Source organism: Ruminococcus flavefaciens 007c (genome assembly GCF_000571935.1).
Taxonomy (GTDB): Bacteria; Bacillota; Clostridia; order Oscillospirales; family Ruminococcaceae; genus Ruminococcus; species Ruminococcus flavefaciens_F.
This window is the reverse complement of the sequence record NZ_ATAX01000035.1, coordinates 1-56,923: the sequence shown is the minus strand read 5'-3', so window position 1 is coordinate 56,923 and position 56,923 is coordinate 1. Positions and strand designations below refer to the sequence as shown.

The following is a 56,923-nucleotide window of genomic DNA, read 5'->3' as shown; positions in this document are numbered from 1 at the left end:
CAATGAGAGGAAGAAACTGAGCGTAACGCCCATTAAGATATTCATTGTGATTCCGATTTTCTTCATATTCATGTTTTTACCCTTTCTAAACAAAAAAATATAATATAGTAAAACGTCCTCCGCCTGAGCGCGGTATGCGTTTTATTACCTCAGAAGTCGAGAATATTGAGTCTCTCGATATTTATATCTTCTGTGCCTGTCATCTGACAGCCTTTTTCCTTGGCATATTTTATATATTCTATGATCTCCTCTGTTATGAGCTCTCCCGGAGCAAGTATGGGTATACCCGGCGGATAGCACATAACGAATTCGCTGCATACCTCTCCCGCAGTCTCCTCCAGAGGCAGTGAGAGCTTGTCGGCGTAGAAGGCCTTTCGCGGAGTCTCGGCGATAACGGGACTGATATATTCCTGAGTCAGCATATCCGCTCCGTCCTTGCCGAAGCGGCGCTTTATCTCCGCAAGGGCACTTATAAGGCGCTCTATATCGCGTTTCCTGTCGCCTACTGAGATATATGCGAGAACATTTCCTATATCGCCGAATTCTATCTGTATATCGTACTCGTCGCGGAGCAGGTCATAGACCTCTATGCCCGCAAGTCCGATCGGCAGAGTATAGATACTGAGCTTTGATACATCAAAGTCATATATGCTGTCGCCGTTTATCAGCTCACGGGAATAGGCGTAATAGCCGCCTATCTCGTTTATCTCAGAGCGTGCATACTCAGCCATCTCCACAGTCTGTGCGAATATCTCCCTGCCGCTGAGAGCCAGTCTCTTTCTTGATATATCAAGGCTTGACAGCAGCAGATAAGAAGCGCTTGTGGTCTGGGTAAGGTTTATCACCTGACGCATATAATCGGCGTTGATATTCTTTCCGAGAAGCAGGAAGGAGCTCTGTGTAAGGCTTCCGCCCGACTTGTGCATACTTACCGAAGCACAGTCGGCGCCTGCCGCCATAGCCGTCACGGGGAAATTCTCACCGAAGTAGAAATGGGTGCCGTGAGCCTCGTCAACGAGTACCAGCATACCGTGGGCATGAGCCAGCTCCGTTATCTTCCTGAGGTCGGAGCATATACCGTAGTAGGTAGGATTGTTCACCATTATGGCCTTGGCGTCAGGGTTGTCGAGGATAGCCTGCTCCACCTGCGCCACAGACATACCGAGGGCTATGCCGAGCTTCTTGTTGACGTCGGGATTGACGTAAACAGGCACGGCACCTGTTATGATAAGAGCGTTTATGGCGCTCCTGTGAACATTTCGCGGCATGATTATCTTGTCGCCCTCCTTGCAGGCGTACATTATCATGCTCTGTACCGCTGAAGTGGTACCTCCCACCATAAAGAAGGCGTTTGCGGCTCCGAAGGCCTCCGCAGCCAGCTCCTCCGCGTCCTTTATGACAGATACGGGATGACAGAGATTATCCAGAGGCTTCATGGAGTTGACGTCCACATTCATGCAGTCCTCACCGAGGAACTCGGTAAGCTCCATATTTCCTCTGCCCCTCTTGTGTCCCGGGACATCAAAGGGAACCACTCTCATACGGCGGAATTTTCTCAGTGCCTCATATATAGGCGCATTTGTCTGGGAAAGCTCAGCCATTTCCGAACACGTTCCTTCCGCTGAATATTTCTATCATCTCCCGCTGGAGCGCATTGGTTATCTCAAGCCTGCGCCTTGGCGGGAGCTCATTGACATCTGTATTGAAGAGATAATTCTGAAGATCGAGCTCCTTGATGAGCATCTTTGTATGGAACATATTAGCCTGGTATACATTTATATCTACGGCGTCATACTTATCCAGTATCTTTACGTCGATATAGTTCTGTATAGAGGTGATGTCGTGATCAATAAAGAGCTTTTCGCCGTCGAGATTGCGGGTAAAGCCCCTGACTCTGTAATCCATGGTGATAATATCCGAATCAAAGCTTCCGATGAGGTAATCGAGAGCCGTAAGAGGCGTTATCTTGCCGCAGGTCGCAACGTCGATGTCCACACGGAACGTAGCGATAGAGGTATCCGGGTGGAACTCGGGATAGGTATGGACGGTAACGTGGCTCTTGTCAAGGTGAGCCACAGTCTCGGTACCTCCCGCGGGTATCATGGTATCATCGGCGATGAGGAAGGTGGCGGAAGCGCCCTGAGGATCGTAATCCTGTCTTGAAACGCTTAGCACCTGAGCACCTATCATCTCGGTGACATGAGTCATTATATCGGTTATACGCTCCGAGTTGTACTGCTCGTCAACATAGGCGATATACTCCTGCTGCGAGCGTGCAGTCTTGGCATAACACACATCGTAGATATTGAAGCTTAGAGACTTCGTAAGGTTATTGAATCCATAAAGTTTGAGCTTATTCTCCATAAAACCACACCTTTAAACAAAAATGCACACAAAAGGCCTTATCAGCCGTTGTGTGCATGAAATATCGTATGCGGTAAGCGCAGAAACTTCATAAATGGTTTCAGAGTCTATATAAGCAAGTACTACCTTTTACTACTCTTATTGACCTTTCACAAGCTGATGAGAACTTATAAAAACTTTATCGACGCACAGTCGAATCAATAAGGCAACAGAAGTTGCCAGCCGAATTTTCGGCGGTCGGCATTTGACCCGGCTGTCCGTATGGCCTCGACTCCAAATGGAGTGGTCAATAGTCTTGCTCTGAAACCGAAGCTTCTTTTGCAATTCATTTAATTCTATCATATTTTGCTTTTTTTGTCAATACTTAGCAGGGATATTATTATAATAATCAGACGCAGGTGAAAGACCGTCCGCAGGCAGGTCATACTCAGCTTTCAGTTCTCTCTGAGCTTCTTTCTCCTTACCTTGTCGGCGTACATCATCTCATCTGCGATATTGATATACTTTTCAAGCTCCTCGCCTGCCTTGGCAGCCCCGAGGTAATAGCCGAGGCTGAGCCCGACCTCGTACTTTTTGCCCGAATCAGCGTTATATCTGTCGAAGAAGCCCCGCAGATACTCCATATGCTCGCTGATCTGCTCGTCCGAGTAGTCCCCGCAGCCGATTATAGCGAATTCGTCGCCGCCTATCCTTGCACAGACCTCATTGAGCTCGCAGCTGCTCTGAAGAGCATTTGCCGCCACGGTTATGGCGTTATCCCCTTCTATATGTCCGAAATTGTCGTTTATCATCTTCAGCTGATCCAGATCTCCGATCATAACGAAGAGCATTTTCCCCTCCTCCGAAGCCTTTCTGAATATGCCCTCCGAGAATCGGTTGAAGCCCTTGCGGTTATAGATACCCGTCAGGGTATCACGAATGGAATTCATCAGTATACGCTGATTTATACTTATAAGCTTTGTACGGACGCGGAGAAACTCCAGGGCGATGCTTACATTCTTATTGTACTGCATGAATATACTGCTCACAGCGTTCCGCACATCACCGAACCTGAAAACGGAATAACCGAAGCATCGGTCCATAAAATGCACGGGAAGCAGGAAATACATGGAAGGCTCTCCGCAAAGCTCGTCCATAAAATCGGGGAGTATATCCGCCGACGGGAAAACACGGTTGCGGAAATCAGCATGGTTCCTGGTATATAAGAACCTTGCCTCCATAGTCTCCGCATAGCCGTCCCTTACGTAGTCGTCCTCCTGCTGCTCCACGTTGTCCCAGTTCTTGCACAGGCACAGCATATAGGTATCCAGTCCGTTTATGGTGTATATGAAACCGTTGAGATTGCGGAGGAGCTCATCGAGGTTCTCATTCCCCATAAGTCTTTCGAGCATACCGCTGCCGCTGTAATAATTATCGAACCTTTCAACTCTGTTGTAGTAACATTCGCGGTGCTCCACGATATATTTCGTAGCGGTGCTGCATCCGCAGGTACGGGCAAAAAGCAGCTCTCCCGAAGGCAGCTCCTCCGAGATCTGCGCCTTTTCACCTGTAATAAGCTCATGGAGCCTGCATACAGCCCTTGCTCCCAGTCTCTCGTTCTCGGGAGAGATCGTAGAGATCGACGGTATATTCATAATGGCATCGTTTGAACCGTCATAGCCTGCTATCTTCATATCATCGGGGACATTTATGCCGCCCTTCAGCACGGAATTGCACAGATGCCTTGCCATAACGTCGTTAGCGCATATAACAGCGTCGGGACGCTCCCGCCTGCCTTCTATTATATCCTTTGCGAGACGCTGAGCCGTTATCTTCCAGAAATCGCCGTAGATCACATCATCATCGCGGACTTCCAGTCCGTGGCGCTCCATGGACTTTCTGTACGCACTGAGCCTTGACATGGCAGGGGCATTCCCCTCGGGACCCGTCAGGCAGCTGATACGTCTGCATCCGTGCTTTTCGATGAGGTGATCTGTCATCTCCGCAAACAGCTCCGAATCGTCGGCATAGATGCTCTCGCAGAATCCGAAGTCATAATCCAGCGCAATAACGGGTATCCCCCAGCCCGAGAACTCCTTGACGCATTTCTCGACAAGAGTCTGGCTGGCGAAATTTCCTGCCATGAGGATAACGCCGTCCACCGATTCTTTTTTTATAAGGGTGAAGATATTCTCCTCACCGTGCTGGATAAGACTGCCGCTGTCCATATTGAAAGCCATAAGGAAAGTCAGCGCGTCGTATCCCAGGAGCCTGCACTGCTCGGAAATGCCAACCAGTATACGGTTCATATAATCATTGAAAACATCTGCGGCTATCACCGCTAAGGTTCTGAGTTTCCTCACAGCACACACCCCCTTGTCATATCATTTCAGCTCTGCCACCGTAACTCCGTCCTCGCCCTCGCCGAATAATCCCAGGCGGAAGGCCTTTACCGACGGATGAGACTTCAGGCGCCTGTGAACGGCCTGTCTGAGAAGTCCCGTACCCTTTCCGTGGATGATAGTTACAGTAGAAATATTGGACATAACGGCCTGATCTATGAAAGCGTCCAGCTGATAAACTCCGTCATCGCAGGCGCAGCCGCGTATATCCAGTTCCATTTTTCCTCTTCGCTCAGCCTTTACGCCCACCTTGTTCATTTTGCGGGCGGGACGAATGGACTTATTGCCCACAGTGACCTTTTCGGGCTCTTCAAGACGAAGGCGGGAAATATTCATCTTCGTTTTCATAACGCCCATCTGGACGTATACGAAGTCACTGCCATCGGGATCTCCCGAGATTATGCCTTTGCGCTGAAGGTCAACCACATATACGGTATCCCCGCGGCGGAGCTTTCTCGGCAGCACGTAGCCCTCATTGGGATCACGCTTGTCCACAGGATTTGCAGCGTCGTACATTTTATTGAAGCTCTGCTTGGATCTTGATTTCATGCCCGAAACATTGGCGCTGAAGTCCTTTTTATCCTTTTCCTTGCGCAGTCTTTCAAGCTCATCAATGAGCTCGTTTGACTCCGCCTTGGTCTGTTCGATGATAGTCATGGCACGAAGCCTTGCTTTTTCCAGCTCCTCAGCCTTGGTGGCCTCGATAAGTTCGCGTTCCTTGCGGATCGCCTCCTCATGCTCGGCAGTTTCTGCTCTGAGGCGGCGTATTTCGTCCCTCTGCTTCTCCAGCTCCAGACGGGCAGCCTCCAGCTTGCCGATGACCTCTTCCAGACGGGTATTTGCCTCACTTACGCCCGATCTCGCCTCATCGATTATATCCGACGGCATACCGAGGCTCTCGGATATGGCAAAGGCGTTGGACTTACCCGGTGAACCTACGATAAGCCTGTAGGTAGGACGCAGAGTCTCTATATCAAATTCACAGGAAGCATTTTCAACTCCCGCACTGTCGATAGCGAATACCTTCAGCTCCTGATAGTGGGTAGTTACCATTATTTTTGCGCCGTTTTCCATAAGGCGGCGTATTATAGCTATGGCGAGGGCAGCACCTTCCACGGGGTCGGTTCCCGAGCCCAGCTCGTCGAGGAGAACAAGGGACTGCTCATCGGCAGTTTTCAGTATCTCAATAACCTTGTTGGTATGGGAGGAGAAAGTGGAAAGGTTCTGTTCGATGCTCTGGCTGTCGCCTATATCCGCAAGGATATGGTCGTAAACGGAGATGCTGCTGCCGTCTGCAACGGGTATGAGCAGACCGCACATAGTCATGGCAGCCAGAAGTCCCGCAGTTTTCAGTGAAACTGTTTTACCGCCGGTATTGGGACCTGTGATTATCAGCGCCTGATAGTCCTCGCCCAGGTCAATATCAACGGGAACGGCCTTGTTCCTGTCGATAAGGGGATGACGGGCCTTTTTCAGATGCATTTTTCCGTCGTTGGTAATATTCGGGAGCGAGCAGCGGAGCTTCGCCGCAAGATTTGATTTGGCAAAATAGAGATTGAGCTCATTGCAGACTTTGTAGTTTTCCGTAAGGATCTCCGCATATTCGCCGCAGTCGCGGCAGAGCTCGCGGATGATGCGCTCTATCTCCTCCTGTTCCTTGCCCTCGAGGATACGAATATCGTTATTGGCCTCAACTATAGCCATAGGCTCCACGAAAATAGTCTGTCCTGTTGCCGAGGTATCATGCACAAGTCCGCTTACCTGACCGCGGTACTCGGATTTTACGGGAAGAACGAAGCGTCCGTCACGGATAGTCACGCTGCTCTCCTGAAGGTACTGCTGGGTGGTCTTGTTTTTTATCATCTTGTCGAGAGTCTCGCGAAGCTGCATACCTGCGCGGTTTATCTTGCGGCGTATAGCAGCAAGTTCGGGACTTGCGGCATCGGCTATCTCATTATCGGAGATTATGGAGCGTTCCAGCTTTTCCAGCAGCCAGTCATTGGGCTGAAGCCTTGAAAAGAGGTAGCTGAGCTCAGTCTCCATATTCTCGCAGTGTGCATACCAGTCCGCGAGAGCCTTTATCTGACGCAGCATAGCGGCAATATCCATAAGGTCGCGGAGCGAGATGACAGCTCCCGAGGCAGCTCTTGCGGCCACGGAGCTTATGTCCTTGAAATTGCTGAAAGGCGGAGTACCGAACTGAACCGAAAGAGACAGTGCCTGAGAGGTCTTAAGACACTCATAGCGCACTCTTTCGAGGTCGTTGTCGGGACGAACCGCCAGAGCCAGGCGTCGTGATTCCTCATTTGAGGTCAGCTCCGCCAGCATTTCGAGGATCTTATCCAGTTCAAGTGTTTTCAAATATTTATCCATAGTTATCCTTTTAATTCTGTTCATAGCCCTGAGCCGTGGACGCATCAGCTCTCAGCCTTTATGTTTTCTGATCGCTCATGATCGATTTATAAAAATCAAGAGTACCGAAGCCGCGTTCCAGATGGGTGAGCATATAGGCCTCTGCCAGTGCGGAAAGCTTCTCCTGAGTTCTTTCCGAAACACGGAAATTGAAAAGCCTGTCAAAGTCGGCGAGCACGATATGCCGCACAGCGCTGAGCACAGGCAGTCCCACCTTGATATAATCCGCAGCGCTGTCATTCTCAAAGCAGTCGGCACAGAAAAAGCCGCCGTCCCTGATACAGAAAAACAGCTCCTCCGGCTCATACACTCCGCAGCCTCTGCAAGCCACCACATCGGGCATATATCCTATCTCCGACATGAGTCTGAACTCGAACAAAGCCTTCAGGAAGCTCTCTCCCCTGCCGCTGTTTTCCAGGTAGTGCAGACAGTTCAGCATAAGCCGCAGGATGTCGCCGTTCTGCGCCTCGGGCTTAATGCAGAAGCGCATGACCTCGGCAAAATACGAGGCAAGAGAGATCTTGCTCAGCGAATCACGCAGTCCGTAAAAAATATGTATCGGTTCTGCGCTGTTAAGATAGAGGTAATTTCCTCTCTTGTCAATGCAGAACCGCGAATATGCCAGAAGCTGAGCAGAGCTCCCTGATTTTCCGTTGATCTTTCTTGCGCCCTTCACGGAAACCTCAAGAACTCCGTTCTCTCCTGTAAGTATATCGATAAATTTGTCCTGTTCACCCACAGAACGTTCTTTAAGGACAATGCCTTCAACAGTTGTCATGTTTCAATACCTGTAAGCGGACCGTGCAGACGATACTGCGCAGATCCTGTGAGAATAACGGTCATTTCTCGGAAAGACCGAAGCTGCGGATCAGGTTCTCTCTGTTTCGCCAGTCCTCCTTGACCTTCACCCAGCATTTAAGGTTTACCTTGATCTGGAAGAAGTCCTCCAGCTCTATCCTTGCCGCAGTGGAAGCCTTTTTGAGCATAGCGCCGCCCTTACCTATGACAATGCCCTTGTGGGACTCCTTTTCACAGTAGATAACAGCGGATATATCGAGGATATCCTTATCCTCGCGCTCGCTCATCTGCTCAACGCCCACGGCAATACCGTGAGGCACCTCATCACTGAGGAGGGTAAGGAGCTTTTCGCGGATCATCTCCGCAGCCAGCACCTTTTCGGGCTGATCGGTTATCATATCCTCCGGGAAGAAGTGCACCGACTCCTCCGCAAGAGCGATTATCTCATCGATGACTATATCGACTCCGCTGTTTTCGGTAACGCTGACGGGGACTACTGCCTGAAACTTCACCTTCGAAGTGAGATCCGCTATAACAGGAGCCAGCTCGTCCTTGTTCCTGAGCAGGTCTATCTTGTTGAGCACAAGTATTACAGGCATTTTTGAAGTATTCATGGACTTCAGCAGATCCAGCTCCTGCTGATTTATCTTCTTTGTACAGTCCATAACGAAGACCACAGCGTCGATGTCGCTGACGGACTCCTTAACGGTATTCAGCATATGCTCGCTGAGCTTGTTTACGGGCTTGTGAAGTCCGGGGGTATCGAAGAATACCAGCTGAACGTCGTCAATATTGCGAATACCTGTGATACGTGTACGGGTGGTCTGGGGCTTGCTGCTCACGGAGGCTATCTTCTCTCCCACAATGGCATTGAGGAGTGAGGATTTGCCTGCGTTGGTACGTCCTGCGATGGTAACGAAAGCAGTTCTTGACATCAGTTGTTTTCTCCGTTCACAATGAAGGTTGCATCTCTTGAGATGCCCAGCTTTTCAAGTACAGACTCTTCTTTCTCGCGCATGATACGCTGATCGAGCTGACTTGTCTCGTGGTCGTATCCCAGCAGGTGGAGCATTGAGTGAACTGTAAGGAAGCCCACCTCTCTCTCCAGTGAGTGACCGAAGTTCTGAGCCTGCTTTACAGCTGTTTCCAGAGAGATGACAACATCTCCCAGCTGAACGGCGCCTGTTTCGGGATTGATCTCCACAGTACCGTCTTCGCTTGTGAGCGGGAATGAGAGAACGTCTGTAACGGCGTCCTTATTTCTGTATATCTTATTGAGATTCTTGATCTCGTTATTGCTTACGAATGAAACGCTTACTTCAGCGTCCTTTCCGAAATTCTCTGTTGTGAGCACAGCCTGGCAGCATCTTCTGATGAGCAGTCTGATGCCCACAGGCACCTTCACCTCAGTCTGATTATTCTTGACATATACCTTTAACTTAGCCATGATTATTCTTTCTCCCTTCATTATATTTTTCATAAGCCTTGATAATATCCTGTACAAGTCTGTGTCTTACCACATCTTTCTCGGTAAAACGGTGTATCTCGATATCGTCGATGCCCCTGAGCACCTTAATGGCCTCCACAAGTCCCGATTTTCTGCTGTCGGGGAGGTCTATCTGGGTAATATCGCCCGTTATGACCATACGGCTCTCATTGCCCAGTCTGGTAAGGAACATTTTGATCTGTTCCGAGGTAGTATTCTGAGCCTCATCGAGGATAATGAACGCCTCATCGAGGGTACGGCCGCGCATATAAGCCAGCGGAGCCACCTCGATAATGCCTTTTTCCATATATCTTGCAAAGCTCTCTGCTCCGAACATATCGAAAAGCGCGTCATAGAGCGGTCTGAGATAAGGATCCACCTTATCCTGAAGATCACCCGGAAGGAATCCCAGCTTCTCGCCTGCTTCAACAGCAGGACGGGTAAGGATTATCTTCTTGATCTTGTGTTCGCGGAAGGCCTTTACGGCCATAGCCACAGCCAGGTATGTCTTACCCGTACCCGCAGGGCCGATGCCGAGAACTATGGTATTGTTTTTTATAGCGTCGGTATACCGTTTCTGTCCCACAGTACGGGGGCGGAGTATCTTACCCGAAGCAGTGACGCATATGCCGTCGCCGCCCAGCTCCTGAAGCTCCTCCTCCACGCCCTCCGCTACCATGGAAGTAACGTAGCGGACGGTCTGTTCGCTGACAGCATTGCCTCTTCTGGCCATATCCATAAGAGCGCGGATAGCCTTTTCAGCTCCGTCGGTATCGCCGTCGCCGATTATTTTTATGCCTCCGTCCCTGCTTACGACGGTGACATTGAAATCCTTTTGTATTCTGCTGATATTGCCGTCAAGCTGACCGAAGAGCATGGAAAGCTGCTCGGGGCTGTCGGCAGTCAGGAATTTTTCTGACATTAATATTAATCTCCAATCTGCTGTTCGGGGAAAGCGCCTGCGGCAGCCAGAGCCGAATTTGAATATCTCCCGTCATCCGAGACCTCTCTGAGGACTCTGACATTCTTCGGGAAATCTATCTTCTGCTCGGGAGAACCGAGCTCCAGCTCCATGATAGCCAGCTTGTCCGAAAACGGGTAGGTGTCCAGTTCAAAGAGCTGATCGTGATAATCGAAGCAATAGCGCACCTTCTCCACAGGAGGGCAGTCCCTGCGGTTCTGAGTGAGCAGGCTGCGGTACTCCTCGCCGCTTATCTCATACTCATTCTCCTCACGGGTAACAGGTGTAAGGAACACCTTTTCCGTATAGGTATATTTTACTCTACCGTTCTCGTCCACCGATCTCACTCTGCGCTGAGTGCCGTCCTTGCTGTTGAGGTAGGTCTGTATTATACCTATCCTGCGCTTCACGTCCAGCTCAGAAACGTCGGGGAACTCCACCAGAAATTTGCGTTCGATCTCATATTTTTTGCTCATAAAAAATTCTCCGAAAGACACAATGTCTTTACTGCTTTCCCGTACCAATCTTTCAACATATCTATTATACAACTTTTTTTGAATAATGTCAACAAAATTTCCGGATTATTCTGTCTAAATTGCTAAGTTTTACTTTTTCATCACAATACCATCATTTTCAGTCGTCCAGATTCTTCAGCATAATGTTGAAGGCATTGAAAAAGCCTCTGCCCAGCTCTGCCGAAGGAGCCTCCGCGGCAGCGGGCGAACCGCCGTCGGGAAGCGGTATTTCCACTATAAGCGCATTGTCCTCGGCACGTGCCGAGACCCCTGCGTGAGCAGCTATCCCGCGGCACACTTCATCGGGATAAGCACCGAGAACATCGGGGCATCTCGGATCGTCTCCGTCCACAAATGTCCCTTTACAGAAAAGCTGCATCACAACTTTTTTGTCAGATTCCACACATTTCAGCTCAAAGGCTGTTTTTCGGCATTTTCGCCGTCTAAATTCCTTCTCGCACAGGAGAGGAGCAGCCTGCGTAGACAGACTTACATATTATTATACTACATTTTTTCCTGAAATGGAATAGTCTGAGGGCGGATATTGAAAAAGAAAATAGCAACAAAATTGCGAATAGGCCAACTCTGACATTTGTATAATATGCACTTTTCACAAAAAATCTGTTATTTTTTTATCGAACCTCTTGAAAAAATTTCCGAGTTGCGTTATAATAAGACTATACAAATTTTTAGGAGGTATATCCCATGTCAGTTAAAGTTGCTATTAATGGTTTCGGCCGTATCGGCCGTCTTGCATTCAGACAGATGTTTGATGCTCCCGGTTACGAGGTAGTTGCAATCAACGACCTTACAAAGCCTTCAATGCTCGCTCAGCTTCTCAAGTATGATACAGCTCAGGGCGGCTACTGCGGAAAGATCGGTGAGAATCTCCACACAGTTACAGCTGATGACGAAGCTGGTACAATCACTGTTGACGGCAAGACACTTACAATCTATGCAAAGGCTAACGCTGCAGAGCTTCCTTGGGGCGAGATCGGCGTAGACGTTGTACTCGAGTGCACAGGTTTCTACTGCTCAAAGGACAAGTCACAGGCTCACATCGATGCAGGTGCTAAGAAGGTTGTTATCTCTGCTCCCGCAGGCAACGATCTTCCTACAATCGTTTACAGCGTAAACGAGAAGACACTCACAAAGGATGACAAGATCATCTCAGCTGCTTCATGCACAACAAACTGCCTCGCTCCTATGGCTAAGGCTCTTAACGACTATGCTCCTATCCAGAGCGGTATCATGAGCACAATCCACGCTTACACAGGCGATCAGATGATCCTTGACGGTCCTCACAGAAAGGGCGACTTCAGAAGAGCAAGAGCAGGTGCTGCTAACATCGTTCCTAACAGCACAGGTGCTGCAAAGGCAATCGGCCTTGTTATCCCTGAGCTCAACGGCAAGCTCATCGGCAGCGCACAGAGAGTTCCTGTTCCTACAGGTTCCACAACAATCCTCACAGCAGTAGTTAAGGGTGCTAACGTAACTAAGGAAGGCATCAACGCTGCAATGAAGGCTGCTGCTTCAGAGTCCTTCGGCTACAACGAGGATCAGATCGTATCTTCTGACGTTATCGGTATGAGATTCGGTTCACTCTTCGATGCAACACAGACAATGGTTGCAGAGATCGGTGACGGCCTCTACGAGGTACAAGTTGTTTCATGGTACGACAACGAGAATTCTTACACATCACAGATGGTAAGAACAATCAAGTACTTTGCAGAGCTCGGCTAATAGCTGACATATATGCAATATCAGGGGCGTTCTTCGGAACGCCCTTTTTGTATTTCCATGGTGTTGACAAACTCCGCCTGTAGGGGTATAATTTTAGTATATCGTGAAATATACTTGAAGCTGCAGCAGCGGCTCAACAGTTCATATAAGAGACAGCATGGTCAGCAGCAGAGCTGGCAAGGCGCAGGAAAGGAGCTCGGCACCAATGTACAATAAATGGAAAAATACCGCATATATACTTCACGCACTTACGGAAAAATACGAGGAAAAGAAGCAGCTCCCTCACACTCAGATACATCAGGATATACTTATCCGTTCCGTCAGGCTTCTGAAAGAGGCAGCTCCCGACGCAGAAGCCCTGATAAAGCCAATGGTGGATATAATGCTGCCATACACCATACTCCCCGACGACAAGAACGACCGCGAAAACGGCGCAGGCAGACATTATTACTGTGCCTGCTCCACCGACGGCAGACCTCTTTCTCCTGTGGCAGGCTACTTCCGCAACGGCAAGGACTGTTTTGCCCGCAGCGCAAGGACCATGTTTGAAGAGGACTATACAATGGCTCTTACCATGTATCACGCGGGCTTCCTGAAGCAAAGCGCCGCATATTTAGGCAGAGCCGTACATTTCATGTCGGATATGTGCTGTCTGCCACACGCAGCCAAGTGGACATATTTTTCCAACAGGCGGCTGCTCCATATGAATTACGAATATCTGGCCTCGGCTATGTATCCGGAATTTGTACCCGAGCAGCAGATCTCATACACTCATCTCCGCCGGTTTGCCATGCGCAGCAGCTTTTCCACGGCGCTTAACACCAATGCAGCAGCCATATGCCGCGAGATACCCGAGCTTTTAGCCTCTCCCGAGCAGGAGATAAGAAAGCGCCTTTATGATACCGAGCAGGCAGTTGCTGCTCTGCTTTACCGTTTTTACCGTGATACCATGGTAACTCCTCTGCGCGGCCACTATGCAGCCAACGGAATGGTATGCCATCCCTTCCGCGAGCTTCCCACCCTTGATGTGAGGATAACGGAAGCGGGCATAACCTTTGAGCTTGCGGGAATACCCGTAAATTCAAGGCTCGGCAGCGTTTTCAGAGCCGCTCACAGACGAGACGGCAAGTTCTCGCTTACTCCCGTAGGGAACAACAGCGGTCTTGTGCTCACAAGGAACAGCAGCAGTCTTGTGCCCTTTGACCCCTGTGACGCCAAGCAGCTTTACGGCATAATATGACAGCTGCCGTTTTGCGGCGGATATTATCCTACCCTGCACATCGCAGCTCACGTTTTTACAAGTATGATAATAATAACAATCCCCGAGGCAAAGCCTCGGGGATTTCATCATTCTGCACATATGAATCTTCTCTCATTTGTGCAAAACAGAGAATATAAGATCTTTTTATCTGAAATTCAATGGTTTTCCGTTGAATTTCATGCTTTTTCGGCCAATATATAAAAGGGCACATTCTGCGGTGCCTCTCAGAGCTCGTCCATATGACCTGCGGAAGCGTTATTCTTTTTCATTTCCTCCATTTTCCTCGCATAGGGATCCTTTATATTGCGCTGCGCCCTGTCCATGTCATATTCCTTGAGACGCGGCTCAAAATTCGGAAAGCCGTCCTGCTGTTCAAGCCACCTGTACTTCTTTATATTCAGGAAGTTTGCAGCAGCGAAATATCCGAATACGGCGACCTCCAGAACTCCTATGAGGTCGGGCCCGTCAGCAAAGAACATGATCCCCATCTCCGCTATGAGGAACACTCCCGCAGCTATGGCAATGGCGGAATCCTTTTTGTATAAACCGAGTATGCCCAGTGCGGAGGCAGCCAGTCCCAGAACGGAAGCGATCAGGACAAGAACCTCACCTGAAATAACAGCTGCTACCAGAAGCCATATGGATATAGCGATATTTGCTGCCAAAACTATAAAAGAAGCTGTCTCTGTTTTTCTGCACCTTTTCATTGCTGTCCTGTTCTTTTTGTATTCTTCCTCAAAATCCATATATTTTCCCCCGCAAGACATTGTCATCTCAATTATACTTTCTTTCATACATATTGTCAATATCCCGATGCCGCGAAAGGAGCTGAACCCATTCTGTGCAAAGAGATCTGATCTCACGCCGAAGACGGCGGACAGGTACTTTTTGTACAATTGAAAAAAAAGTGTTGACTATTTCAGCATTTTAGTTTATTATATTATTGTATGACTCCTGACAGCTGACAGCGTCAGGTCACTCCGTTCCCCACAGGGAAATACAGTATCAGGGAGTTGTTTCTGTTAGTATGAACATAGTGAAACGAAAAATATCATGTGTCCTGCTGGGCGGTGTCTTCACCGCTGCAACAGCGGCTGCATCGCTCTTTTTTTCCACAGCCAGGGTCAACAGGGCTATATATCCTGTATTCGGCGTTGACGTTTCCAATTATCAGGGAGACATAAACTGGCAGGAACTGGAAGCGCAGAACGTTTCCTTTGCCTTCATAAAAGCCACGGAGGGCAGCGGTCACACCGACGAATCGGTACGCCGCAACCTTGACAGAGCAGCAGGTACGGGCATAAAGGTCTCAGCTTATCACTTTTTCAGCTTTGACAGTGCAGGCGAGACTCAGGCAGACAATTTCATTTCCTCGGTGAGGAAGGACGAGATAGATATGCCTCCCGTGATAGATATAGAGTATTACGGCGATAAGCGCAGACACAAGCCCTCTCAGGAGGAGACCGAGGCTATACTCCGTCCGCTCCTTGAAAGACTTGAAGCACATTACGGCGTAAAGCCCATAATATACAGCACCCTGCCCGTATATTTCAGGTATATCAGAAAAAACTTCTCCGATTACCCCCTCTGGATAAGGAGCGTCAACTGCGAGCCGGACCTCATAAACTGGAAATTCTGGCAGTACAGCGACAAGGGCACTCTCACAGGCTATGACGGCGATGAGGAGCATATCGATCTGAATGTATATAACGGCACTGCGGAGGACTTCAGCAGGGAATTCGCAAAGCCATCGAATAAGGCAGAAAAAAGCTCTGCCGATACAGAAAGAAAGGCAAACAAGTGAGACCATTTTATCTTAAAGCACCTATCAAGGACTATATCTGGGGCGGAACAAGGCTCCGTGAGCTGTTCGGCAAGGAAAGCGAGCTTGAAAGACTGGCAGAGAGCTGGGAGCTCAGCTGTCACCCCGACGGTGAGTGTATCATCGACGGCGGCGAATATGACGGCATGAAGCTCAGCAGCTTCGTAAAGGAACACCCCGAAGCTGTCAGTACAGGCTTTAAAAGCGGAGACAGCTTTCCTGTTCTGGTAAAGCTCATCGACGCAAGGAACGATCTGTCGGTACAGGTCCACCCCGATGACGAATACGCAAGAAAATATGAAAACGACAACGGAAAGACCGAAATGTGGTACATCATCGATGCCGAGCAAGGCGCAGAGCTGGTCTACGGCTTCAGGGAAAAGCTCACAAAGGAGGAATTCCGCAGGGCCATAGAGGATAATACCCTCATGGACAAGGTAAACCGCGTTCCCGTAAAGCAGGGTGACGTTTTCTTCATAGAGCCCGGAACTCTCCATGCTATCGGCAAGGGCATACTCATTGCCGAGATACAGCAGAGCTCCAACGTGACCTACCGCGTCTACGACTACGGCAGACTGGGTGCAGACGGAAAACCGAGACCGCTCCATATAGAAAAGGCAATAGAAGTAACAAATACCGAACCCTCCGATCCCAGCCGTCCCGTTTACGGCATGGAGCTGGACGGAGTAGTCACTCAGCTTCTTGCAGACTGCGAATACTTCAATGTCAACCGTCACAGGCTCATAAAGGAACTTGAGCTCTGCGCGGACAGCAGTTCATTCGCACACGTACTGATGATAGGCGGAAGCGGCGGCGAGCTTGTTGCCGATAATTACAGGCTGGAACTCAAAATGGGCACAAGCGTTTTTGTTCCCGCAGGAATAGGCGCATACGCTATAAAAGGTAACTGTGACATCATAGTCACTACCATCAATAAGGAGGATATAATATGAAATACTATGTAGGAATCGACCTGGGCGGCACAAATATCGTCGCAGGCGTAGTTGACGAGGATTACAATATCATCGCCAAGGCAAGCACTAAGACCAACTGTCCCCGTCCCGAAAAGGAGATCGCTGCTGATATGGCAAGAATGGCAGTTGAGGCTGTAAAGAATGCTGATCTCACCATGGATCAGATCGAATGGATCGGCGTAGGTACTCCCGGCATCGCCAACAGCGAGACAGGTATCATCGAATACTCAAATAACCTGGGCTTCAAGGATACTCCCATGGTAAAGTACATACAGGAAGCTATCAACAAGCCCGTTTTCATTGAGAACGACGCTAATGCAGCTGCTTACGGCGAGTTCGTTGCAGGTGCAGCAAAGGGCGCAAGGAACGCTGTATGCATCACCCTCGGAACAGGCGTCGGCGGCGGAATCATTATCGACGGCAAGATCTACTCAGGCTCAAACTTTGCAGGCGCTGAGATCGGTCATACCGTTATAGAAGTGGACGGCGCACAGTGCTCATGCGGCAGAAAGGGCTGCTTTGAGGCTTATTCTTCAGCAACAGGCCTCATCCGTATGACAAATGAGGCTATTGCAGAGCATCCCGACAGCATCATGGCAAAGACTGCCGACGAAAGAGGCAAGGTCACAGCACGTACATCCTTCGACTGCATGAGAGCAGGCGACAAGTACGCAAAGGCTGTTGTTGACAAGTACATCAAGTACCTTGCAGCAGGTATCACAAATACAATCAATATCTTCCAGCCCGATATACTCTGTATCGGCGGCGGCGTCTGCAATGAGGGCGATCCCCTTCTCCTCCCCATGAAGGAGCTTGTTGCCAAGGAAGTTTATACCCGCAACTCACCCAAGAATACCGAGATCGTTATTGCCAAGCTGGGCAACGACGCAGGTATAATCGGTGCTGCTTTCCTCGGAAGAGCTAATCAGTGATCCGGCAGGGGCGGATAATATATCCGCCCCTTATCAATAAAATGACATAATGAAAGGATATACCAGCATGAAAAGAAGATCTCTTCTCATTATTTCTCTGATCATGATACTTTCCGTATTTTGTCTTGCGGGCTGCAATGTCAACACTTCCGGCTATATGGCTACCGGCTATGTCAAATCCAATACCACCGGCTCTGCCCATATGAGCTTCTCTTCCTTTAAAGGCAGCGACAGCTTCAGTATCAGTTCAAGGAGCGGTTCGGCAAAGGAGCTCAAATACTCGGGAAAGCTTGAATCAGGAAATATTACCGTATACTACGAGACAGACGGTACCAAAAAGGAACTGTTTTCACTCAAGGGCGGCGAAGAAATTGATTCATCCCTGAGCGACCTGGGAAAAGGTACGGTTAAGATCACTCTTGATACCGAAGAAAAATGCAAGGGCGGAAAATTCGATTTTAAATTTGAATGACAGTATATAAAACAAGCCTGAAAGCTTCATTACAGCTTTCAGGCTTGTTGCTTTATATTATCTTCTGCGGTGATACCATTAACCTACAGATCAGAGAAGTCCGTTTGCCTTCTTGAAGTCTATGAACTCCTCATAGGTTCCCTGTCTGTCAAGACAGCCGCCGTCGGGAAGTATCTCGATTATGCGGTTTGCTGTGGTCTGCATTATCTCATGGTCGTGAGAAGCAAGGAGCACTACTCCCTTGAAGTTGATAAGGCTGTTGTTTACTGCGGTGATGCTCTCAAGGTCAAGGTGGTTGGTGGGACGGTCAAGCACCAGCACGTTGGAGCCGAAAAGCATCATACGTGAGAACATACATCTCACCTTTTCGCCTCCGGACAGTACATCTACGGGCTTGTACACATCGTCTCCCGAGAACAGCATACGTCCCAGGAAGCCGCGGAGATAGGTCTCTGTCTCGTCCTTTACGGAATACTGGCGTATCCAGTCCAGTATCGACAGCTCGCAGCCGTTGAAATACTCGGAGTTGTCCACGGGCATATATGATGTGGTAACAGATACTCCCCACTTGAAGCTTCCGGAGTCGGGCTGCTCCTCCTCCATGAGTATCTTGAAAAGCATGGTTATCGCCTGCTCGCTCTCGCCCACAAAAGCTACCTTGTCTGTTCTGCCCAGTGTGAAGCTGACGTTGTCAAGGAGCTTTACGCCGTCAACGGTCTTGGTGAGGCCTTCCACCTGCAATATATCCTTACCCAGCTCTCTGTCCATATCAAAGCCGATAAATGGGTATCTTCTGCTTGAAGCGGGAAGCTCCTCTACGGTGAGCTTTTCAATAAGCTTTCGGCGTGATGTGGCCTGGTTGGACTTGGACTTGTTTGCGGAGAATCGCGCAATGAAGTCCTTCAGTTCCTTTATCTTCTCCTCGTTCTTCTTGTTCTGCTGCTTTATCATGCGCTGTATGAGCTGGCTGGACTCGTACCAGAACTCATAGTTGCCCACATACATCTTGATCTTGTTGTAGTCTATATCCACGATATGTGTGCATACGTTATTGAGGAAGTGTCTGTCATGGGATACGACTATAACTGTACCGAAGTACTCCGAGAGGAACTCCTCAAGCCAGCGTACTGCGTCTATATCAAGGTGGTTGGTAGGCTCGTCAAGGAGTATTATATCGGGATTGCCGAAAAGAGCCTGTGCAAGCAGCACCTTTACCTTTTCGTTACCCGAAAGGGACGACATCTGGGAATAGAGTATATCCTCGGAAAGTCCCAGTCCCTGTATGAGCTTGGAAGCGTCGGACTCAGCCTCCCAGCCGTTGAGCTCAGCGAATTCGCCCTCCAGCTCGGAAGCCTTTACGCCGTCCTCCTCGGAGAAGTCCTCCTTTGCGTAAAGGGCGTCCTTCTCCTGCATTATCTCGTAAAGGCGGGCATTTCCCATAATAACGGTATCCAGTACCGTGTACTCGTCATAGGCGAAGTGATCCTGCTTGAGTACGCTGAGACGCTCCTCCTTGGGCATTGTCACCTCACCTGAGGCAGGCTCCAGTTCTCCGCACAGAACACGGAGAAAGGTGGATTTTCCTGCGCCGTTGGCGCCGATAACACCGTAGCAGTTGCCATTGGTGAATTTCAGGTTTACGTTCTTGAAAAGCGTCGAGCCGCCAAACTGAACGCTCACATTGCTGACTGTTATCATAGTACCTCCGAAAAAACTGATATAACAGAAATAAAGCCCTCCCGCTCGGAGAGGGCTTTGTGCTGTTCTTTATTAATACATACCGCCTGCGGGCATTGCGGGAGCAGCAGGAGCATCCTCCTTGATGTCTGCCACAAGGCTCTCGGTAGTGAGTACCATTGAAGCAACTGAAGCTGCGTTCTGAAGTGCGCTTCTTGTTACCTTTGTAGGATCAACGATACCTGCAGGGATCATATCTGTGTATACCTCGTTGTATGCATCGAAGCCGTAGCCTACCTTGCGTGAACGAACGATCTTGTCAACGATAACGCTGCCCTCAAGACCTGCGTTCTCTGCGATCTGACGTACAGGAGCCTCAAGTGCCTTGAGTATGATCTTTGCACCTGTCTTCTCGTCGCCCTCAAGTGTAGGGATGAGCTTGTTTACAGCGGGCATAGCATTTACGAATGCTGTACCGCCGCCTGCTACGATACCCTCTTCAACAGCTGCCTTTGTAGCTGCAAGAGCGTCCTCAATACGGAGCTTCTTCTCCTTCATCTCGATCTCTGTAGCTGCGCCGACCTTGATAACTGCAACACCGCCTGCAAGCTTTGCAAGTCTCTCCTGAAGCTTCTCGCGGTCAAAGTCTGATGTTGTGGTCTCGATAGCGTTTCTGATCTGGGCAACTCTTGACTTGATAGCCTTCTTGTCGCCTGCGCCGTCAACGATGATGGTGTTCTCCTTCTGGATAACTACCTGCTTAGCCTGGCCGAGCTGATCGATAGTTGTCTCTGTAAGCTCAAGACCGAGCTCGGAAGAGATAACCTCGCCGCCTGTGAGAACTGCGATATCCTTGAGCATCTCCTTGCGTCTGTCGCCGAAGCCGGGAGCCTTTACAGCTGCTACCTTGAAGGTGCCTCTCAGGTTGTTGAGTATGATAGTTGTAAGAGCCTCGCCCTCAACGTCCTCAGCAATGATGACAAGCTTCTTGCCCATCTTTACGATCTGCTCGAGAAGCGGGAGTATCTCCTGGATAGAAGAGATCTTCTTGTCTGTGATAAGAACGAAAGCGTCGTCGTATACAGCTTCCATCTTATCTGTATCTGTTACCATATAGGGTGAGATGTAGCCTCTGTCGAACTGCATACCCTCAACTACCTCGCTGTAGGTCTCGGCAGTCTTGCTCTCCTCAATGGTGATAACGCCGTCGGAAGTCACCTTCTCCATAGCCTCAGCGATGAGCTTACCTACGTTCTCGTCGGCAGAAGAAACAGTACCTACTCTTGCGATATCCTCTGAACCTGTAACAGACTTTGAGTTGTCAACGATAGCCTTTACAGCAACGTCAACAGCCTTTGCGATACCCTTCTTCAATACCATGGGATTTGCGCCTGCTGCGATATTCTTCATACCCTCACGAACGATGGTCTGTGCGAGAAGTGTAGCTGTTGTTGTACCGTCGCCTGCTGCGTCGTTGGTCTTTGTTGCAACTTCCTTGACCAGCTGAGCGCCCATATTCTCGAAAGCGTCCTCAAGCTCGATGTCCTTTGCGATGGTAACACCGTCGTTTGTGATGAGGGGAGCGCCGAACTTCTTATCGAGAACTACGTTCCTGCCCTTGGGACCCATTGTTATCCTTACTGTATCAGCAAGCTTGTCGATACCTGCCTGAAGAGCCTTTCTTGCGTCTTCGCCGTACTTTATATCCTTAGCCATAGTTATCTACTCCTTTTATCATATCTTGATTTGTAGGGAACGGTGCCCTCGCCGTTCCATGCTTAATATCTGATGTATATTCGGGACGCCGAGGGCAGCGTTCCCTACAGTAGTTCTTATTTTACTATTGCGAGAATGTCTTCCATCTTTACAATGATGAATTCCTCACCCTCGAGCTTTACATTTGTACCCGAATACTTGGAGATGAGCACCTTGTCGCCCTTCTTGACTTCCATTTTAACGTCAGAGGTTCCGGGACCTACCTCAACGACCTCAGCTACCTCAGGCTTCTCCTTTGCCGAACCCGAGAGAATGATACCACTCTTGGTTGTTTCCTCAGCTTCTGTCATTTTAACGACAACTCTGTCCTGTAAGGGTTTGATAGTCATGATATATACCTCCTGATAATTAATAAGCAATTCAAGTTTAGCACTCTTTCTCTCTGAGTGCTAATTATATTTTACCACCTTTTTACAATAAATCAAGCCTTTTCTGCAAGCTTTCACAATTTTTGGCACTGTGAACAAATCTGCGGCCTTTTCGTGAATTTTTATGTGCTTGAAGCTGATTGCCGCCGCTTCTGCCCCCGTATTCCCACATCAGCATCACCGTCATCAGCACCAGCATGACCGAGGGCACTGCCGTGGTCCCGCTGCACGGCTTCAGCGCCGACGCCGCCATTGTCTCGCGCTCCATGAATATGGGCAGCAGCAGCCTGCATACATAAAAGCTTATAACCGATGCCGCTGTTCTTATTATAATGAAGGGCTTCATGGAGAGCCTTCCCCTGCTCACCGCTGCCGTCTGGCAGTACACGCATACCCCACCGAGAGAGGTCAGACCGCTTATATAGGGCAGCAGCAGCCAGTCGCCCCGGGGAAGCTCCCCCGCAGAGGTCACATCAAGAAAGACCGCGACAAGCTGTGAAGCCTGTTTCCTGTCAAGTGAGGTGAATCCGGCTATGAGCGCTCCTGCCGCGGAAACGGCTCCTGTACGCTCCAGAAACGCCGTGACTGCGGAAAAAGCCAGTATCATAGCACATATCCCCGCCATTGCCCTGCCGCTGCCGATAACACAGTCCGTCAGCATATCCACTGATATGCACGTTCTGCGCTTTGCCGTCTGCGGCGGAGCGCACCTGCGCAAAAACACGGAAACCGCCAGCGCAAGCAGTATATTTGCGGCTGCATTGGAAATGAGCAGCAGCTGTCCCGGGGACGATGTGCCGTAAAGCCTGCGTGAGATACAGCCGAATATAAAGGCCGGCCCCGCGCCGAAGCACAGTCCCGCCAGCAGCTCCGCCTGCCGCTTTTCCAGTCTCCCTGCGGAGTATTCCTCATAAAGCAGCCTTGCTCCCACAGGATAGCCCGCAAACATACTGAAGGTGAATACGGGGAATACCTCTCCGCCCATGCCGAAGAGGAGACGGCTGAGCTTCCCTGCCCATGCAGGCATCAGGGAGACTGCTCCGCTCTCTGCGAATACCGAGGAGAACACCATAACAGCAAAGAGCGACGGTATGACCGTATCAAGACAGCGTCTTATACCGCTGCATACCGCCTCCGATGCTGCCTGAGTATCAGTCAGACAGAACACAAGAAGCAGGGCTGCAGCCGCCGTATACGCAGCTTTCAAGGCTTTTCCTGTATATTTCTTCATATCATCACCCCATAAATCATATTATTGGAAGTGAAAAAATATACGGGAGTGAGACTTATGTTTGAATGGCTCTCAGAGCTCGGCAAAGAAAAGCTTTGTCTAGATACAGGCATACATATCTCGGGCAACAGGGAGCTCATCATCGACAGCTGCCGGCGTATCGAGGAATGCAGCGAGGTCTACATGAGACTGATCTCAGGCGGCCTTTACGTTGATATACACGGCAGCGGCCTCCGCGCCTATGATTTCCGCACAGGCGGACTGGTCATAAGAGGCTGCATAAAGCAGATGAGCTTCACAGAAAGGAGGACTGTATATGAAGATAAGAAGCTGCGTGAGGATAAACGCACGGGGGAATGACCTGTACAGGTTCATAAATATGCTGCACGAGGAAGGTATTGAATGCCGCGGACAGTATTGCAGGAACAATACATTCTATGCCGATGTCCCGAAAAGTGATATGAAAAGGCTGCAAAGCACCGCGGAAAGCTGCGGTATAACACTGAAAACCGCAGAATACCGCTCTCTTTTCTTACGCCTCCGACTGCTGCGCAGACGCATCGGACTTCTGGCAGGAGCTGCGGCAGCTGCCGCGGCGGTGCTGTACTTTTCCAGAACGGTGGTCACCATTGATATACAGGGAAATTCATCCGTAAGCGACGAAAAGATACTCGCCGCCCTATCGGAACTGGATATAAAAACAGGTACTCCTGTATTCAGCATTGATCCCCACCGCTCGGAAAACAGGCTCTGCATGATGATGGACGAGATAGCATGGGCAGGTATAAGACATACCGGCAGCAGGCTTGTGGTGCAGGTGCGTGAAGCCGAGCCCGTCCCGGAAATAAAGCCCGAACGTGTCCCCTGCAATATTATTGCCGCCCGTGATGCCAAGATAACAGACCTGAAGGTCCGCCGCGGCCATCTCATGCATACTGTGGGAGAATACGTCCCTGAAGGCACTCTGCTTATCAGCGGCGTGGCTGAGGATCAGAAAGGCAGGACCTATATTTATCACGCCATGGGTGAGGTACGCGGAAAATACACCGATACTGTCAGCTTTTCCGCTCCCTTCCGCAGGGAGGAATACACTCCCACGGGCAAAAAGCATACTCAGCGCACTCTGCGTCTGTTCAGTCTCGACATACCAATTTCCTTCGGAAAAGACCGTTTCAGGAGCAGCTCTGCCGAAATATCCGAGAAAAAGCTGCGGTTATTCGGGAAGGAGCTGCCTCTGGGCATAAGAAAAAAGAAGCTCATGGAGACTGCTCCCGCAGAGATGGTATTCTCCGAGGAGGAGCTGAGACAAAGGCTCATGGAGCGCATATTCATCTATGAGAAGAACTTCCTGTCCGATGATACTGTCATGCTGAGCCGCAATATAAGCTCCCGCGCTGACGATGACATCCTCACTCTTACGGTCACATATGAGCTGGAGGGAGTCATCTCTCAGCAGAAGGATCTGTTCCTGAAATAAATTTTTCAAAAATATTGACAAGCGTGCCAAACTGTAATACTACCGTGCTGACTGCTGCCATGCCTCGGCTATTTCAGCGGTCGTTTCCGAAAAAGAGCCAATTTACTCCGCCTGCGGGCAGATTATTTATATGATGTTCCGAAATATTCCGTCACAGACTTTACACCGATACCGAAATGTGCTATTATATGTGTATCATCATTGTAATCAACGAAAGTGAGGAAAAAATCAATGAAAAAGAATATGTTCGGAAGAATCCTGGCAGGTATCGCTGCTGTTTCCATGGCTGCTGTAATGGCAGGCTGCTCCGACCCAAACAAGGCTGCGGACTCCACCTCAAAGGCTGATAAGCCTGCAACAGAGGCTGCGTCCGAGGCAGATACAACCGAGGCTCCCGAGGAGACCGCCGCTGCTACAGCAGGCGATGACGAGTCACTCCAGAAGGTACTGAGCGACAAGAAGCTGGTCCTCGGTCTTGACGCAAGCTTCCCTCCCATGGGCTTTACCGACGACAGCAACGAGATAATCGGCTTTGATATCGACGTTGCTCAGGAGGTATGCGACAGAATGGGCATCGAACTGGTCAAACAGCCCATAAACTGGGATACAAAGGAACAGGATCTCAATGTAGGCAAGATCGACTGCATCTGGAACGGTATGTCGATCAATCCGGCAAGGGCTGAGGCTATGAACCTCTCCGAGCCATATATGAAGAACGAGATGATCTTCGTTGTCCCCTCAGACAGCGACATAAAGTCAATGGACGACCTCAAGGGCAAGACCATCGGCGTTCAGACAGGTTCAACTGCTCAGGAGATACTCGAAGGCGCTGATCTCTTTGCAGATATAACAGAATCTCCTCTCGAAGACAACATAACTGCTCTCAACCAGATGGAGCTCGGCTTCTCTGATGCTGTTTTCCTCGATTCAGTAGTTGCAAACTACCTCATCACCGCCAATAACAAGGATTACGTTATCCTTGACGGCAGTCTCGAGGCTGAGGAGTACGCTATCGGATTCAGAAAGAACGATCAGGCTCTCCGCGACGAGGTACAGAAGCAGCTCAGCGAAATGAAGGCTGACGGAAAGCTGGGCGAGATCTCAACAAAGTGGTTCGGCAGCGATATCACTACTGTTAAATAAGCTTTTTTGCAGCAGATATATAAAGGGAGGCACCTTTTCATGGTGCCTCCCTTAGTCTTTACTCTGTATCCTTTTTTTCAGAAGCAGGGATATGCAGGTCAAGATACTTCATGATACTGTCATAACGTTTATCATAAAAGCTCCTGAGGCGCTCCACCTCTTCGTTATAGATCCATTCCGCATCGGCTGTCCAGCTGCTCCAGAAGCGTTCGAAGGTATCGACGGTCATATACCTGTACTCGTCAGAAAGCTCGTCTATCCTGCTGTCTACGCGCTTGCTGCCGAAATCCTTCTCAGCCATCTCCCTGAATGTGCTGCGGAACTGCTGACGAAAGTCCTCGTTTTTCAGTGCTCCGTTGAAAAGGTCGGCAAGGAAGCAGTCACTGTCCATAAGAGCACCGAAGGAGTCGTCTTCCGGCAGAACCTCGCCGTATATTCCGGAGCTGTAATCAGCATCGTACATTATGAAGCGCCACCTGCCGTCTGCATAAGGCAATGCGGCATCAGGCTCCATAGCCTTCCATACAGCCATATTGCTTTTGCCCCAGTTGGAATTGTTGATATAGATCTCGGCGCTCACGTACTCCATGAAGCCCTTCATATCCACCTTTGAGCAGAGCTCCTCATAGGCTTTCCCGTTGGAAAAGTCGGTGCTCCTTATCCAGTCCCTGAGCTCCTGAAACTCCGCAAAGCCCTCTTCCGTGCCCTCGTCGAGAGCCTCCTTCTTTATTATACATACATTCTTCTTTGGTACTCCGAAGTGCTCCTTTATACAGGCCGCGTCGGTCTTTTCCGTTATCTCGTAATGTCCCCAGAATTCGCCGTTGATGAATACTATGCAGGGCTCCATGCCCTGTTTCAGGAAATCACGGTCAGCGACAAGCTCCTGAGCCAGCTTGTCGCGGAAGCGTGTGAAAAATGCGTCATTTCCACCGTTTCTCAGTATAAAGCTGTCAAATTCAGTTACAGGGAGCTTGTCCGTATCGTTCCTTACTCTTCCCGAGAAGAGGTCGTATTCCAGCTTGGGAGCACCGTAAACTGTCCTTGCGTAGACATTCATGCTCTTCTGAGCATATGAACGTGTGGCTCCGCCGTGTACTCTGATGCCCACATTCTGTGTGAGCTTCAGGCTGCCGCCCTCGAATATCTGCATAGCCGCTTCTCTTTCCCAATCTCTGCCGCGCATGGTGTAGTTTGCGGGTATTGACCACTCGGGAGTCGCATAGTCGTATTCATCACTGTTTTTCCACTTGTCATATGTGCTGCCCAGCACGAATATGCCTCTGTCATAGTCAAAAAGATCGGCTTCGTCAACTGTCAGGGAGATTATCCTGGTATCCCTGTAATAGGCCTTTTTCCTGTTGAAGCCTATAAAGTAAGTTCCCACAGCTATGGGACTGTGGGCACCTTTACTATCCACAGCTGCCGCGCGTACCACAACCGCCTTGTCCACGGGAGTCCCCGGGGGATTCGCCTGCACAGCAACGTCCGTATTCGCGCTGAGAATATCAGGCTCGGAGCTTCTGTCGCTGAGACTGACAGCTCCCTCATACTTCGTTCCCGACGAAACGGGATCAGAACCGTCAAGGGTATAGTATATTGTCATGCCCTTGCCTGCGGTGATGGTCAGCTCAAGGTCATTGTCATAAAAACCGCTTTCTGCCGAAAATACGGGAGCCTTTATGCTCTCATCGGCTTCCGCGGCTATTATCGGCGCCGACACACTGCTTTTCACGGGCTTTTCCGCACATGAGGTCAGGCAGGCTCCCGCTGTGCAGAGCGAAAGGACCGTCAGACCAAGAGCGGTAAATCTATTCTTTCTGTGCTTCATAAGGCAACTCCTGTTATCCGATCATTGTATATAAATAAGAATACATAATTATTTTAGCATAGTCGCAAAAGCAAGTCAATACTCACCGTAAAACAGCTTTCTGTGGGGGACATTACATTTTTTCAGGCTCTGATAAGACTTTTTTCGTTACTATTACCACTGCGCAATTGATTGACAGAGCCGCCGCGATGTGGTATACTAAATAAAAAACATTTCAGGAGATCATGACCAATGTTGTGCCGCAGGCTTTTACAAAGCAGGGGGGAACGGCATAACAATGCATATCATGCTCTCCGTCAAACTGCAATTAGGGAGATATGTTTATGAAAGAAGCTTTGATCATCATCGACGTACAAAATGACTACTTCGAGGGCGGAGCCTGCGAGCTCCATAACCCCAGAGCAGCCGAAGCCCGCATCGCTGAGCTTATCAGCGAAAGCCGAAAGCTCGGCCGCCACATCATATACATCAGACACATCAACCCCGATGACGAATCTTTCTTTAACGAGGGCACCTACGGCTGCGAGATATCAGACCGTATCAAGCCCCTGCCCGACGACATCGTTATCAATAAGTACTGCCCCAACAGCTTCCTCGGTACGGAGCTCAACGACTGTCTCCGCAACTTAGGCGTTGAAAAGCTGATCGTATGCGGTATGATGACTCATATGTGCGTTGATACCACTGTCCGCGCAGCAATGGATCACGGCTACGACGTTACTCTCGTTGCCGACGCCTGCGCTACCATGGATCTCGAAATAAACGGCGAGATCATCCCAGCGGAAACCGTCCAGAAGACATATATCGCTTCTCTGGCAGGTATCTTTGCAACCATAGTCTGAGTATATTTGATGTACTTACCGCGCATACTATGACACGGACAGGCTGTCCGACAAAATCAAGACCGATCATCAGGCTCTAAGATCTTTTCTTAGAGCCTCGTATTTAAATCAACCCGAGATCTTTCAAAGAAAGGTGGATTATGATGAAAGTCGCTTTTTTCGACACAAAGTCTTACGATACTCCTGCTTTTGAAAAGCTGGGCAAAGAAAAGAACATTACCTTCAAGTTCTACGAGACCAAGCTCAATGAGGATACCACTGCACTTGCAAAGGGCTGCGAGGCTGTCTGCGTTTTCGTAAACGATACGGTGAACGCCGCCGTCATCGACAGACTCTCGGCACTGGGCGTAAAAACCCTCGCTCTCAGATGTGCCGGCTATAACAACGTGGATATACAGTATGCCAAGGACAAGCTCAGAGTCGTAAGCGTTCCCGCCTACTCTCCGTATGCTGTTGCGGAACACGCCATGGCTCTGCTCCTCACCTCCATACGCCGCGTCCATAAAGCCTATATCCGAACAAGAGACCATAACTTCTCGCTGAACGGCCTCACAGGCTTCGACCTTCACGGAAAGACAGTAGGCGTTGTGGGTACAGGTAAGATCGGATGCATATTCATAAATATATGCCGCGGCTTCGGCATGAACGTCATTGCCTACGACAAGTTTCCCGCAAAGGACAGCGGAATAGAATACGTTGAACTGGACGAGCTCTTCAGCCGCAGTGACATTATCTCATTCCACTGTCCCCTTACCGACGAGACTTACCATATGATCGACGAAAACTCGGTAGACAAGCTGAAAAAAGGAGTGGTAATCATCAATACCTCAAGAGGCGCTCTCATTGACGCAGAGGCTCTCCTTGAAGGTATAAAGGCGCGTAAGATAGGCGCTGCCTGCCTCGATGTATATGAGGAGGAGGCCGACGTTTTCTTCCAGGACTTCTCGGGACATATCATCGCCGACGATACCCTGGCAAGACTCATATCCATGCCTAATGTCATCGTTACCTCACATCAGGCCTTCCTGACAGAAGAAGCTCTGGCAAATATCGCGGAAACTACTGTTAACAACATCCTTGCCTGCCACAACGGTGAGGACTGTCCCAACGAACTCCATATCTGAGGTGAATACAATGCTTACAGGAAAAACTGTTTTACTGGGAGTAACAAGCTCCATAGCCATATACAAGACCTGCAACCTTGCACGTATGCTCACAAAGCTGGGCGCTGAGGTACACGTTGCGATGACTCCCAATTCGCTCAACTTCGTTCAGCCCCTTACCTTTGAGACTCTCACACAGCACAAGTGCCTCATAGATACCTTTGACAGGAACTTTGAGTACTGTGTGGAGCACGTATCCATTGCAAAGAAGGCAGATGTAGTCATGATAGCTCCTGCTTCGGCCAACGTTATAGGCAAGATCGCCAACGGCATCGCCGACGATATGCTCACTACCACTGTCATGGCCTGTACCTGCAAAAAAATAATCGCTCCTGCCATGAACCATAATATGTTCCATAATCCCATAGTGCAGGACAATATCGAAAAGCTGAAGAAATTCGGCTACGAGATAGTTGAGCCGGTCCGCGGTATGCTTGCAAACCGCGACATCGGCGACGGAAAGCTCCCCGATGAGGAGACTCTCCTTGAGTACATTGTCCGCGAGGCAGCCTTCGAGAAGGACCTTGCAGGCAAAAGGATCCTCGTTACCGCAGGAGCTACCCGCGAAAGCATTGACCCTGTCCGCTTCATATCCAACCACTCCAGCGGAAAAATGGGCTTCGCACTGGCAAGAGCCGCAATGCTCAGAGGCGCCGAGGTCACAGTGGTCGCTGCTCATACCGACGTTGAGCCGCCTATGTTCGTGAATGTGGTAAAGGTACAGTCCGCAGAGGATATGTTCAACGCCGTAAAGGAACGCCTTGACAGCACGGACATAGTCATAAAGGCTGCCGCAGTGGCAGATTATACTCCCGTAACTGTTGCGGACAGCAAGATCAAGAAGGCCGACGGAGATATGAGTATCCCGCTGAAGCGTACAACGGATATACTGAAATATATCGGTGAGAACCGCCGTGAAGGCCAGGTGGTCTGCGGCTTCTCTATGGAGACCGACAACGTTATCGAGAACTCGCAGAAGAAGCTTACCAAGAAGAACTGCGATATGATCTGCGCAAATTCACTGAGAAAGGCAGGCTCGGGCTTCGGTACAGATACCAATATCATAACCATGATAACCAGGAACGGCAATGAGGAGCTCGAAATAATGAGCAAATTCGACGCTGCCAACATTATACTCTCAAAGCTCAGATCCATGTCGGAATAATAAATACACTATAACAATAAAAAAGACCTCCGGAAACCGGAGGTCTTTTGTTATGCCTTATTACGAAGCCTTCTTTTCGTACTCATCCATGTACTTCTTAGCTTCTTCTACCATCTTGTTGAAGTCTTCCTCGGACATATAGTCCTTGAAATCATCATACTTGAACTGACCGGGATCAAACTGGAAATCATCATTACTGAATGAGAATCCGCTGCTTCCTGAAGCAGTTGTCCTGTCATCATCTGTTTTTGATGATGCTGTTGTATCATCATCGGAAGGCTTCTTGATGTTGTCTTCGATGTCATCAAAGTTGAAGTCTTCATCATCGAAATCAAAGTCGTCGTCATCAAAATCGAAGTCATTGTCAAACTCGCCGAATACCTCATCGGTAAGAGCCTCTGAGTATTTGCCTGCTGACTCCTCGCTGACGCCTGCCTTTACGAAAATGCCCTTTACAAAGCCGTTAAACTCATCTGATGTAACATAGTCCTCAAGCTCGAAGTCGTTCATTTTCTCCATATCCACCATATAAGCGCTGCCCTTGTCGGGAATGTCGATATCAGCCTTGAAGTCCAGTGAATAGTCCACTGTGAGCTTTCCGTAGTTCTTTCCGCCGATAACTGCGTCATATGTGATGTTCTGGCCGTCCTTGTCGGCATTGCACTTGATAACGATAGGATCTACATTGGGGATATTTACAGTGAAGTCGCCGTTGAAATAGCCCTTCTCCTCATCAACTGTCTCTACATTCTCAAAGAGTACCGTAACAGTTGTAGCATCATTATCATCATCGTAAGAGAAGCTTTCGTTAATTGTGATCTCTAAATCGCCTGTATACTTCTTGCCGTTCTCTTCAGCTGTAAGATTTACTGTGAAAACATCCTCGTTATCCTCACACATCTTGACCTCACCGCGGATGCTGTCGCCGTCCTTGCCAACGATCATAAGGAAGTAATTATCATCCTCTGAGAACTTCATACCCCTGATGGTACCTGTTGCGTCGATATATGTAGCGATAGTGATCTCTGCATCCTCGTCGTCGTAGTAATCGTCCTTGAGGTTGTCATTGATGTTGTCTATCGCATCGTCAAGGTCTTCCTCATATTCATCCTCGTCAACAACCTTAAGCTTTTCTGTAAGGATGTTCTTTACGACCTTGTCGTTGCGGAGCTCCTTGAGCATATCGACTCCGAGCTTTGCGATGTCCTTTTCGGTGAGATCCATGGTAGCAACCGTATAATTTACGGTGATATCGCAGATGTCAACCTCTTCCTTCTTCTCGAGCTCAACATCGTTTGCAAATGAAGCCCATACGCCCGCATATCTGTTGATCTCATTCTCGATATCCTCCGGTGAAAGGAAGGAAGCGGGATCCTTCATGATCTCCTTATAGGCATTGATGGTTTCGCTTGTGCCAAGAAGCTCTTCGGCTGAACCAAGCTCCATGCCGAGCCACTGCTCCTTGAGTTCGGGAATACGTACAAAATAATCCATTGCATCGGGATCCGCAGCAAGCTCAAAGCCTGCAAGGCGGTCGCCGCCGAGAGCTACTCCCATATTTGTGCTGAGCTTGCCCTTCCTGCTTGCATATTCCGCATTTATTCCGTACTTGTCGTTATTCTTGAATATATCAATGAACTGCTTTGTTTCATCGTCGGCATACTCCTCGTAATCATCGCCGAACATAGACTTGATAAGATCGTCCTTTACCTCTGCTGTAGGTTCAAAAGAAACATTGATCTTGCCGGTAGTACCCTTTTCGTACCTGTCGATACCCTTCTTGTAGTACTCGCTGACTGTCTCGCCGATGGTCTTGGAATTATTTTCGGTCACCCATGCGTAGTACTTTTCAGGTGAATTGGTACGGAGCTTTACCTGATTCTTTACGGTATCGGAAACACCGTAAGCAGTCACTCCGCCTCCTGCGATAACGGCTGCTGAGATTCCCCCGATCAAGGCAGCTTTCTTACCCTTGCTCTTGACTGTAACAGGCTCAACACCTGAAACGCTGTAATCTCCGTTCCCCGTCTGATTTTCAAACTGTGGATTTGTAAATTCATTCTGATCCTTATTAAACATTCAGATCCCCTCCTGTAAATATATCATTGAGAGCTTATGCTCCTTAATGATAATATTATCACAAAGAATGAAAAAAGTCAATATTTCTCGGAATTTGTATTCATGCTGTAATCATTCCAACACGAATAATTCACAATTCATGGGGCATAATATCATCAGTCCGCAGGACTAATACTTCATAAGAGGTGTAATCATGGAAGAAATGAAGAAGAACAAAAGCATTAAATGCGATGTCTCGCAGTGCAGGCACAATATGGTGTCAGAGCACTTCTGCTCTCTCGACTGCATATCCGTAGGTACTCACGAGGACGATCCTACCGTTCCCGAGTGTACTGACTGCAATTCATTCGTAAAGCGCACAGGCTGCTGCGAATGAGCAAAAAAAATAAGCAGTTCCCTTAGCGGAACTGCTTACTCTTGTTTTTTTGATTACTCAGCGTTAGGAGCACCTACAGGACATACACCTGCACAAGCACCGCACTCAACGCAAGCATCTGCATCAATTACGTACTTTCCGTCGCCTTCGGAAATAGCACCTACAGGGCACTCTCCAGCGCAAGCGCCGCAAGCTACACAATCATCAGAAATAATATATGCCATTTACATACACCTCCGTTTTATTCGGGAGCACGTGCTCCGCGTTAAATATATTGTAACATATCTACATGGAAAATCAATAGTTTTTAGTTAGCACAAACTTACAATTACAGCTGTCAAAGTACGGAGAATAGCGAAAAAAAGCCTGAGAGTCAGTCTCTCAGGCTTTAATTTTCATCATTTTTTCATTTTAGTATCACTTTTTCTTTTTGGCCTTTTTTGACGGCTTCTTTTTTGCTCCCGAAGCAGTCTTTACAGCTTCCGATGTCTTCTCTTCTGCCTTGGAAACTTTCTCCTTTACTTCGGAGACCTCCTTCTTAGCTTCCGAGACTGTCTCCCCGGCTTTGCCGACCTTCTTTCCTGCCGCAGCTACGGCCTTTTTCTTCTCCTCCGGCAGAGCAGCTGCACAGGCAGCTCCCGCAACGGTCCAGAAAACAGGCGCATATGGTATGCTGCTGCATCCTATGAGGTATACGAGCACTCCGCCGACCAAAAGTACCAGCACGGTGAAGTTCTCGGGAGTCCTTTTCTTTTTATAGGAGCCGCGTCCCAGAACAAGTGCTGCCAGAAGTGTGAGAACAAAGAATATGAGCGAAGGTATACCTCTTGAAGCGGCTACATAGAGATACTCATTGTAGACCTTGTCGAATACACCTTTATTCATGGGTATGAAATCCGTCATATCCATATTCAGGTTTGTATCTTCCGTTACCCTTATAAGTGCAAAGGCAAGCTGATCGGGGCCTGTGCCGAAAAGGGGATTGTGTTCGATGATATCCATAGTCCTGCTGTTCATGTATAAATAAACATCAGCCGTATTGTCGATATCGATCACATCTGGATTGTACATACCTGATGCCGAGGCTCTGGAATAACCGTCCTGGAACCAGAGTATCCTACCGTCATAGAGACTGTAAGAGCTTATGTTTCCGATAGCGCCGCTGTATACCAGAGCAACGGCTGCGGCTGCGGAAACTATGCTGACAGGTATGCAGGCAAGTCTGCTCTTCGGAGCCTTCATAACGAATACCGCTGCAAATGCCGCGATCACCGCAAATGCCAGTCCGCATACACCTATGAAGGAATATGTGAACATCATAATGAAGGAGAAAACTGCGCTAATCACAAGGAGTATTGTCCTGCGCTTTTTACAGCCTGATGTTACAAAACCGATAAGCGCGGCTGTAAGTGAAAGTGTAAGCACCATTGCCAGGAAAAGCGGAGACATTGAAAGTCCCGAAGCCGCATTTACGCACAGATGAAGGGATATGTATTTGTAGTGTCCCAGCTCTCCGGTGAATATCTGTACAAGAGCTATGATACTGTTAAGAACACCTACTCCCACTATACCGTCCAGAATAGTCCGCAGACCTTTTTCGCGCTTTATGCACATGGCGGTAACAAAGAAGCAGAAATAGAAGATTATGGCAAGCAGTCCCTCACCTCTGTTCGGGTAGCCATACATGGAGATGGACAGGTCGCAGCCCTTGATAAGCGAAACTACCGCCCATAGCACCATTATGCCCATAGCTACTGCGGGAAAAGCCGTTCTTTTGCTCACGTAATTTTTCATTATGCCGATTATTGCAAGTATCATGGCGATAACACCGCCGATGACAAGTCCTGCCGCAGAGAATGCGTAGGAAACTGTCGTACTTGTTGAAAGTGAATAGCTGAGCTCGGGAACGATAGTCAGGAGAGGAGTAGTCAGCATAGCTATAAAAAGTCCGCGCGAAGCATATTTTGTATACTGCTCCTCTGTCATATTGAGTATGAAATTTGATTTTTCCGATGAATTGAATATGGTTTTTGGCATTGATATTTTTTCCTTTCTGTATCAGGAACAGAATTTTTATCTGCGGGAAACAGTTACGGTATAACTGTCGCCGTTCTTCTCACCAACAGTAATGGTGATGTTGGGATCCTCGGTAAGCCTTCCGGAGCTGTCATACCATGCAAAGCCCGGAGTGCTGCTGTTGACCACGCTGCCCTTGCGCAGGAGATTGTCCTTGTCTCCGTCGTCCACCAGACGTATGAAGCGTCTGCCGTTGTTGTAATCGGTGGCTTCATCGTTTCCGCTCTCATACCTGAAGAACTTCCGCCAGCCGTCATCCTCCTCGGTAGCCTCTATGTGGAGCAGACGAACGCCGCTTCCCGTAGGCCTCCACCAGAAATGTCCCTTGACCTGGCTGTTATTTGCATCCAGTGTGGTATACTCAAGTATGAAATACTCGGATTTGTATTGGCTGTCCAGAGTACCGCGTGGTATAATAAGGCAGTTGCCCTCGTCGGACTGACCGTTCCTCAGTGTAAAGGTCTGCTCTCCCTTTGAGGGATCGTAAACCTGTATCTGATCCTCTCTGTACCAGCCGAGCATGAGCTTAGAGACAGAGCTGAAGTCTGAATAAGCCTCGTCCATAAGATCGTAGCCTGCCGAGCCGTGCATTCCCTCAAAGTCCTCCACATCGTAGAGGTAATAGTCGGGAAGGCCCATGCAGTGTCCCATCTCGTGGAGATAAGTTGATACATAGTTGCTGTAATCGCTGTCTGACTTGATAGCGGCATTGCCGGTGATAACATGGCCTATGCTCATGCCGTCCACCTTCATCCAGTAGTTGCCGCCGAAGCCGCCTGCACAGGGCCACCACTCATTCTCGTCCGAAGAGCTCGGAACGCAGAAGAGTATAGCGTCGATAGTGTTGTCATGGTCTGCGTCGAACTGAGTATAATCTACCTGGTCGTCCATATTCTTCAGGACCTCGGTAGTGAAGTCAGCCTTGAATACATCGCCGTGATAGCTGCTTATATTCTTCTTGCAGGTATATCTGTACGCCTTGCCCTTCAGGTTCATCTTGCCCTTTGACGCTCTCGAATAGAAGGCCGAGAAGCTCTCGAAGGGATAATTCCTTGACTGCTTGTTCTCAGGGCCGAAGGATATCTCCTCTATGCGCTCCGCGGACGGTTCAAAATCGAACTTGCAGTCTGGGAAATCCACATAGAATATAAGGAGCTTGGCATCGTCCTGAGACGGCAGAGTGCCGTACATATCGTATATAGGCGCAGGTATGAAGTCCTTCTTGGGCGGCGCCGTTGTAGTTGTAGTAGTTGTTGTGGTGGTAGTGGTTGTTGTAGTCGTGGTAGTGGTAGTTTCGTACCAGCGATAGATGCTGTCGTTGGCTGACTTTGAGACAGCGTTCTTTCTCAGCTCCACAAGGTCGAAAACGTCCACCTCGGCGTCGCAGTTAAGGTCGGCCTTCTGTATGACATTGTTTCCTGTCATCATATTGCTGATATTCAGCTTGTCTTTATTTTCAACGCTTCCGATAGCGTAATGATCGCGGCCTATGCTGTATATACTCTTATCGCCCAGCTTTGCTGTGCCGTGAAGATGCTTTGACAGCGTTACGATGTCTGCCACATTGACTTCACCGTCGCCGTTAAGATCGCCCATTCTGTCCACCTTACGCCACTCCGCGGCTGCGGATACAGGGACAGACACAGCAGCCATAAGTGCCGTAACTGCTGCGGAAACGAGCCATTTGCGCAATGTTTCCATTTTCATTATAAAACCCCCTTTATCTATTACCGCAAATTATTTCGCTCTGAAGGCAAGAGGAGAAAAATACATATATATATCTTTTTTCTGTAAAAATCTCCCAATTCCCCTCCTGCCTTCACAGAGAAATAAAAAGCGGCTGTCGAGCATAATGCCCGACAGCCGAACTCTGCGGTAGCTATCTTCTCCGCAATTGTTGCATTATTTAGCGTAGTCAGTAACTCTGCTTTCGCGGATGAGATTGACCTTGATCTGTCCGGGATAATCCATTTCTGTCTCGATCTGCTGAGCGATCTGCCTTGCAACAAGAACCATCTTCTCATCATTGATGACATCCGGAACGACCATGATCCTGACTTCACGTCCTGCCTGTACAGCAAAGCATTTCTCAACGCCGTCGTAGGAGTTGCATATCTCCTCGAGCTTCTGTAGGCGCTTGATATAGCTTTCGTAGTTTTCGCTTCTTGCGGCAGGTCTTGCAGCGGAGATAGCGTCGGCTGCCTGAACTATGCAGGCAATTACTGTCTTCGGCTCTACGTCGTTATGGTGAGCCTCAACAGCGTGGATAATAACAGGATTTTCGTTGTATTTTTTACAAACGTCAACACCGATCTGTACGTGAGAGCCTTCGATCTCTGAAGTAAGAGCCTTACCTATATCGTGAAGAAGTCCTGCACGTCTTGCCATGTTGGCGTCGACACCAAGCTCTGAAGCAAGAACTCCGCAGAGCTTAGCGACCTCGATAGAGTGATCGAGAACGTTCTGTCTGTAACTTGTACGGAACTTGAGTCGTCCGATAAGCTTTATGAGCTCATGATTGAGACCGTGAACATTGGTCTCGATAACAGCTCTTTCGCCCTCCTGCTTTATGCGGTACTCGACCTCACGGCGAGCCTTCTCGACCATTTCCTCAATGCGTGTGGGGTGGATACGTCCGTCAGCGATAAGCTTTTCGAGAGCGATCCTTGCGACCTCACGTCTGATCTGGTCAAAACAGGATATGGTAATTGCCTCAGGGGTATCGTCGATAATGAGATCGACACCTGTAAGAGTCTCAAGTGTTCTGATATTACGTCCTTCGCGGCCGATTATACGGCCCTTCATCTCGTCATTGGGGAGCGGAACAACGGAAACGGCTGCTTCCGAAACCTGATCTGCAGCTACCTTAGCGATAGCCAGTGAGATATAGCTTCTTGCCTTTTCCTGACATTCGTCCTTGATGATCTGCTCATAAGCAGCAACCTTGACAGCCTTTTCATGGACGAGGTCATCCTCAAGCTTTGAGATGATGTACTCTTTCGCCTGATCCTTGGTAAATTCGGAAATACGCTCCAGAATATCCATCTGGCTCTTCTTTATAGAGTCAGCCTCCTTCAGCTTTTCATCAGCTGATTTGATCTTCTGGTTGAGGGTTTCCTCCTTTTTCTCAAGGTTATCGGTCTTCTTGTCTAAATTCTCTTCCTTCTGCTGCATACGTCTTTCCTGACGTGACAGCTCTGCTCTGCGATCCTTGATCTCCTTATCCGCCTCGGTGCGGAGCTTATGTATTTCGTCCTTGGCTTCAATCAGGGCGCTTTTCTTCTTATTGTCAGCGTCCTTTTCTGCATCCTCGACTATACGTTCAGCCTGCTGTTCGGCAGAGCCTATGATAGCTTCGGCGTCATGCTTACGCTTTTCAACGCCTGCCTCAACGCCCTTCTTGTAGAAAAGAGCGTAACCCGCGCCAATGCCTGCTGCCAGAGCAGCTATGATAAGGACAATAGCGATGATTGGATCCATACAGTGCATTACCTCCTTTTCTAAATATAATTAAAAGTTTGTATCATAATTTTAATTATTACTGAAAGGCGGTAAATGCCGCATTATTTTATTCATTTATAAATATATAAGATGAAGAGCTGAATGCGCTCAGCTCAAAACGATAGCCGGACGCCCGGGGCGTCCGAGATTTGTTTCCGTTATCATATTTAAACCGCGACTTGTATATATATCGTCGTTTGCGGATAATGATGTAAAACAAAGCTGCATATACTGCCATAGTAATATTATGCAAATAAATACAACATAATTATTATATAATATTTCAGCGTTCCTGTCAATAGATTTTTATGAATTAAAGTCAGCCTGCGAAAAAAATAAAGGGCGGAAGCTCCGCCCTTTGGGTTGTTGGATTTCGTTTATTATCTTTCCTAAGCCTTCCGCGGACTCACGGTGCGCTTCTGTGCGGGAGCCGCAGCTCACGGATACAAAGCCGATTTATTTCTCGGGCTCAGGCTCTATAACGGGAGCGTCCACAGCGTTCTTCCTGACGCTGGCGATACCCTTCTTGCAGCTGTCCTTCTTTACATAGCCCTCGCTGGCAGCGATTATCTCGCCGTTTCTTGCTTTAAGGCGGAATCTGAACTCGCCCGACTTGTCCTTATAGATCTCAAACTTCGGATTGGTCTCTGTCTGGAAGCCCTCTATGGTCTGATCCTCAAGATTAGCCACGGGAGCGTTCTTGGCAACGCTTGCGATACCGTTCTTTGCATTTGCGAGGGTATTGTATACCTCTCCGCCTGTTGCGATGACTTCACCGTTGCCTGCTTTAAGGCTGAATGTAAAGCCTGTTTTTGTAGCCTTGATGATAAATTTTCCCATAATTATTTTTCAACACCTTTCAGCAAAGTATAATAAAACCGATTTTTTTCGATTTACACCATAATTATAACTGAATATTATCATCTTGTCAATAGATTTTGTTAATTTTCATCAAAACAACGAAATGTTTATTTAGCAAACAGCAAAGCTCCCCCTAAAAATATGGGGGAGCTTTCTGAACAACTGACAGTTCCATCATCTATGGCCTGCGCGTTTCTTTCCGCATTACTGCCCTATCCTGCACACAAAACGTCCAAGAGAGGAAGTGAACGCCTTATGCCTTTTTCAGCTTAGTAAATGATATACATATCAGAATATCCGCAGCGTGAGCAATGACAGAACACATATGTCACGGTGATTCCGTTTATTGTCTTGGATACTGCGCTTTCGCTGTAATGATATGATGACTGACAGTTTCCGCATGAAGCTGCGGAAGCAACGAGGGTATTATCCGACTGAGGAGCAAGTTTCTTTGTTACAAATGTGCCTGTACCGAGGAGTGCGAATGCCATTAATGCTGCTGAAAGCTTTTTGAATGTCTTTTTCATTGTATTACTTCCTTTATTATAAAAATTTCGAAGATGCGCATCTCTGTAAATAACACACCTGCGGAAGTGATTATTGTGCGAAGAAATTAAGTTATATCAAAAAAATATCTCCACCTGCCATCAGCACAGGGCTCCGCCTTCCCTCATAAAAAACAAGCCCTCCTATCGGGAGAGCTTGTGGGAATGTATTAGTTTTTATCTCAGGCCTACTTCGTCAAGAACTGCATTATATGTAGAATAACGATTGTCGATGCCGTCAAGGAGCTTGTTGGCTTCTACTTTTACGATATCATATGCAGTAGGGGTGAAAAATGATATGATTGCAGCAAATATGCCCTTTGAGCCTGCTGTCTGTGCCGTACCTGCCGCATTGCCCATATCGCACAGCGCGTTTATGCCGTTCCTTGCTGTTTCGATATCGCTGTTTGCAGCCTGAGCTGTAAGTACATTGGATGTCCTTGGTGAAATGTGTGAGATCGCAGTTCCCGTACTGAGAAGTGCGAACGCCATTGCCAATGCCGAGATCTTTTTAGATTTGTTTTTCATTTTCCTCATTTCCTTTTCAATAAAATTCCGAGGATGCGCATCTCTGTATATAACACACCTGCCGAAGGGATTATTGTGCAAAAAACTCCATATTTTTTCAGAATGCAAAAAGAAGCCTCCCATAGCCTCTCCCGCAGGAAGATGCACCTTTTTATTGACATTGCCATGGTATTATGCTATAATTCTTGCAAGATAAACCGGAATTCAGTGCGTATGGATTCTGATATAAAGGAGTGATCGTTTATGAACAGCAACTGGAACGCCTACAAGGAAGCGCTTCTCGCAAAAATGCCGTTCCTGGCAGAAACACTGCGTGAAGGCGTATCCGAAAGTGACATCAGCTCTGCCGAGGCAGAGACAGGCATCACCTTCCCCCAACAGCTGAAGGAGCTTTACCTCGCCAATGACGGAGACACACACAAAGCCCTCTGCGGTATGATACTCGGTTTCCACTTTCTCAGCCTTGAATCACTGCTTTACGAATGGCGCAGCATGAAGAAGTTAGCAGAAGACGCCGACCTCAACGACAGCAGCCGCTTCTCCTCAACTCCCGAAGGCTGTATCAAAAGGCGCTATGCGGATATGAAATGGCTCCCTGTCTGCTCGGACGACGGCGGCAATTTCATCGGCATCGACCTTGACCCCGACATAAACGGCACAGTGGGACAGGTCATCAATTTCGGCAGGGATGAGCACAACAAGACCGTTCTTGCAAAGGATCTCAATGCGTTTTTTGACCGCCTTACCAGGATAGTCAACAGCGACGACTTCTTCATCGGCGATTACGACGGCGAAGACGTTGTCCTCCTTGGCACAGACGATATTGAGGAAGGCGCATACCTGACAGATTACCTTACATCAGAAGATTCGGTACAGTAAACAAAAACAAAATGCCCCGAAGCGTTATCAGATCGCTTCGGGGCATGATTTATATATCAGTATTCACCAAAATATGCTTACTCCATGATGATAAAGCTCTCCGCCACAGTCTCGCAGACTTCTGCGAAAAAGCCCAGTTTTCTCAGCTTTTCGGCACAGCTCTCAGCCATGCCGCGGCTCATAAACAGTCCGAACACTGCCGAACCGCTGCCTGTCATCACGGCACTCAGTGCGTGAGCTTTCAGCATATTATCTCTGATGTCATCGACCTCGGGGAGCTTCACAGCCTGCTCGAAAAGATTGCCGAAGTACCTGTAAGCCGTATCGGGAGCATTTTCAATGGCTTCCGCCAGCTTCTGCGTTTCGGGATGCTGCGGAGCCTCAAGGCTGTCTACATTCCTGTAAGCCTCGGCAGTGGACACTCCCTCTCTGCCCTTGGCGATGACCAGTATACGTCCCGAATAATCGGCTGCGGGAGTTATCCTCTCGCCGATGCCCTCCACATAGGCAGTACCTCCCGTGAGGAAGAATGGAACGTCTGCCCCGAGCTTTTCGGGCTTGCTTACGCTTTTCCCAGTCAGCTCGCCGAGACAGTACAGAACAGCCGCAGCGTCGGTGCTGCCGCCGCCCATGCCCGCCTGTGAAGGGATACCTTTCTTTATATGTATACGGCAGCCACAGTCCATGCCGTTCTCCTCAAAGAAGAGCTTTGCAGCTTTATAGGCGATATTCCGTTCATCGCAGGGTATAGGATCGGCGCTGGCGAACTCATGGGGCACCTCGCAGCTCAGCTCTATGCCGCCGTCAGTCAGCTCCACGGAGACCTCATCGTAAAGCCCAACAGTCTGGAATACGCTTTCTATGGCGTGATAGCCGTTCGGGAGCTTCCCTGTGACATCCAGAGCCAGATTTATCTTTGCAGCTGCTTTTACCTTCATGACTTTTCGGCCTCCAGCTTTTTCAGGAACTTCTCTATGCGGTGGATAGCCTCCATAAGATGCTTGAGGGAATAAGCGTAGGAGATACGCATATATCCTTCGCCGCTTTCTCCGAAGGCGCTGCCCGGAACAGCTGCAACTCTCTCCTCAAAGAGCAGTCTTTCGCAGAATTCCTCACTTGTAAGGCCCGTGCTCTTGATACAAGGGAAAACATAGAAAGCTCCCTCGGGATTGAAACAAGTCAGTCCGAGGCGGTTGAACTCCCCTACAAGATAGCGGCGGCGCGTATTGTACTCAGCCACCATTTTCGCTACCTCCTCATCGCAGGAGGTAAGAGCCTCAACAGCCGCATTCTGGCTTATGAAGGGACTGCACATGATACCGTACTGATGTATCTTTGCGATCTGCGAGATCACAGGTTCGGGAGCTGTTACATAGCCCAGTCTCCAGCCTGTCATGGCATATGCCTTCGAGAAGCCGTTTACGTATACGGTACGCTCTCTCATGCCCTCCAGCTCTATTATAGAGAAATGCTTCCTGCCGTAGGTCAGCTCGGAGTATATCTCGTCAGTGAGCACCATTATATCCGTATCGCGGAGGAAATCCGCAATAGGCTCAAGATCCTCCTTGGTCATGACAGCTCCCGTAGGATTATTCGGGAAGGGCAGTATGAGCAGCTTTGTACGCTCGGTGATCTTGTCCCTGAAGTCTTCAAGGGTGAGCTTGAAATTATTCTCTATCCTTGTGCGCACAGACACCGGAACTCCCCCAGCCAGCTCCACAAGAGGAGCATAGCACACGAAGCAGGGCTCCACAACGAGTACCTCGTCCCCGGGATCCAGCAATCCTCTGAGGGTAAGGTCTATGGCCTCTGAGCCGCCTACGGTAACGATTATCTCCTTGTCGGGATCGTACTTTACACCGTGCTTCTTGTTTATGGTATCGGAAATGACGCTTCTCAGGGAGCCGAGTCCCTTATTTGGTCCGTAGATTATATGCTTGCGCTCAAGGACCTTTATAGCTGCCTTTCTTATAGCCCAGGGAGTATTGAAATCGGGCTCTCCCACGCCCAGAGAGATAACGTCCTCCATAGTTCCAGCAATATCGAAGAACTTACGTATGCCCGAGGGCTTTATATTCTTTATTTTGTCCGAAAGGACTTTATCGTAGTCGATCACGATCAAACGATTCCCCTTTCATCGGGCTCTTCATTATCTATGAAAATGCCTTTTTCCTTGTATTTTTTGAGAATAAAGTGTGTAGATGTTGAAAGGATACCGTCAATAGTCGCAAGCCTCTCGGAAACGAAGAAGGCAACGTCCTTGAGGTTGTCGCCCTTGACCTCAACGGCAAGATCATAGGCACCCGAGGACATAAGGCTCACGCTCTCGACCTCGTCGTACATCATGATAGTCTTGGCAATGTCGTCAAATCCGCAGTCGCGCTGAGGAGTTACCTTCAGCTCGATAGTAGCGTAAACGATAGATTTGTCATACAGATCGTCATCGACGATAACGCTGTAGCCCTTTATAACTCCGTCCTTTTCAAGCTTTTCTATCCGTGCCGCAGCCTCCTCTGCCGAAATGCCCAGCATCTCACCGAGGGCAGCGTCCGATATACGGGCGTTCTGCTGTAATATTCTTATTATGTCTTTCATGATATCAGTTCCTTTCATCCATATTGTATTCAACGTATTCTCCCTGAGTATAGCCGAAATATTCCAGCACCTCGTCCCAGCTGCTGCCGGAGAGATATTGTCTTTCTCCTTTGAAGTTATACTTACCGACAAGGGACTTGTCGGTGTCAGTCTCCCAGCACATGACTCTGCCTATCTCAAAGCCCGAAAGCTCTATGATAAACTCCATATCGCCGTGCTCGGGAACTTCCCACGGGACATCAGCCGTGAACGCCTCGTCCGCGCCCCATCTGCCGTAGTAACAGAAGGGCTTCTGAGACACGCCCACTATGTACTCCATGCCGATGCTCAGAGCCAGCAGGTCGAGCCTGTCCAGCCCTTCATACTTTATGGGAGTACCGTCTCCAAGTGTAATTCTCTGGGTCTGACCGTCCTGATCGGCCTGAACATCATTTTCAAGCGTGACCCCGGTATATTCTTTTTCACGGAAGGAATAAAGCTCCAGCACCTCAGGCCATTTCATGTCTCTCAACTCGTCGGCATTGTCGATATTACCGTAAACGCCCACATATCTGTCCTTATTGGTGTTTTTGCTGCACAGCAGCCACTTGGGATAGCCGCTTTCATCTGTTCCCATGATATACTCGATATCCTCAGCGGGCGAAAAATAAGTATCCCGCACATTTTTATTCAGCTCATCCTCTCCGTCCGAATGGGAATACACCACATCTCCTGCGATCTTCTTTTCTTTATCCACTAGGACGCAGCACATCGCTCTCGTCAGAGTTGCAGCAATGGAATTTTCCGAGGATTTCTTGCTTTTCCTCACATATCCCAGCATACCGAAGCCGTCTTTGTTTTTTCTCCTTGCAGTGGTTTCCTCCTGCGTTTCTTCCGCGGAAGCGGGAGCGGTACTTGCAGTTATCTCCGCAGCCGTGGTATTCTCCTCCGGGTCAGCCCTCTTATCCTCTCTGCCGCAGCCGAAAACGGAGACCGTCAAAAGCACGGCAAGAGCACAGGTCAAAGCTCTCCTATTCATGACAAAGCTCCTCTTTTCAGGTAATATCTATAAAATAAGGTCTTCTTTTCTTGAAATAAGCTATCCGCGTAAATCCTGCCGCCCGCGCTGTCTCTATACCGTCGGCGGCATTGGCGCCTATATCCCCGACTGTATGAGCGTCGGAGCCTATGGTGATGATCTCGCCTCCCATATCACGGAAAAGCTTCACATATTTAAGATTGGGGAAGCAGTCGCCGAATCCCTGTCTGATCCCCGAAGTATTTATCTCTATGCCCCTGCCGCTGACAGCGAGATTACGGAAGGTCTCCGCAATAATGTCGTCATATCGGCTTATATCGGCTTCTATGCCGTTTCTCTGCTTCATGTAGCGCAGGCAGTAGGTAATATGTCCGATTACATCGAAGAGGTCTGTTCTGCTGAGGTCGTATACTTCGCTGAAATAACGCTCCAGAAGCCCGTATATCTCGTCCATGGTCAGTTTCTCATAGTCTATGAAATAGAAGTCCTGCTCTCCGAGCACCTGATGCACCGAACCAATGATGAAGTCCACTCTTTTATCGGCATTAACTATCTTAGCCGCGACCGTATCATGGAGTATCTGTCCAAGCTCCACGCCGCAGAGCAGATTGAGCCTGCCTGCGTATTTCTCCTTCAGAGCTGTCACCGCAGATACCGAACCCTCAAAGTCCTTTGCGTAATCGAAACTCTCACAGAGATGCCATTCATTCTCGGAGTAGTGCTCCTTTTCATACCAGCCGTTGCACTCACAATGGTCAGTAATGGCGTAGGCCGCAAGTCCCAGCTCCGCGGCCCGATTTGCACATTCATTTATATCAGCCTCGGAATCAACGGAAAACTGCGTATGGGTATGGCAGTCAACAAGCTTCATAGTATCACCCTCTTTTACGATATTCTATTATTATAACACATCACAGGAAATTTGTACACCGTTTTTGTAAAAAAAACGCTCATACTATACTGTCCAGCATTTCAAGAAGCTTTTTCTTCATGATTTCAAGCTCTTCTGCCGTGGGACGGTTATCGTCGGAATACATCTTATCCATAGGGTACCACCACACGGGACCTTTTCCGTGATTACCGTAGCCGCCTATGTCGCCGCTCCTGCGGGGATATAGGTGCCAGTGGAGATGAGCGTCGCCCATGCCGAGCAGCTCATAATTCATCTTCTCGGCGCCGAAGGCTTTTGCAGCAGCTTCCGCTACTACGGTCATCTCCTCCATAAACTTTGCTCTTTCCGCCATATCAAGATGAAAGAGCTCTGTCCTGTCGCCGTGATACTTGTATAAAAAAAGGGTATAGCCGTAGAAGTGCTGGTTGTCACCGATAACGACATATCCCGTTTCGAGTTCCCTGACGAAGTAAGGGTTCGTACCGTTCTTTATCATTTCTATCCTGTCGCATATAAGACACATGGTATGACCGCCTTTCAAAAGATATAAGATATTATACCACAGCGGTTATGTTTTTTCAACATCTGCCGCCGAAGACTCCTGCCCGAATTTTTTTCCCGGGGCTGTTGCTTTTTTATCCGCAGTGTGTTATAATTATATCAATCATTCGGGACAGCCCGGATAACAATAAAACGGAGGTTTTGACTATGAGAGCAGTAGTAACTGTCATTGGTAAGGATACCGTAGGCATCCTGCATAAGGTAAGCGGCATCTGCGCCGAGTACAACGTAAACGTTATCGAGGTAACGCAGAGCGTACTTCAGGATATGTTCGCCATGATAATGCTGGTAGACATAACGGATATAAAGGGCGATTTTTCCGAACTGGTAGGCAGGATGACAGCACTTGGCACAGAGCTAGGGCTTTCTATCCATACCATGCACGAGGATATTTTCAACTCCATGCACAGCATATAATGAAAGGAAGTACGTTCAATGCTTAACGTATACAATATACTTGAAACTATCCGCATGATACAGGATGAGTGCCTTGATATACGTACTATCACTATGGGTATTTCCCTGCTTGACTGTATCGACACGGATATAGACAAGGCCTGCGAAAAGGTCTACAACAAGATAGTTTCTAAAGCGGGAAACCTTGTTAAAACAGGGCAGCAGATAGAAACAGAGTACGGAATACCCATAGTCAACAAGCGTATCTCCGTAACTCCCATAGCTATACTGGCAGCTGCCTGCCCAGACAGTGACACGGTAAAGTTCGCAAAGACTCTCCAGAGAGCTGCGGACACCTGCGGAGTAAACTTCATAGGCGGATATTCCGCACTGGTACACAAGGGCTTCAGCGCAGGAGATATGGCTCTCATAAAGTCTATCCCCGAGGCTCTCGACGTAACACAGAACATCTGCTCTTCTGTAAATATCGGCTCAACCAAGTCGGGCATAAATATGGACGCAGTAAAGCTTATGGGACAGATAGTCAAGGAAGCTGCCATAAAGACCGCAGACCGCGACTGTATCGGACCTGCAAAGCTGGTTGTATTCTGCAACGCCGTTGAGGACAACCCCTTCATGGCAGGTGCCTTCCACGGTGTAGGCGAGCCCGACTGTGAGATACACGTAGGAGTATCGGGTCCCGGAGTTGTACGCGCAGCTCTTACAAAGTACCCAGACGCTTCTATAAATGAGATAGCAGACATAATCAAGAAGACCGCATTCAAGATAACCCGTATGGGACAGCTTGTAGGCGCAAGAGCCTCCGAGCTTTTAGGCGTTCCCTTCGGTATCGTTGACCTGTCACTTGCTCCCACACCTGCCATCGGCGACAGCGTGGCTCATATCCTTGAGGAAATGGGACTTGAGATGTGCGGTACCCACGGTACTACAGCCTGCCTTGCAATGCTCAACGACGCAGTAAAGAAGGGCGGCGTAATGGCTTCGTCTACTGTCGGCGGTCTTTCGGGCGCATTCATCCCTGTATCCGAGGACGCAGGAATGATAGACGCAGCAGTTGCAGGCGTGCTCAGCCTTGAGAAGCTTGAAGCAATGACAGCTGTATGCTCCGTAGGACTTGATATGATAGTAGTTCCCGGCGAGATCACACCCGAGACCATATCCGCCATCATAGCAGACGAAGCTGCAATAGGCATGGTGAACTCCAAGACCACCGCTGTACGTCTTATTCCCGCTATCGGCAAGAAGGAAGGCGATACCCTCGAATTCGGCGGACTTCTCGGAAGCGGCCCTGTTATGCCTATCAGGGATAAGTCACCTGCGAAATTCATCAACCGCGGCGGACGTATTCCCGCACCTATGCAGAGCCTGAAGAATTAAGCAGCCTGACGTATACAGTTACGATAATTAAGGGGCGGATAATATCCGCCCCTTGTCATATATGGTGATAATTATGGAAATTGATCTTATACCCACACTATTCGGACTTCCCGAAGCCTCAGAACTGAAAGTGCTTTCCTCGGGGCACATAAACCGAACCTTCCTCGCAGAATGCGGCAGCGGAAAATATATCCTGCAATCTCTCAACAGTTCCGTATTCCGTTCTCCGCAAGCTGTAATGAACAATATCCGCATAGTCGGCGAGATCATCGGAACAGCCGCAGTGTCAGGCATTTCAGTCCCGCATTTTATCGCCGCAGGCGATAAAATATATGCGGCCGCAGATAATGAAGTATGGCGGATGTACAGGTATATCCCCACGGCCGCTAACGCCGCGGCAGAGCCCGCGGCTGCGGGACTTCACTTCGGAGAATTTATACGCCTGATGGACGGAGCGGAGCTCGATCCTCAGCCTGCCATAGAGGGCTTCCATGATCTTGACCGCTATTTCAGGGAGCTTTCCGCCGCAGGAAATCCCCACCGCCGCATTGAAGCTCTGACGGAAAGTCTTCGCAGCACTCTTGCGGAGGTATTCACGGAAAAGCTCAGAAAACGTGTGATACACGGCGACGCCAAGCCAGACAACATAATAATAGGCGAAACGCCTGTTATCATCGACCTTGATACGGTAATGTACGGCTATGCCGCCATAGACTACGGCGACCTTGTACGCTCGGTATGCCGCAGCGGAGCTGCGGATCTCAACGACGTGAGAGCACTTACCCGCGGCTTTGCACAGGGACTTGACGGCGTACTGGAGGCTGACGAGATAAACTCACTTTACTACGGCATACTGTGGTGTACGGTAGAGCTGGCCATACGCTACCTCACCGATTCGCAAAGGGAAGAGAAATACTTCCGCGGAAAAAGCTCAGCGGACTGCCTTGCAAGGGCAGAACAGCTCTTTGAACAGCTTGAAGAGTTCACGGCAAATGGCTCCGAGATCAAAGAACTGATACACAGAGAATTCATGAAATAACGAAAGAGCTCGCGCACCCCTGCACGAGCTCTTTCTTTTCCCCTTATACCGAGATAATCCCCATTATCCCTCAGAGATTCGTCTGAAATCATGTTATTTATCAGCATTTCATAAGAGGAAGCTTTATAGCCGCATACCCCTATGCGGCGGAGCGATCATTTACCCCCGATCACCCCTATATCATGGCTGTTTCTGTCACCCTTGCTGTGTCTTTATGGAAAAGTGTTTACCCCTGTGTGCCCGGCCCCCCGACCTGCACACTATTGTTAAATGAAGCCTTCTCTTATTTCAGCTTCGAATCCCTAACTTGGTCAGATGAGTTTTGTCTCATACTCCGTCCCCCGAACGGAGTATGAGAAATACGCCGCACTGCTCCGAGAGCAGTATCTATCCCCCGAAAAGACAGCTGTATCCGCTGTGTTTACCCCCTATTAAGAAAGTACTTTCCGTCGCCTGTTGCAGAGATCACATTATCATAAAGCAATTCAAACGCTGCGTCGGGATAATAGATCCCCAGTTCTTCAAGAGTCCTGGCACTGTCGGCTGAAAAAGCCTTGGATCTTTCAAAAAGCCTGATGACTCTTTTGCGTCTGAAAGCAACCATCTGAACGATATTTGCCATAACAATACTCCTTTACTTATAACGACTGATCCTGTTCCTTGGTATATCCCTCAACGTTGATGACATCTGATCTGCCCTGCTGCATGGCCTTCTTGATCCTTTCGTCGTCAAGACCTGCGCCGATGGCGATGCCGATGCACATACCTGCACTCATGCCCAGTATCATGTTATGGAACAGAAGTCCCCCGATCAACATTCCTATACTCATTCCCAGACACATGAAGCTTGTCATAAATGAAGTGTCCTGATTTTTGTTTGCTGAGTTGAATTTGTCAGTTCCGTTAGCCGATCTTTCATTTTTCATAATTAAACCCTCATATCACATCTCATCAAGAATGATTTCCAATCCCTTTTCCATTTCTGTCCTGAGACATCCGCTCCTGTACCCCATGACCATGACATACATGGCCTTACGGAGCTTCTCATCATCAGTGATCTCCCTTTTATTCTCCGTTATTTCCCGTGCGACCAGTGACTGTATATGCTCTGTATCGAAAGCGCCCTCGTCCTCGGCAGTGAAGATGATCCTGCAAAGAATATCATAAAGAAGGACTTCTTCGATGATGTCATCTGAGGTATCCTCAACGTCACCGTTGATATAGCGCATGAGATTAGCGATGTCCTCCAGCTTCATAGCCTTGCGGAGCATATTTATAAGGAGTATGCGGAGTATCTGCTTTTCGGAGTATTTTTTTCCTTTTGTAGCTGATACCCAGCCGCGCTTGATCCAGTTCTGGATCGTCGTACCCTCCAGCCCTGTGAGCTTTGAGAGCTGTGACAGCGTAAGACCTCCTGTAGCCTGAAGCACCGGAGAGATAAGAGAGAAAGCTGATTCTCTTGCCTGTTCTGTAAATTTCATTGTAGTACCCGGAATAAGTCTGTTCATAGTCTTTAACTCCTCTCTGACGATGACTTGATTATATCACAAGTTCATATGAACTTCAAACGTCGCCCGAAGACGATTTTAAGCTTTTTGAGATATTTTTTTGCATTTATCATTAAAAATCATCAGTTTTCATAAATTTTCGCACTTTTTCGTATTGGTCTGACAACTTCAAACTGTGTATTGATAAATCCGGATATCTATGGTATAATAGTATAAAATCATATCTTTGCATTTTCGGATGCTGACAGCCTGAATCGTTCTTAATAGAAACGGTCCCCTTTGGGCTGCGCAGCACAGGTACGGCATATATATAATGTGCAGACAGTGATTTACACAAGGAGGTAACCATGAAGTATACACAGGGACAATACATCATCACAGACAAAAAAGCCATTGCCTGTGAGATATACAGCTTCACCATTGCCTGTCCAGAGGTGGCAGCAGCCGCTTCGCCGGGACAGTTCGTACATATAAGAGCCAAAGGCTACACTCTCCGCAGACCAATATCCATCTGCGGCATAGACAAGGACAAGGGCACTCTCCGCATTGTATTCGAGATACGCGGCGAGGGCACTGCCGAGATAGCAAAGCTCAACAAGGGCGACCTTATAGATATGCTTGCTCCCCTCGGCCACGGCTTCACGTTAAACGATACATATAATAAGGTAGTCCTTATCGGAGGAGGAATCGGAACACCGCCCATGCTTCCTCTTGCTGCCTTCTACGGCAAAAAGGCAGTTGCCATAAGCGGCTTCAGAAACGCCTCCGCAGTTATACTTCAGAACGACTTCATCAGAACAGGAGCAGAGACCATACTCTGCACCGATGACGGCTCCGCAGGTATACACGGCTTTGTTACGCAGCCCTTTACCGAGCTGGCAAAACAAGGCGGTATCGATGCGGTATACGCCTGCGGCCCCATGCCTATGCTCAAGGGTATAGCCGCAATATGCAAGGAAAACGGTATTTTCTGTCAGATCTCCCTTGAGGAGCGCATGGCCTGCGGTATCGGAGCCTGTCTCGGCTGCGCCTGCCGCACAGTCCGCAACGACGAGGAATATTTCGCTCATGTCTGCAAGGACGGACCTGTATTCAATGCTGAGGAGGTGCTCTGGTAATGGCTGATCTTTCTGTAAAAGTCTGCGGTACAGACTTCAAAAATCCAATAATCCCCGCTTCCGGTGTATTCGGCTACGGCAGAGAATACGAGGAGCTCTTCCCTCTTGACAAGCTTGGCGGAATCGCCACAAAGGGCACGACTCTTCATCTCCGCACGGGAAATCTTGCTCCCAGAATTGCAGAGACTCCCTCGGGTATGCTGAATTCCGTGGGACTCCAGAACCCCGGCATCGACCATTTCATTGACACTGAGCTCCCCTACCTGCTCACCAAGAACCTTGTAGTTCTTGCCAATATCGCAGGATCTACCCCCGACGAGTGCGCAGAGGTAGCGGCAAAGCTTGAAGATACAGATGTACATATGATAGAGCTGAACATCTCCTGCCCAAACGTAAAGCAGGGCGGAGCTGCATTCGGCACCAGCTGTGAAATGGCAGCCGAAGTCACAAAGAGAGTACGTGCAGTCACGAAGAAGCCTCTCGTGGTAAAGCTCTCCCCCAATGTTACCAGTATCACTGATATAGCCAAGTCCGTTGAAGCCGCAGGAGCTGACGCAGTATCACTTATAAATACTCTCCTCGGCATGAGGATAGACATAAACACGGGCCGACCTATACTCCGCAACAATGTAGGCGGAATGAGCGGTCCTGCCGTATTCCCCATTGCAGTCCGCATGGTATGGCAAGTAGCCAACGCTGTAAATATCCCTGTTATCGGTATGGGCGGCGTGTCCTCGGGACGTGACGCCATCGAGCTCATGATGGCGGGAGCTTCCGCGATACAGGTAGGAGCTGCAATATTCACAGACCCATATGCACCTGTAAGGATAATAGAGGAAATGAACGACTGGCTGGACAGCAAGGGTATTGCTTCCGTCAAGAATATAATCGGCACAGTAAAGCCTTGGTGAGCAGCGTGACGCTGCACCCTTGCCACGTTGGCGCTCGTAAACTCGCTCATTCTTAACAATAACGATAATCGTACATCGCTTACAGTACGTTAATTATGCCGAGTAGGGGCGGATATTATCCGCCCGAAATGTAGGGGACGGCGTCCTCGACGTCCCATTAAGGACGCCCAATCTTGCAGGGCGTCTCCTAATGAGCGGATAATATCCTCCCCTGCACAGTTGATTACGGAACGCCGAAAACGGCGTTTCCTGCAAATAAAAAGGAAAATACCATGATAATAATGTCAGTTGACTTCGGCGACGCAAGAACGGGTATAGCTGTCTGCGGAAAAAGCGAAATGATAGCTTCTCCCGTAACCGTCATAGCCGAAAAGGATTTCACAAAATGTATAGAAAAAACCGCCGCTCTCGCAAAAGAGCAGCGTGCTGAACAGATAGTTGTGGGCTATCCCATGAATATGAACGGAACAGTGGGCGAAAGAGCCGAGAAATGCAGGCTCTTCGCCGAGGAGCTGGAAAAGCTCACAGACTGTCCCGTCAAGCTCTGGGACGAACGCTGCACCACTGTTTCAGCCCATAACGCGCTGAACGTCACCAACACCCGCGGAAAAAAGCGCAAGGCAGTAGTGGACGCAGTTGCGGCAGTGCTAATCCTTGAAAGCTATCTCGGTTTCAGGCGCAATTCGGGAGAGCCTACATAATTACCGATTTTATATCGCCCAGAAGGTCTCCAATAGCCTTCAGCGCCTTTCTAGCATCATGTCTGATGCTCATTTTCTTCAGAGGACGCGCATTTGAGAGCGCATAACAGGCAAAACCCACAGCAGCTCCCGCAGCAGTCCCCTTGATAAGTGATTTTATATCCATATCCGTTGCTCCGATAGTTTATTATCCGCATAGCGGACAGTTTTATTATCTGAGCTGACGCCGCTATTATACTAAGGAGATTTATGCATAATCTGAATATCGTCCTTGTAGAACCGCAGATACCCCAGAACACGGGAAATATCTCAAGAACCTGCGCCGTTACGGGAGCAAGGCTCCATCTTGTACGTCCCCTGGGCTTCGAGGTGAGCGACAAGCACCTGAAACGTGCCGGACTTGACTACTGGGACAAGCTCGACATCACCTATTACGACAACCTTGAGGACTTTTTCATGAAGAACCGGGACGGTCACTTCTTCTACTTCACCACAAAGGGACTTCACGTCCACAGTGAAGCGGAATACCCCGATAACTCCTTCCTCGTATTCGGACGTGAGGACAAGGGACTTCCCGAGGAGCTCCTTCATGATAACCCCGAAAACTGTGTAAGAATACCCATGCGCAATGAACTGCGCAGCCTCAATCTCTCCAACTCGGTAGCCATTGCGGTATACGAAGTTCTGAGGCAATGGGATTACCCTGATCTTTCCCGTGAGGGAAAACTGACAAAATACGAATGGTAAAGGAGATAATGATATGTCAAAGATAATTATACTTACCGATTCATGCTGTGACCTTCCCAAAGAGACAATAGATGAGCTGGGAATAAAGGTCATACCCTTCACTCTGACCGTGGGAGGAGAAAGCTTCAGAGAGATCTATGACAAGTCCACCCAGGAGTTCTACGAGCTCCTTGAGACTACCGACGAGATACCGAAGCATTCCCAGATCTCTCCCGTGACCTTTGAGGCGACCTACAAGGAGCTCTTTGAGCAGGGATATACCGATATTATCAGTGTTTCCATCAACTCCAAGGGCTCGGGAACATACAATAACTCCATCATAGGCAAGGAGGACTTCTTCGAGAACAATCCCTCCGCCAGGGGCAAGCTCCGCATATTCAACCTTGACTCAAAATGCTATACCCTTTTCTACGGCTATCCCGTTATGGAAGCTGCAAAGAAGATACGCCGCGGCGCCGACGCCGAGGAGATAGTGGCATACCTTGAGGACTGGTTCAATGTATGCAGTATATACGCAGTTCCCTACAATCTGAAGTATGCCAAGAAATCGGGACGAATCTCCGCAGCAAAAGCCTTTGCGGGAGAGCTTCTCGGTCTGAAGCCCGTTATACTCTTTGCCGACGGCGAAACTTCCACCGTTGACAAGATCAGGGGCGAAAAGAATATAGTTCCGAAGCTTGCGGAAATAGTCGAAAAGAATATGACTCCGCAGACTCCGTATATACTTCTCCACGGAAAGGACAACACCCTTGCAAAGGAATTGGAGAAGGAGCTATGTAAAAAAACAGGCAAAAAAGCCGAGATGTTCGGCAGCATCGGTGCGGTAGTTTCCTCAAATATAGGTCCCGAACTTGTGGCTGTCCTCATCAGAAGAAAGAACAAGTAATATGTAATGCAGGGAACGCCTTTCACGGCGTTCCTTTTTTGCCTTCAGCAGCTGTTATCCCCCCTGAATAAGCTGTCTTTTTCCGTCCAAAAAGCCTCGCTGGGAGCTATAGTTGACAAATTTTTGCAAATAATGTATAATAAATTATGCATAGTTAAAAATAATTAAACTATTCTTTTTCTTTTTGAGCACATAACGCTGTTATGTTATGGAGGTCAGTATTGTTTTAAAGACCGCTTATAGCTTATGACAATTTAAGAAAGATATAACAATAATAACATAATAAGCTCTACATTCACATCGAACACCAATTTTTTACGCTATACTGTACAAGGAGGAAAAAATGGAAAACGAAACAGCAATAATAGCATGGATGAGCGGCTGGCGCGAAGCCAACGCTGTTTCCGCAGATTCAGCTTTGACAGAAGTTCAGGCTAAAGATTTTTTATCAGACCTGAAAGCCAATTTTTCATTTCAGACCGAAACAAATGTAAATACTCTTATAATAAGCGCAAACAACGATGCGGAATATATCGCAGGCATCACGAAGAACTTTGAAAACGGGACATTTTTCGTACTGAACGACGCTGAAGAGATCAGACTCATAAACAGCGACGGATTTAAAACAGCCCTGTCCTCTGCTGTGGGAGAAGAATGGTTCGAAATAATATACAACGGTACATTAGCTGATGAAACAAGAACAGGAATGGCATTTGAAGGAGCTACCGCCATAAGAGACTTCGTATACAGCGGGCTTATAATGAACAGCACTGCTACAGAGATAGTAACTGTGGCTTCTCCTGCTGACAACGATCATATTTTCGGCAGCACACTGCTTTCTGTCGTATTTTCAAATGAGAATATAACCAAAATAAATGGCATCGAAAAGAACAGTCTTCTGGAAATGAGCGCATTCAGCATCCAGTATCTCGGATATACCACCGAAAAGGCTATAGAGTTACTGGTACAGTATGTTGACTTCATATCCACAGGCTATACAGACAACTGCCTCTATACCGTCGGCAGCAGCGAGACCTCTGCCGAATTCTGGGAAAGGGTATACGGATCAGGACTTCTCGAGAATTACCGTACCCTTATCGAATTCAAGAGCGATGTCGATACTCTCCGATCTGATGCGATATACTTCCTTGGAGAGTACGGAAACAGTATAGATGCTGATTCCATCGCAAAGCTGACCGGAATTATAGGCTGTGACTTCGATACTGCCATGGATAAATACCACACACTTCAGAGACTGTATCCCAACGGCTATGAATACCGTTCAGCATACATCGACCTCTGTATCGACGTGGTACTCGGCAACATATCACCGTCGGGAGATACTATTCTCCCCATAGATCCCGAAGACGATCTGGGATATAATACTATTCTCCCTGTTGAGCCCGACCCCGGCACGGGAGACAATAACATTCTTCCCGTTGAGCCCGAACCCGACCCGGGAGACAATAATATTATTCCCGTTGAGCCCGACCCTGGCACGGGAGACAATAACA

At 48.7% G+C, this 56,923-nt stretch carries 58 protein-coding genes (1 of these 58 cut by a window edge); 23 read left to right on the top strand and 35 right to left on the bottom strand.

Annotated features, from left to right (window positions below):
- From RF007C_RS14165 to RF007C_RS14115, 11 genes are all read right to left on the bottom strand, one after another.
- On the bottom strand, positions 1-72 hold the 5' portion of the coding sequence (locus RF007C_RS14165; protein WP_026053047.1) for a hypothetical protein. It extends 420 nt beyond the left edge of the window; 72 of the gene's 492 nt are visible here — the first part of the coding sequence; its start codon is at positions 70-72; the stop codon falls past the left edge of the window.
- A 77-nt stretch (positions 73-149) separates the two neighbouring features.
- A complete protein-coding gene (locus tag RF007C_RS14160; protein WP_019680841.1) occupies positions 150-1,601 on the bottom strand; it encodes an aminotransferase class I/II-fold pyridoxal phosphate-dependent enzyme in 1,452 nt (483 codons plus the stop codon).
- Positions 1,594-2,364 (bottom strand): adenosylmethionine decarboxylase, encoded by a 771-nt coding sequence (gene speD / locus RF007C_RS14155; protein WP_019680842.1) that lies wholly within the window; start codon positions 2,362-2,364, stop codon positions 1,594-1,596. The genes RF007C_RS14160 and speD overlap by 8 nt, the downstream gene beginning before the upstream one ends.
- A 434-nt stretch (positions 2,365-2,798) precedes the next feature.
- On the bottom strand, positions 2,799-4,706 hold the full coding sequence (locus tag RF007C_RS14150; RefSeq protein WP_037300961.1) for a diguanylate cyclase domain-containing protein: 1,908 nt from the start codon (positions 4,704-4,706) through the stop codon (positions 2,799-2,801).
- A gap of 21 nt (positions 4,707-4,727) precedes the next feature.
- A complete protein-coding gene (locus RF007C_RS14145) occupies positions 4,728-7,118 on the bottom strand; it encodes an endonuclease MutS2 (RefSeq protein ID WP_037300958.1) in 2,391 nt (796 codons plus the stop codon).
- A 58-nt stretch (positions 7,119-7,176) separates the two neighbouring features.
- Positions 7,177-7,935: a DNA repair protein RecO gene (recO, locus tag RF007C_RS14140; RefSeq protein WP_037300955.1), complete on the bottom strand. Its 759-nt coding sequence runs from the start codon at positions 7,933-7,935 to the stop codon at positions 7,177-7,179.
- A 61-nt stretch (positions 7,936-7,996) separates the two neighbouring features.
- A complete protein-coding gene (gene era, locus RF007C_RS14135) occupies positions 7,997-8,890 on the bottom strand; it encodes a GTPase Era (RefSeq protein ID WP_019680846.1) in 894 nt (297 codons plus the stop codon).
- A complete protein-coding gene (gene ybeY / locus RF007C_RS14130) occupies positions 8,890-9,402 on the bottom strand; it encodes an rRNA maturation RNase YbeY (RefSeq protein WP_026053048.1) in 513 nt (170 codons plus the stop codon). Before ybeY ends, era begins: the two co-directional genes overlap by 1 nt.
- Positions 9,395-10,363, bottom strand: coding sequence for a PhoH family protein (locus RF007C_RS14125; protein WP_037300951.1), 969 nt, complete (start codon positions 10,361-10,363; stop codon positions 9,395-9,397). The genes ybeY and RF007C_RS14125 overlap by 8 nt, the downstream gene beginning before the upstream one ends.
- A 5-nt stretch (positions 10,364-10,368) precedes the next feature.
- Complete coding sequence (locus RF007C_RS14120; protein WP_019680849.1) at positions 10,369-10,878, bottom strand: CYTH domain-containing protein; 510 nt, start codon at positions 10,876-10,878, stop codon at positions 10,369-10,371.
- A 157-nt stretch (positions 10,879-11,035) separates the two neighbouring features.
- On the bottom strand, positions 11,036-11,320 hold the full coding sequence (locus tag RF007C_RS14115; RefSeq protein WP_037300948.1) for a hypothetical protein: 285 nt from the start codon (positions 11,318-11,320) through the stop codon (positions 11,036-11,038).
- 302 nt (positions 11,321-11,622) lie between these two features.
- Here RF007C_RS14115 and gap point away from each other — a divergent pair, with 302 nt between their 5' ends.
- Together gap and RF007C_RS14105 are read left to right on the top strand one after the other, a co-directional pair.
- On the top strand, positions 11,623-12,660 hold the full coding sequence (gap, locus tag RF007C_RS14110) for a type I glyceraldehyde-3-phosphate dehydrogenase (protein ID WP_037300945.1): 1,038 nt from the start codon (positions 11,623-11,625) through the stop codon (positions 12,658-12,660).
- A gap of 205 nt (positions 12,661-12,865) precedes the next feature.
- Positions 12,866-13,900 (top strand): hypothetical protein, encoded by a 1,035-nt coding sequence (locus RF007C_RS14105; RefSeq protein ID WP_152537175.1) that lies wholly within the window; start codon positions 12,866-12,868, stop codon positions 13,898-13,900.
- Positions 13,901-14,145: 245 nt separating this feature from the next.
- On the opposite strand, the gene RF007C_RS14100 is transcribed toward RF007C_RS14105, so the two are convergent.
- The gene (locus tag RF007C_RS14100; protein ID WP_037300939.1) at positions 14,146-14,667 is read right to left on the bottom strand and encodes a hypothetical protein; all 522 of its coding nucleotides are present in this window, start codon (positions 14,665-14,667) and stop codon (positions 14,146-14,148) included.
- Between the two features lie 281 nt (positions 14,668-14,948).
- Between RF007C_RS14100 and RF007C_RS14095 the strand changes: the two genes are divergently transcribed.
- From RF007C_RS14095 to RF007C_RS14080, 4 genes are all read left to right on the top strand, one after another.
- Complete coding sequence (locus RF007C_RS14095; RefSeq protein ID WP_037300937.1) at positions 14,949-15,725, top strand: GH25 family lysozyme; 777 nt, start codon at positions 14,949-14,951, stop codon at positions 15,723-15,725.
- Positions 15,722-16,696, top strand: coding sequence for a type I phosphomannose isomerase catalytic subunit (locus RF007C_RS14090; RefSeq protein WP_037300934.1), 975 nt, complete (start codon positions 15,722-15,724; stop codon positions 16,694-16,696). The genes RF007C_RS14095 and RF007C_RS14090 overlap by 4 nt, the downstream gene beginning before the upstream one ends.
- Positions 16,693-17,649 carry an ROK family protein gene (locus RF007C_RS14085; RefSeq protein WP_019680856.1) on the top strand — a complete coding sequence of 319 codons (957 nt, stop codon included), beginning with the start codon at positions 16,693-16,695 and terminating at the stop codon, positions 17,647-17,649. The genes RF007C_RS14090 and RF007C_RS14085 overlap by 4 nt, the downstream gene beginning before the upstream one ends.
- 67 nt (positions 17,650-17,716) lie before the next feature.
- A complete protein-coding gene (locus RF007C_RS14080; protein WP_037300931.1) occupies positions 17,717-18,121 on the top strand; it encodes a hypothetical protein in 405 nt (134 codons plus the stop codon).
- A gap of 90 nt (positions 18,122-18,211) precedes the next feature.
- On the opposite strand, the gene RF007C_RS14075 is transcribed toward RF007C_RS14080, so the two are convergent.
- The 4 genes from RF007C_RS14075 to RF007C_RS14060 all read right to left on the bottom strand — a co-directional run bounded on the left by RF007C_RS14075 (position 18,212) and on the right by RF007C_RS14060 (position 23,173).
- The gene (locus RF007C_RS14075) at positions 18,212-19,819 is read right to left on the bottom strand and encodes an ABC-F family ATP-binding cassette domain-containing protein (protein WP_037300927.1); all 1,608 of its coding nucleotides are present in this window, start codon (positions 19,817-19,819) and stop codon (positions 18,212-18,214) included.
- Between the two features lie 72 nt (positions 19,820-19,891).
- Positions 19,892-21,514, bottom strand: coding sequence for a chaperonin GroEL (gene groL, locus RF007C_RS14070; RefSeq protein ID WP_037300924.1), 1,623 nt, complete (start codon positions 21,512-21,514; stop codon positions 19,892-19,894).
- Between the two features lie 116 nt (positions 21,515-21,630).
- A complete protein-coding gene (locus tag RF007C_RS14065; RefSeq protein ID WP_019680860.1) occupies positions 21,631-21,903 on the bottom strand; it encodes a co-chaperone GroES in 273 nt (90 codons plus the stop codon).
- Positions 21,904-21,985: 82 nt separating this feature from the next.
- On the bottom strand, positions 21,986-23,173 hold the full coding sequence (locus tag RF007C_RS14060) for a hypothetical protein (protein WP_037300921.1): 1,188 nt from the start codon (positions 23,171-23,173) through the stop codon (positions 21,986-21,988).
- A gap of 57 nt (positions 23,174-23,230) precedes the next feature.
- Here RF007C_RS14060 and RF007C_RS14055 point away from each other — a divergent pair, with 57 nt between their 5' ends.
- The 3 genes from RF007C_RS14055 (at position 23,231) to RF007C_RS14045 (ending at position 25,793) form a co-directional block, all read left to right on the top strand.
- Positions 23,231-23,533 carry a YabP/YqfC family sporulation protein gene (locus RF007C_RS14055; protein WP_037300918.1) on the top strand — a complete coding sequence of 101 codons (303 nt, stop codon included), beginning with the start codon at positions 23,231-23,233 and terminating at the stop codon, positions 23,531-23,533.
- A complete protein-coding gene (locus RF007C_RS14050; RefSeq protein WP_037300916.1) occupies positions 23,490-24,650 on the top strand; it encodes a sporulation protein YqfD in 1,161 nt (386 codons plus the stop codon). The genes RF007C_RS14055 and RF007C_RS14050 overlap by 44 nt, the downstream gene beginning before the upstream one ends.
- A 231-nt stretch (positions 24,651-24,881) precedes the next feature.
- The gene (locus RF007C_RS14045; protein WP_037300913.1) at positions 24,882-25,793 is read left to right on the top strand and encodes an amino acid ABC transporter substrate-binding protein; all 912 of its coding nucleotides are present in this window, start codon (positions 24,882-24,884) and stop codon (positions 25,791-25,793) included.
- Positions 25,794-25,851: 58 nt separating this feature from the next.
- Here the strand turns inward: RF007C_RS14045 and RF007C_RS14040 are convergent, their stop codons facing one another.
- A complete protein-coding gene (locus RF007C_RS14040; RefSeq protein ID WP_037300911.1) occupies positions 25,852-27,624 on the bottom strand; it encodes a CotH kinase family protein in 1,773 nt (590 codons plus the stop codon).
- 323 nt (positions 27,625-27,947) lie between these two features.
- Here RF007C_RS14040 and RF007C_RS14035 point away from each other — a divergent pair, with 323 nt between their 5' ends.
- From RF007C_RS14035 to coaBC, 3 genes are all read left to right on the top strand, one after another.
- Entirely contained in the window at positions 27,948-28,466 is a 519-nt protein-coding gene (locus RF007C_RS14035) for a cysteine hydrolase family protein (RefSeq protein ID WP_037300909.1), read from the top strand.
- 143 nt (positions 28,467-28,609) lie between these two features.
- Complete coding sequence (locus RF007C_RS14030; RefSeq protein ID WP_037300907.1) at positions 28,610-29,590, top strand: 2-hydroxyacid dehydrogenase; 981 nt, start codon at positions 28,610-28,612, stop codon at positions 29,588-29,590.
- Between the two features lie 10 nt (positions 29,591-29,600).
- Positions 29,601-30,794: a bifunctional phosphopantothenoylcysteine decarboxylase/phosphopantothenate--cysteine ligase CoaBC gene (coaBC, locus tag RF007C_RS14025; protein ID WP_037300905.1), complete on the top strand. Its 1,194-nt coding sequence runs from the start codon at positions 29,601-29,603 to the stop codon at positions 30,792-30,794.
- 60 nt (positions 30,795-30,854) lie between these two features.
- Here the strand turns inward: coaBC and RF007C_RS14020 are convergent, their stop codons facing one another.
- Entirely contained in the window at positions 30,855-32,873 is a 2,019-nt protein-coding gene (locus RF007C_RS14020) for a DUF6583 family protein (protein ID WP_037300903.1), read from the bottom strand.
- A 193-nt stretch (positions 32,874-33,066) separates the two neighbouring features.
- Between RF007C_RS14020 and RF007C_RS14015 the strand changes: the two genes are divergently transcribed.
- A complete protein-coding gene (locus tag RF007C_RS14015) occupies positions 33,067-33,249 on the top strand; it encodes a DUF1540 domain-containing protein (RefSeq protein ID WP_019680870.1) in 183 nt (60 codons plus the stop codon).
- Between the two features lie 53 nt (positions 33,250-33,302).
- Here the strand turns inward: RF007C_RS14015 and RF007C_RS14010 are convergent, their stop codons facing one another.
- The 7 genes from RF007C_RS14010 to RF007C_RS13980 form a co-directional block, all read right to left on the bottom strand.
- Positions 33,303-33,473, bottom strand: coding sequence for a DUF362 domain-containing protein (locus RF007C_RS14010; RefSeq protein WP_019680871.1), 171 nt, complete (start codon positions 33,471-33,473; stop codon positions 33,303-33,305).
- Positions 33,474-33,666: 193 nt separating this feature from the next.
- Positions 33,667-35,286 carry an O-antigen ligase family protein gene (locus RF007C_RS14005; RefSeq protein ID WP_037300901.1) on the bottom strand — a complete coding sequence of 540 codons (1,620 nt, stop codon included), beginning with the start codon at positions 35,284-35,286 and terminating at the stop codon, positions 33,667-33,669.
- A 36-nt stretch (positions 35,287-35,322) separates the two neighbouring features.
- Positions 35,323-37,032, bottom strand: a complete 1,710-nt coding sequence (locus RF007C_RS17820; protein ID WP_037300899.1) for a hypothetical protein — start codon at positions 37,030-37,032, stop codon at positions 35,323-35,325.
- A 195-nt stretch (positions 37,033-37,227) separates the two neighbouring features.
- Positions 37,228-38,805 (bottom strand): ribonuclease Y, encoded by a 1,578-nt coding sequence (gene rny, locus RF007C_RS13995; protein ID WP_019680874.1) that lies wholly within the window; start codon positions 38,803-38,805, stop codon positions 37,228-37,230.
- A 477-nt stretch (positions 38,806-39,282) separates the two neighbouring features.
- Positions 39,283-39,666, bottom strand: coding sequence for a YegP family protein (locus tag RF007C_RS13990; protein ID WP_037300897.1), 384 nt, complete (start codon positions 39,664-39,666; stop codon positions 39,283-39,285).
- A 290-nt stretch (positions 39,667-39,956) separates the two neighbouring features.
- Entirely contained in the window at positions 39,957-40,214 is a 258-nt protein-coding gene (locus tag RF007C_RS13985; RefSeq protein ID WP_019680876.1) for a hypothetical protein, read from the bottom strand.
- Positions 40,215-40,409: 195 nt separating this feature from the next.
- Positions 40,410-40,760, bottom strand: coding sequence for a hypothetical protein (locus tag RF007C_RS13980; RefSeq protein ID WP_037300894.1), 351 nt, complete (start codon positions 40,758-40,760; stop codon positions 40,410-40,412).
- A gap of 243 nt (positions 40,761-41,003) precedes the next feature.
- Between RF007C_RS13980 and RF007C_RS13975 the strand changes: the two genes are divergently transcribed.
- Complete coding sequence (locus RF007C_RS13975; RefSeq protein ID WP_019680878.1) at positions 41,004-41,639, top strand: SMI1/KNR4 family protein; 636 nt, start codon at positions 41,004-41,006, stop codon at positions 41,637-41,639.
- A 77-nt stretch (positions 41,640-41,716) separates the two neighbouring features.
- Here the strand turns inward: RF007C_RS13975 and ispE are convergent, their stop codons facing one another.
- From ispE to RF007C_RS13945, 6 genes are all read right to left on the bottom strand, one after another.
- On the bottom strand, positions 41,717-42,577 hold the full coding sequence (gene ispE / locus RF007C_RS13970; protein ID WP_037300891.1) for a 4-(cytidine 5'-diphospho)-2-C-methyl-D-erythritol kinase: 861 nt from the start codon (positions 42,575-42,577) through the stop codon (positions 41,717-41,719).
- Positions 42,574-43,755 (bottom strand): aminotransferase class I/II-fold pyridoxal phosphate-dependent enzyme, encoded by a 1,182-nt coding sequence (locus tag RF007C_RS13965; RefSeq protein ID WP_242823122.1) that lies wholly within the window; start codon positions 43,753-43,755, stop codon positions 42,574-42,576. The genes ispE and RF007C_RS13965 overlap by 4 nt, the downstream gene beginning before the upstream one ends.
- Before the next feature lie 2 nt (positions 43,756-43,757).
- Positions 43,758-44,234, bottom strand: a complete 477-nt coding sequence (locus RF007C_RS13960; RefSeq protein ID WP_026053052.1) for an Lrp/AsnC family transcriptional regulator — start codon at positions 44,232-44,234, stop codon at positions 43,758-43,760.
- 4 nt (positions 44,235-44,238) lie between these two features.
- A complete protein-coding gene (locus RF007C_RS13955) occupies positions 44,239-45,252 on the bottom strand; it encodes a hypothetical protein (protein WP_037300888.1) in 1,014 nt (337 codons plus the stop codon).
- Between the two features lie 16 nt (positions 45,253-45,268).
- Positions 45,269-46,123, bottom strand: coding sequence for a histidinol-phosphatase HisJ family protein (locus RF007C_RS13950; RefSeq protein ID WP_019680882.1), 855 nt, complete (start codon positions 46,121-46,123; stop codon positions 45,269-45,271).
- Positions 46,124-46,202: 79 nt separating this feature from the next.
- Positions 46,203-46,667, bottom strand: coding sequence for an HIT family protein (locus RF007C_RS13945; protein ID WP_037300884.1), 465 nt, complete (start codon positions 46,665-46,667; stop codon positions 46,203-46,205).
- 185 nt (positions 46,668-46,852) lie between these two features.
- Here RF007C_RS13945 and RF007C_RS13940 point away from each other — a divergent pair, with 185 nt between their 5' ends.
- The 3 genes from RF007C_RS13940 to RF007C_RS13930 all read left to right on the top strand — a co-directional run bounded on the left by RF007C_RS13940 (position 46,853) and on the right by RF007C_RS13930 (position 49,538).
- Entirely contained in the window at positions 46,853-47,122 is a 270-nt protein-coding gene (locus tag RF007C_RS13940) for an ACT domain-containing protein (RefSeq protein WP_019680884.1), read from the top strand.
- Positions 47,123-47,140: 18 nt separating this feature from the next.
- Complete coding sequence (locus tag RF007C_RS13935; RefSeq protein WP_037300881.1) at positions 47,141-48,499, top strand: PFL family protein; 1,359 nt, start codon at positions 47,141-47,143, stop codon at positions 48,497-48,499.
- 73 nt (positions 48,500-48,572) lie between these two features.
- Positions 48,573-49,538 (top strand): phosphotransferase enzyme family protein, encoded by a 966-nt coding sequence (locus tag RF007C_RS13930; protein WP_037300880.1) that lies wholly within the window; start codon positions 48,573-48,575, stop codon positions 49,536-49,538.
- Positions 49,539-49,959: 421 nt separating this feature from the next.
- Here RF007C_RS13930 and RF007C_RS13925 read toward each other — a convergent pair whose 3' ends face one another.
- Genes RF007C_RS13925 through RF007C_RS13915 form a run of 3 tightly spaced genes read right to left on the bottom strand, consistent with a single transcriptional unit; the run spans position 49,960 to position 51,046 of the window.
- The gene (locus RF007C_RS13925; RefSeq protein ID WP_019680887.1) at positions 49,960-50,160 is read right to left on the bottom strand and encodes a hypothetical protein; all 201 of its coding nucleotides are present in this window, start codon (positions 50,158-50,160) and stop codon (positions 49,960-49,962) included.
- A 16-nt stretch (positions 50,161-50,176) separates the two neighbouring features.
- Positions 50,177-50,464, bottom strand: a complete 288-nt coding sequence (locus RF007C_RS17815; RefSeq protein ID WP_019680888.1) for a DUF1269 domain-containing protein — start codon at positions 50,462-50,464, stop codon at positions 50,177-50,179.
- 15 nt (positions 50,465-50,479) lie between these two features.
- Positions 50,480-51,046, bottom strand: coding sequence for a DUF1836 domain-containing protein (locus RF007C_RS13915; RefSeq protein ID WP_019680889.1), 567 nt, complete (start codon positions 51,044-51,046; stop codon positions 50,480-50,482).
- Between the two features lie 347 nt (positions 51,047-51,393).
- On the opposite strand from RF007C_RS13915, the gene RF007C_RS13910 reads away from it, so the two are divergent.
- From RF007C_RS13910 to ruvX, 3 genes are all read left to right on the top strand, one after another.
- Positions 51,394-52,164, top strand: a complete 771-nt coding sequence (locus RF007C_RS13910; protein WP_019680890.1) for a dihydroorotate dehydrogenase electron transfer subunit — start codon at positions 51,394-51,396, stop codon at positions 52,162-52,164.
- Positions 52,164-53,075, top strand: coding sequence for a dihydroorotate dehydrogenase (locus tag RF007C_RS13905; RefSeq protein ID WP_037300877.1), 912 nt, complete (start codon positions 52,164-52,166; stop codon positions 53,073-53,075). Before RF007C_RS13910 ends, RF007C_RS13905 begins: the two co-directional genes overlap by 1 nt.
- A 272-nt stretch (positions 53,076-53,347) precedes the next feature.
- A complete protein-coding gene (gene ruvX / locus RF007C_RS13900; RefSeq protein WP_019680892.1) occupies positions 53,348-53,776 on the top strand; it encodes a Holliday junction resolvase RuvX in 429 nt (142 codons plus the stop codon).
- On the opposite strand, the gene RF007C_RS17810 is transcribed toward ruvX, so the two are convergent.
- Complete coding sequence (locus RF007C_RS17810) at positions 53,769-53,942, bottom strand: hypothetical protein (RefSeq protein ID WP_193385759.1); 174 nt, start codon at positions 53,940-53,942, stop codon at positions 53,769-53,771. The two genes, ruvX and RF007C_RS17810, sit on opposite strands and share 8 nt — an antisense overlap.
- A gap of 83 nt (positions 53,943-54,025) precedes the next feature.
- On the opposite strand from RF007C_RS17810, the gene trmL reads away from it, so the two are divergent.
- From trmL to RF007C_RS13885, 3 genes are all read left to right on the top strand, one after another.
- The gene (gene trmL, locus RF007C_RS13895) at positions 54,026-54,523 is read left to right on the top strand and encodes a tRNA (uridine(34)/cytosine(34)/5-carboxymethylaminomethyluridine(34)-2'-O)-methyltransferase TrmL (protein ID WP_037300875.1); all 498 of its coding nucleotides are present in this window, start codon (positions 54,026-54,028) and stop codon (positions 54,521-54,523) included.
- A gap of 13 nt (positions 54,524-54,536) precedes the next feature.
- Positions 54,537-55,409 carry a DegV family protein gene (locus RF007C_RS13890; protein WP_037300872.1) on the top strand — a complete coding sequence of 291 codons (873 nt, stop codon included), beginning with the start codon at positions 54,537-54,539 and terminating at the stop codon, positions 55,407-55,409.
- Positions 55,410-55,752: 343 nt separating this feature from the next.
- A partial coding sequence (locus RF007C_RS13885; RefSeq protein WP_037300870.1) for a hypothetical protein occupies positions 55,753-56,923 on the top strand: 1,171 nt, incomplete at its 3' end.

Excerpts from the sequence above, each read along its gene's own strand:
- RF007C_RS14160 (WP_019680841.1), bottom strand. The coding sequence starts at position 1,601 with ATGGCTGAGCTTTCCCAGACAAATGCGCCTATATATGAGGCACTGAGA.
- speD (WP_019680842.1), bottom strand. The coding sequence starts at position 2,364 with ATGGAGAATAAGCTCAAACTTTATGGATTCAATAACCTTACGAAGTCT.
- RF007C_RS14145 (WP_037300958.1), bottom strand. The coding sequence starts at position 7,118 with ATGGATAAATATTTGAAAACACTTGAACTGGATAAGATCCTCGAAATG.
- recO (WP_037300955.1), bottom strand. The coding sequence starts at position 7,935 with ATGACAACTGTTGAAGGCATTGTCCTTAAAGAACGTTCTGTGGGTGAA.
- era (WP_019680846.1), bottom strand. The coding sequence starts at position 8,890 with ATGTCAAGAACTGCTTTCGTTACCATCGCAGGACGTACCAACGCAGGC.
- ybeY (WP_026053048.1), bottom strand. The coding sequence starts at position 9,402 with ATGGCTAAGTTAAAGGTATATGTCAAGAATAATCAGACTGAGGTGAAG.
- RF007C_RS14125 (WP_037300951.1), bottom strand. The coding sequence starts at position 10,363 with ATGTCAGAAAAATTCCTGACTGCCGACAGCCCCGAGCAGCTTTCCATG.
- RF007C_RS14120 (WP_019680849.1), bottom strand. The coding sequence starts at position 10,878 with ATGAGCAAAAAATATGAGATCGAACGCAAATTTCTGGTGGAGTTCCCC.
- gap (WP_037300945.1), top strand. The coding sequence starts at position 11,623 with ATGTCAGTTAAAGTTGCTATTAATGGTTTCGGCCGTATCGGCCGTCTT.
- RF007C_RS14105 (WP_152537175.1), top strand. The coding sequence starts at position 12,866 with ATGTACAATAAATGGAAAAATACCGCATATATACTTCACGCACTTACG.
- RF007C_RS14100 (WP_037300939.1), bottom strand. The coding sequence starts at position 14,667 with ATGGATTTTGAGGAAGAATACAAAAAGAACAGGACAGCAATGAAAAGG.
- RF007C_RS14095 (WP_037300937.1), top strand. The coding sequence starts at position 14,949 with ATGAACATAGTGAAACGAAAAATATCATGTGTCCTGCTGGGCGGTGTC.
- RF007C_RS14085 (WP_019680856.1), top strand. The coding sequence starts at position 16,693 with ATGAAATACTATGTAGGAATCGACCTGGGCGGCACAAATATCGTCGCA.
- RF007C_RS14080 (WP_037300931.1), top strand. The coding sequence starts at position 17,717 with ATGAAAAGAAGATCTCTTCTCATTATTTCTCTGATCATGATACTTTCC.
- RF007C_RS14075 (WP_037300927.1), bottom strand. The coding sequence starts at position 19,819 with ATGATAACAGTCAGCAATGTGAGCGTTCAGTTTGGCGGCTCGACGCTT.
- groL (WP_037300924.1), bottom strand. The coding sequence starts at position 21,514 with ATGGCTAAGGATATAAAGTACGGCGAAGACGCAAGAAAGGCTCTTCAG.
- RF007C_RS14065 (WP_019680860.1), bottom strand. The coding sequence starts at position 21,903 with ATGACTATCAAACCCTTACAGGACAGAGTTGTCGTTAAAATGACAGAA.
- RF007C_RS14060 (WP_037300921.1), bottom strand. The coding sequence starts at position 23,173 with ATGAAGAAATATACAGGAAAAGCCTTGAAAGCTGCGTATACGGCGGCT.
- RF007C_RS14055 (WP_037300918.1), top strand. The coding sequence starts at position 23,231 with ATGTTTGAATGGCTCTCAGAGCTCGGCAAAGAAAAGCTTTGTCTAGAT.
- RF007C_RS14050 (WP_037300916.1), top strand. The coding sequence starts at position 23,490 with ATGAAGATAAGAAGCTGCGTGAGGATAAACGCACGGGGGAATGACCTG.
- RF007C_RS14045 (WP_037300913.1), top strand. The coding sequence starts at position 24,882 with ATGAAAAAGAATATGTTCGGAAGAATCCTGGCAGGTATCGCTGCTGTT.
- RF007C_RS14040 (WP_037300911.1), bottom strand. The coding sequence starts at position 27,624 with ATGAAGCACAGAAAGAATAGATTTACCGCTCTTGGTCTGACGGTCCTT.
- RF007C_RS14035 (WP_037300909.1), top strand. The coding sequence starts at position 27,948 with ATGAAAGAAGCTTTGATCATCATCGACGTACAAAATGACTACTTCGAG.
- RF007C_RS14030 (WP_037300907.1), top strand. The coding sequence starts at position 28,610 with ATGAAAGTCGCTTTTTTCGACACAAAGTCTTACGATACTCCTGCTTTT.
- coaBC (WP_037300905.1), top strand. The coding sequence starts at position 29,601 with ATGCTTACAGGAAAAACTGTTTTACTGGGAGTAACAAGCTCCATAGCC.
- RF007C_RS14020 (WP_037300903.1), bottom strand. The coding sequence starts at position 32,873 with ATGTTTAATAAGGATCAGAATGAATTTACAAATCCACAGTTTGAAAAT.
- RF007C_RS14015 (WP_019680870.1), top strand. The coding sequence starts at position 33,067 with ATGGAAGAAATGAAGAAGAACAAAAGCATTAAATGCGATGTCTCGCAG.
- RF007C_RS14010 (WP_019680871.1), bottom strand. The coding sequence starts at position 33,473 with ATGGCATATATTATTTCTGATGATTGTGTAGCTTGCGGCGCTTGCGCT.
- RF007C_RS14005 (WP_037300901.1), bottom strand. The coding sequence starts at position 35,286 with ATGCCAAAAACCATATTCAATTCATCGGAAAAATCAAATTTCATACTC.
- RF007C_RS17820 (WP_037300899.1), bottom strand. The coding sequence starts at position 37,032 with ATGAAAATGGAAACATTGCGCAAATGGCTCGTTTCCGCAGCAGTTACG.
- rny (WP_019680874.1), bottom strand. The coding sequence starts at position 38,805 with ATGGATCCAATCATCGCTATTGTCCTTATCATAGCTGCTCTGGCAGCA.
- RF007C_RS13990 (WP_037300897.1), bottom strand. The coding sequence starts at position 39,666 with ATGGGAAAATTTATCATCAAGGCTACAAAAACAGGCTTTACATTCAGC.
- RF007C_RS13985 (WP_019680876.1), bottom strand. The coding sequence starts at position 40,214 with ATGAAAAAGACATTCAAAAAGCTTTCAGCAGCATTAATGGCATTCGCA.
- RF007C_RS13980 (WP_037300894.1), bottom strand. The coding sequence starts at position 40,760 with ATGAAAAACAAATCTAAAAAGATCTCGGCATTGGCAATGGCGTTCGCA.
- RF007C_RS13975 (WP_019680878.1), top strand. The coding sequence starts at position 41,004 with ATGAACAGCAACTGGAACGCCTACAAGGAAGCGCTTCTCGCAAAAATG.
- ispE (WP_037300891.1), bottom strand. The coding sequence starts at position 42,577 with ATGAAGGTAAAAGCAGCTGCAAAGATAAATCTGGCTCTGGATGTCACA.
- RF007C_RS13960 (WP_026053052.1), bottom strand. The coding sequence starts at position 44,234 with ATGAAAGACATAATAAGAATATTACAGCAGAACGCCCGTATATCGGAC.
- RF007C_RS13955 (WP_037300888.1), bottom strand. The coding sequence starts at position 45,252 with ATGAATAGGAGAGCTTTGACCTGTGCTCTTGCCGTGCTTTTGACGGTC.
- RF007C_RS13950 (WP_019680882.1), bottom strand. The coding sequence starts at position 46,123 with ATGAAGCTTGTTGACTGCCATACCCATACGCAGTTTTCCGTTGATTCC.
- RF007C_RS13945 (WP_037300884.1), bottom strand. The coding sequence starts at position 46,667 with ATGTGTCTTATATGCGACAGGATAGAAATGATAAAGAACGGTACGAAC.
- RF007C_RS13940 (WP_019680884.1), top strand. The coding sequence starts at position 46,853 with ATGAGAGCAGTAGTAACTGTCATTGGTAAGGATACCGTAGGCATCCTG.
- RF007C_RS13935 (WP_037300881.1), top strand. The coding sequence starts at position 47,141 with ATGCTTAACGTATACAATATACTTGAAACTATCCGCATGATACAGGAT.
- RF007C_RS13930 (WP_037300880.1), top strand. The coding sequence starts at position 48,573 with ATGGAAATTGATCTTATACCCACACTATTCGGACTTCCCGAAGCCTCA.
- RF007C_RS13925 (WP_019680887.1), bottom strand. The coding sequence starts at position 50,160 with ATGGCAAATATCGTTCAGATGGTTGCTTTCAGACGCAAAAGAGTCATC.
- RF007C_RS17815 (WP_019680888.1), bottom strand. The coding sequence starts at position 50,464 with ATGAAAAATGAAAGATCGGCTAACGGAACTGACAAATTCAACTCAGCA.
- RF007C_RS13915 (WP_019680889.1), bottom strand. The coding sequence starts at position 51,046 with ATGAACAGACTTATTCCGGGTACTACAATGAAATTTACAGAACAGGCA.
- RF007C_RS13910 (WP_019680890.1), top strand. The coding sequence starts at position 51,394 with ATGAAGTATACACAGGGACAATACATCATCACAGACAAAAAAGCCATT.
- RF007C_RS13905 (WP_037300877.1), top strand. The coding sequence starts at position 52,164 with ATGGCTGATCTTTCTGTAAAAGTCTGCGGTACAGACTTCAAAAATCCA.
- ruvX (WP_019680892.1), top strand. The coding sequence starts at position 53,348 with ATGATAATAATGTCAGTTGACTTCGGCGACGCAAGAACGGGTATAGCT.
- RF007C_RS17810 (WP_193385759.1), bottom strand. The coding sequence starts at position 53,942 with ATGGATATAAAATCACTTATCAAGGGGACTGCTGCGGGAGCTGCTGTG.
- trmL (WP_037300875.1), top strand. The coding sequence starts at position 54,026 with ATGCATAATCTGAATATCGTCCTTGTAGAACCGCAGATACCCCAGAAC.
- RF007C_RS13890 (WP_037300872.1), top strand. The coding sequence starts at position 54,537 with ATGTCAAAGATAATTATACTTACCGATTCATGCTGTGACCTTCCCAAA.